This is a genomic window from Prosthecomicrobium sp. N25 (assembly GCF_037203705.1).
Taxonomy (GTDB): Bacteria; Pseudomonadota; Alphaproteobacteria; order Rhizobiales; family Ancalomicrobiaceae; genus Prosthecodimorpha.
In genome coordinates this window covers 440,622-495,394 of sequence record NZ_JBBCAT010000003.1, presented here as the reverse complement: position 1 = coordinate 495,394, position 54,773 = coordinate 440,622, and the positions used below count along the sequence as shown (strand labels likewise).

The window sequence follows — 54,773 nt, the reverse complement described above, 5'->3', positions numbered from 1 at the left end:
CCGAGCGTCACCACGGCGCCGCTCCACGCCGGGGCGGCGGTCTGGGCAGCGGCCGCGCCGGGCAGCAGCGCGGCGAGAAGGGCGGCGATCAGGACGGGACGGCGCATCAGCCTCGAACTCCGGAACCGGCACGGCCGATCCTCGGGGCCGCTCACCACAAGGTAGCGGGTCGGGGCCGAGCTTGCGAGGGGCGGAGGCCCAGGGTCCACCCGTCCGCCGCAAATGCCGTAGCGGCATGAGGATTTGCGGTCACACCATGACGGCGTCCAGGAGGGTCCGGTAGTCGGCCGCGGAGGCGGCGCGCGGGTTCGTCGGGTGGCTGTGGTCCTCGAGCGCGCGCTCGACCACCCAGGGCAGCGCGGCCGGGTCGAGGCCGAGGGTCTTCAAGCCCGCCGGGATGCCGAGGCGGCGGTTGAGGGCGTCCAACTCGTCGGCGAGGTTGGCGGCCTCGGGCAGGCCCATGGCGGCCTTCAGGCGGGCGAGCTTGTCGCCGGAGGCCGGCGCGTTGAAACGGACGACCGGCGGCATCAGGACGGCGTTGAGGGTGCCGTGGTGGAGGACCGGGCTCTTGAGGCCGCCGAGCGCGTGGCTCAGGGCATGGACGGCGCCGAGACCCTTCTGGAAGGTGAGGCCGCCTTCGAGGGCACCCATCATCATCTCGGTGCGGGCGGCGAGATCGGAGCCGTCGCGGTGGGCCGTCTCGATGGTGCGCCAGATCCGGCCGGCGCCGTCGAGCGCGATCGCCTCGGCGGGCGGGTTGTAGCGGGGGCTCAGGAAGGTCTCGATGCAGTGCGACAGGGCGTCGAGGCCGGTCGCGGCGGTCAGCCACGGCGGCAGGCCGAGGGTCAGTTCAGGGTCGCAGACGGCGCGGCGCGGGATCAGGTGGGGCGAGATGAAGCCGAGCTTGCGGCCGTCCTCGAGCGTGATGAGGGCGGCGCGGCCGACCTCCGAACCGGTCCCGGCGGTGGTCGGCACGGCGATCACGGGGGCGACCGCGGCGGTGATCCTGGGCAGGCCGCCGAGGATCGCCGCATAGGTCGAGAGCGGCCCGGGGTGGGTGGCCAGCAGGGCGACGCCCTTGGCGAGGTCGATCGGCGAGCCGCCGCCGGCCGCCACGATCCCGTCGCAGCCGCCGGCGCGGTAGACCTCCAGGGCAGCCAGGGTGGCGCCCTCGGTGGGGTTCGTCGGCACGTCCAGGAAGACGGCCGGCGACCCGCCGCAGAGGCCGGCGATGCGCTCGACGAGGCCGGTCGCCGCGAGGCCGCGGTCGGAGACGACGAGCGGCCGCCTCACCCCGAGCGCGGCGAGCTGGTCGGGCAGGGTGGCGACCACGCCGGGGCCGAACTCGATGGTGGTCAGGTACAGGATGGCGGACATGGGTTCTCTTCCAAAGCCTGGGACATCGAGCGCGTTTGGCGAAGCCGTCGGCGTGCGCCGATGTGGCCTCGACCCGGGCGGCCTTCGCGATGCGGGGTCCGCGCAGGACGCGCGAGCTGCCCAGGAAGCCGCGGCGGACCCGGAGCGTCAACCCGAATTCCACGCTTGCCGAAATGTCGGGCCGGGTCTCGCGCCGTGGCCCTGAGCGGCGCTGGCTCCGAACAGACCGAGGCCGTCGCCGTCGTGAAACGAATTGGCCCGGGCCAACAACGTGTCACAGGTCCGACCATCGATTCAGTGACCGGGCCAATCCTCGACTTTCAAGCCCTCGATCCTGGCAAACTCCCGGACGTTCGCGGTCACCAGAATCAAATCGCGCGCCAGGGCTTGCGCCCCGATCAGCACGTCGTAAGGGCCGATCGGCGTTCCCGCCTTGCGAAGCCTGGCCCGGATTTCGCCGGCGCAGAGTGCGTCGGCGGCAGTAAAGTCCAGAACTTCGAACGCGAGCCGGGAAAGATTGCGAAGGTTCTGCTCGATCTTACCGCTGCCGTAGGCGCCGTAGGCCAGTTCGTGCAAGACGATGGCGGACATCGCGACGGCGTCGGCCGGCAGGCGTCGGAGGCGGGCAGCCAGGGGGCCCGTGCGATCCTCCATGAGGGCGATCACGGCGTTCGTGTCGAGGAGATGGCTGTTCATTCGAACAGCTTGTCGAGACCCGGCCGCACCTGGTCCTCGACGGGCTCGAGCGCCGTCGAGACCGCGTCTTCCGTCAGTGGCTCGAGCTTGTCGAGCCAATCCCAGTTCTTCGCGATCGGTTCGAGAACGACGGCGTTGCCGGACCGCCTGATCCGCACCTCGTCTACGTCGAAGCGGAATTCCTTGGGCAGGCGGACCGCCTGCGAGCGGCCCGTCCAGAACACCTTGGCGGTGGTCATGAGTGTCCCTCCGTTTGCCGTATATCGGTAATATACGGCATCGGCGCCCCATGACCAAGCGTTCATACCGTCCCCACCGTCTTCAGCCTTACCCGCGGGTGGACCTCGGCCTGGCTCATGACGACCGTGTGGGCGCGGAAGCGTTCGACGATGGAGCGGACGTGGGGGCGGACCTGGGGGCTCGTCAGGAGGACCGGGATCTCGCCCATGCGGGCGGCGTCCTCGAAGGCGTCGCGGACGGCGTTGACGAATTGGCCGAGCTTGGAGGGGGCCATGGCGAGGTGCTTCTCGTCGCCCTCGCCCTGGAGGGCCTCGGCGAAGGCGAGCTCCCAGGCGGGGGAGAGCGAGATCAGCGGCAGGTAGCCGGACGGCGACAGGTTGGCGGCGCAGATCTGGCGGGCGAGACGGGTGCGGACGTGCTCGGCGATGCCGGTGACCGAGCGGGTGAAGCCGACCGCCTCGGCAATGCCCTCCAGGATGCCGGAGAGGTCGCGGATCGAGATGCGCTCGTTGAGGAGCGTCTGCAGGACGCGCTGGATGCCGGAGACGTTGATCTGGCTCGGCACGATGTCCTCGACGAGCTTGTGCTGCTCCTTCGGCAGGTCGGAGAGGAGCTTCTGGACGTCCGCGTAGGAGAGAAGGTCGGCGACGTTCGACTTCAGGATCTCGGTCAGGTGGGTTGAGAGCACGGTCGCGGGATCGACGACGGTCAGGCCGCGGATCGCCGCCTCCTCGCGCAGCGCCGGGTCGACCCAGGTGGCGGGCAGGCCGAAGGTCGGCTCGGTGGTCTGCAGGCCGGGCAGGTCGATCGGGCGTCCCTCCGGGTCCATGAGCATGAAGAGGTTGGCGTAGACGACGCCGCGGCCGGCCTCCACTTCCTTGATCTTGATGACGTATTCGTTGGCCTGGAGCTGGACGTTGTCGAGGATCCGGCAGGGCGGCATGACGAAGCCCATGTCGGAGGCGAGCTGGCGGCGGAGCGCCTTGATCTGGTCGGTCAGGCGGTCGGAGCCGTCGGGGCCGTTGATGAGCGACAGGAGCGCGTAGCCGAGCTCGACCCGAAGGTCGTCCATCTTGAGGACCTCGGCGATCGGCTCCTCGGCGGGCGCGGCGCCGGCCTTGGCGGCGGCCTCGGCGTTGACGGCGTCGAGGGCCTGGCGGGTCGCCTCGTCCTTCTTGTCGCGCTCGGAGACGAGGGCCAGGAAGCCAGCCGTGCCGGCCAGCGCCAGGAAGGGCAGGGCGGGCATGCCGGGCAGGAAGGCGAGGGCGGCCATGACGGCGGAGGACATGCCGAGCGCCTTCGGGTAGCCGGACAGCTGGCGCATGATCGCCTTGTCGGCGGCGCCCGAGACGCCCGCCTTGGAGACCAGGATGCCGGCGGCGGTCGAGACGATGAGGGCCGGGATCTGGCTGACGAGGCCGTCGCCGACGGTCAGCACCGTGTAGCTGTGGGCGGCTTCCGAGAAGGTGATGCCCTGCTGGAAGACGCCGATGATGATGCCGCCGACCACGTTGATGAAGGTGATGAGCAGGCCCGCGATGGCGTCGCCGCGCACGAACTTGGAGGCGCCGTCCATGGCGCCGAAGAAGCTCGATTCGTCCTCCAGGTCCTTGCGGCGCTGCTTGGCGGTCTTCTCGTCGATGAGGCCGGCGGACAGGTCCGCGTCGATCGCCATCTGCTTGCCGGGCATGGCGTCGAGGGTGAAGCGGGCGGCCACCTCGGCGATGCGGCCGGAGCCCTTCGTGATGACCACGAAGTTCACGATGATCAGGATGGCGAAGACGATCAGGCCGATGACGAAGTTGCCGGCCATCACGAAGTTGCCGAAGGCCTCGATGACGTGGCCGGCGGCGTGGGTGCCCTCGTGGCCGTGGGCCAGGATGAGGCGGGTCGAGGCGAGGTTCAGCGCCAGCCGCAGCATGGTGGCGATGAGCAGGACGGTCGGGAAGGCCGAGAACTCGAGCGGGTGGTGGATGAAGAGGCCGGTCATCAGGACCAGCACCGAGAGGGTGATCGAGATCGCCAGGGCCAGATCGAGCAGCCAGGCGGGCAGCGGCACGATCAGGACCATCAGGATCGACATCACGCCGAGCGCGAGCGCGATATCGCCCCGGCGCGCGTGGCCGATCAGGTCGGAGAGGGACGGGAACTTGAGCGGCGTGGCCTGCGGGCCCGGGGCTCCGCCCCCTGCGGTCGTGTCGGTCATCGGATCGGCTCGGCCTCGGCTCGCGCGCCCGGAACCCTCCGGCACGGCTGGGCAAATTTTGCCGGCCGCATGGTTAAGGGGCGGTTAATTCCGGGGCGGCCCGGCTACTGGCGGGGCCAGCCGAGGCGGGTGAGGGCCGCGTCCGCGGCCCGGTTGCCCTGGGCGGCGGAGAGCCGGTAGAGGCGGACAGCCTCGGCCTCGTTGCGGAAGAGGCCGCCGATGCCGCGCTCGTACGCGGAGGCGAGGCGGAACTGGGCGAAGCGGAAGCCGATGCGGGCGCCGATCTCGTAGAGGCGCACCGCCTCCTTCTCGTCCTTGGGCAGGCCGCCGATGCCGAGTTCGTAGGCCCAGCCGAGATAAGTGCGCCCGGTGTCCGAGTTGCGATCGGCGGCGAGCCGGTACAGGCGGACCGCCTCGGCCTCGTCCTTCTGCAACCCGCCGGTGCCGCGCTGGTAGTGGAGCCCGAGGTTCGCGGAGGCGGCCGGGAGGCCCTGGTCGGCGGCGAGCCGGTAGAGCCGCACGGCCTCGACGTCGTTCTCGGGCAGGCCGCCGAGGCCGCTGTCGTAGGCGCTGCCGAGGCCGTTCAGGGCGTTGCGGGCGTTTCGCTCCGCACCCGCCCGGTAGAGCCGGACGGCCTCGACCTCGTCGCGGGGCAGTCCGCCGATCCCGCGCTCGTAGTAGTAGCCGAGCGCACCCATGGCCAGCCCCGAACCGCGCTCGGCGCCGAGGCGGGCATAGCGGGCCGCCTCCTCGATGTTGCGGCGCTGGCCGAGCTGGCCGAATTCGCTCGCCTCGCCGAGGCGCGCGGCGGCCTCGGCCGAGCCGTGCGCGGCGGCGAGCCTGAACAGGCGGAGCGCTTCGGCGTCGCTGCGCACAAGGCCGCCGGCCCCGCGCTCGTAGGCCTGGCCCAGCGCGTGCTCGGCCTCCGGGTGCTGCGCGGCGGCGGCGAGCTCGAAGAGGCGGACCGCCTCCTTGTCGTCCCGGGCGAGGCCGCCGAGGCCGCGCCGGGTGGCATCGCCGAGGCGGGCCTGTCCGGCGGGGTCGCCCTGGGCGGCGGCGAGGCGGTAGAGCCGGACCGCCTCGGCCTCGTTCCGCTCGACGCCGAGGCCCTGCTCGAAGAGGCGGCCGAGCTCGGCCTGGGCGGACGCGGCGCCGGCGGCGGCCGCCTCCTTCAGCTTCGCCAGGGCGTCCGGGGCCGGCGGCGCGGGGAGCGGCGGGATGGCGACGGGCGGGGGCCGGCCGTCGGCCGCGGGGGGGACGGTGGCGGCCTGCCGGGCGGGGGCGGGGGCGTTCCCCTCGGGACCGGCGGTCCGGGCCGCCGGGGGCTCGGCAGGGGCGGCCGGCGGCGGCGCCGGACGGGCGGTCCGCGGCGGATCCCGGGCGAGCGCGGCGAGGCGGGCCTCCGCGGCTGCCTTCGCGGCGCAGGCCTCGCAGGGGGCGGCGGCGACCGCGCGCAGCCGCGCCGGATCGTCGGCGGCGGCTTCGAGCGCCGCCTTCTCTTCGGCCAGCACGGCGAGCCGGCGGCGGACCTCCGTGCGGGCGGCGGCCGTGGCGGCGCCGTGCAGGAGGGGGTCGAGGCGGGCCACCTCGAAACCGGCTTCGGCCAGCGCGGCCTCGTCGGCGCGGCGGTCGAGCCAGGGCGGCACCATCAGGGCCGCGGCGGCGGTCGCGCCCATGAGGACTACGACCAGAAGGGCGGGCACGAGGCGTCCGGCGAGCCCGGCGGCGGGCTTGCGGACCACCGGCATGGTGGCGGGCTCCGGCGCGGCCGGGGGCCGGGCGGGGGCCCGGGCGGGGACGGCGGGGCTGTCCCAGCCGAGGGCGGCGCGGAACTCGGGGATGGATTGGGGGCGGTCGCGCGGGTCGAGGCTCAGGGCCCGGTCGATGGCGAGGAGGAAGCCGGGACGGTAGTCGACGCCGGGTGGCAGGGCGGCCGCGGCGGGGACGTAGGGGTCCTGGCCGGGTCCCCCGGGGCGGTAGGCGAACTGGCGGGCATCCGCGGCGGCCGGGACCTCTCCCGTCACGGCCCGGTAGAGGGTCGCCCCGAGGGCGTAGATGTCGGTCGTCCGCCCCATCACCGCCAGCGCGTCCTGGGCGATCTGTTCGGGCGGGGTGTAGCCGGCGCTCTGGAAGGCGGCCGTGGTGAGGCTGGAGCGGTCGAGGCCGGTGCGGCTGGTGCCGAAGTCGATGATGACCGGCCGGCCGTCGTGCCGGATCATGATGTTGTCGGGCTTCAGGTCGCGGTGCAGCTCGTTGGCGTCGTGAAGGTACTCGACGGCGTCGAAGACCCCTTCGAAGACGGTGCGCAGCGCCGCCTCGTCGGGGCGCCGGCCGAGGGCCGCGAGGCGCTTCAGGGCGGTCCCGTACGGCACCCCCTCGACGAAGCTCATGACCAGGTAGGCCGTGCCGTTCAGGCGGAAGAAGTTCTCGCCGCGCACGATGCCGGGGTGGTCGAAGCGGGTCGCGATCTTGCGCGCTTCCTCGATGAACCGCTCGAGCATCGCCTCCACGATGGTCCGGTCGTAGCCGGTGCGCTCGGCCCAGGACGCCATGGTGACGGTGCCGTCGGGCCGGCGGTCGAATGCGGAGGCGACGAAGAACTCCTTGATGGCCACCCGGCGGCCGAGTTCGGCGTGGCGGCCCTCGTAGGTGATGCCGAAGCCGCCGCGGCCGAGGAAGCGCACGACCTGGTAGTCGCCGAGCCGCGTCCCCGGGGGCAAGGCCTCGGGCGGGGCGGCCTCGCCGCGGTCGGTGTGACTGTCGGGCGGAGCGGACATGGTCCTGTCCGGCGTTTCCTCGTGGAGAATGACGGTAGCGCGGGCCGGGCGGGTCCGGGAAGGGGCTCGCGCGGGATTTGACCGGCCGTGATCGGCGAAGCCTCAGCGCTGGCCGAGGCGCGCGAGGGCCTGGATGGCGGCCGGGTCCTTCTGGTCGGCGGCGAGCCGGTAGAGCCGGACCGCCTCCCGGTCGTCCTTGGGCAGGCCGCCGATGCCGCGCTCGTAGGCCGACGCCAGGGCGACCTGGCCGCGCGGGTTGCCCTGGGCGGCCGACAGGCGATAGAGGCGGACGGCCTCGGCGTCGTTCTTCGCCAGCCCGCCGGCGCCGCGCTCGTAGAAGCTGCCGAGGTTGAACTGGCCGTAGTCGCTGCCCCGTTCGGCCGCAATACGGTAGAGCCGGCCGGCCTCCGCCTCGTCCTTCGGGATGCTGCCGAGGCCGCGTTCGAAGAGGTTGGCGAGGTTGTTGAGGGCGAGGAGGTGGCCCTTGTCGGCCGCCACGGAGTAGAGCCGGGCCGCCTCGCGCTCGTCGCGCGGCAGGCCGCCGCCGCCCCGGGCATACAGGATCGCGAGGTTGAACATGCCGACCTCGTCGCCGAGGTCGACGGCCTTCTGGAAGAGGCGGGCGGCCTCGGCCTCGTCGAGCTGGAGGCCGCCGATGCCGCGGGCGTAGGCCACCCCCAGGTTGGCGTAGCCGCGGGCGCTCCCCCGGTCGACCGCCTTGCGGTACCAGCGGACGGCCTCGCGCTCGTCGCGGGGCAGGCCGCCGTAGCCGCGCTCGTACGAGAAGCCGAGGCTGTTCAGGGCGTTCTCCTCGCCCTGTTCGGCCGCCAGCCGGAACAGGCGGACGGCCTCGAACTCGTTCTGGGGCACCCCGCCGACGCCGCGCTGGTAGAAGATCGCCAGGTTGTTCTGCGCGACCGCGTTGCCGCGGTCGGCGGCGATCCGGTAGAGCCGCGCCGCCTCGGCCTCGTCGCGGGCGATGCCGCCGAGGCCGAACTGCAGGAAGCGGGCGTAGTTGGCGATCGCGAACTCGTCGCCGCGGTCGGCGGCCGCCTTGTAGAGGCGGGCGGCGGCGGTCAGGTCCTTGGGCAGTCCGCCGGCCCCGCGCTCGGTCAGCCAGCCGAGGTTGTTGGAGGCGCGCGGGACGCCGCGGTCGCTCGCCTGCCGGTAGAGCCGGGCCGCCCGGGCCTCGTCGCGGGCGAGGCCGCCGCCGCCCCGTTCGTAGGCCATCCCGAGCGCCAGCATGGCGAGTTCGTCGCCCTGGTCGGCGGCCTGCCCGTAGAGCCGCACGGCCTCGGCCTCGTCGACGGCGAGGCCGCCGAGGCCCTTGGCGTGGAGGGTGCCGAGATTGTAGCGGGCCCGCGCGTTGCCGCGCTCGGCGGCGGAGCGGTACAGGCGGACCGCCTCGGCCTCGTCCCGGGGGAGGCCGCCGCGGCCGCGCTCGTGGGCCGTGCCGAGGTTGACCTCCGCGTCGGCGAGGCCGTCGGCGGCGGCGAGCCTGAGCAGGCGGACGGCCTCGGGGTGGTCGCGCTCGGGGCCGGGGAGCAGGTCGCCGCCGCGCCGGGCGCGGGCCTGGGCGAGGCGACTGCGGACGGTGTCGCGGGTCAGGCAGGCCTCGCAGGGGGCGGAGGCGAGGCGCTCGAGCCGGTCGAGGTCCGTGCCGGCCTCGGCGAGCGCGCGGGCTTCGGCCTGGACGACGTCGAGCCGCCGGCGCGCCTCGGCGGCGGTGCGGCGGCCGGCGGTGTCGGCGATGAGGCCGAGGCGGGTCTCGTCGTAGCCGGCGGCCGTCAGCAGGGCCTCGTCGGACCGCGACGACTGCCAGACCCAGATCCCCGCCGCGATTCCGACGAGGAGCAGGGCGATGCCCGCCGCCAGCACGGTTCTCAGACGCCTCGCCGGGTGCGGTCCGGGCGGCGGGGACGGTTCGGGCGGGGAGGGAACGGCGGGCTCGGGGGCCCAGCCGAGGGCCTTGCCGAGTTCGGCGATCGACTGCGGGCGGCGGCGAGGGTCGAGATCGAGCGCGCGGTCGATGGCGGCGAGGAAGCCGGTGCGGTAGGCGCCGGCGGCCTCGCCGAGCGCCGCGGCGACCGGGACATGGGGGTCGCGGCCGGGGCCGCCCGGGCGGAAGGCGAGCTGGCGGCGGTCGCCGGCGATCGGCGTGCGGCCGGTCACGGCGCGGTAGAGGGTGGCGCCGAGGGCGTAGATGTCGGTCGGCCGGCCGAGCACGACGGTCTCGTCCTGCGCGATCTGCTCGGGCGGCGAGTAGCCGGCGGACTGGAAGGCGTTGCTGGTCAGGCTGGAGCGGTCGAGGCCGGAGCGGGACGTCCCGAAGTCGATCAGGATCGGCGTGCCGTCCGCCCGGATCATGATGTTGTCGGGCTTCAGGTCCCGGTGCAGCTCGTCGCGCTCGTGCAGGTAGGCGACCGCCTCGAAGACCGGCTCGAACACCTTGCGCAGGTCCGCCTCGGAGGGGCGGACGCCGCGCTCCGACTGCTCCTTCAGGACGGCCGCGTAGGAGCGGCCCTCCACGAAGGTCATCACGAGGTAAGCGGTGTTGTTGAGGCGGAGGAAGTTCTCGCCCTTGACGATGTTGGGATGGTCGAAGCGCGTCGCGATCTTCTTCGCCTCGTCGATGAAGCGATCGAGCATCTCGCGGGTCACCTCGTCGGTGTAGCCGGTCTGGTCCGCCCAGCCCGAGCGCGTGACGCCGCCGGTGTTCTCGCGCTGGAACGCGCCGTCGATGAAGAACTCCTTGATGGCGACGCGACGGCCGAGATCGCTGTGGCGACCCTCGTAGGTGATGCCGAACCCGCCCCGTCCGAGGAAGCGGACGATCTCGTAGGATGCGAGCCGCGTCCCGGGCGGCAGCGCCTCCGGGGGACCATGGCCTCTGCCGACGATGACGGTCTCTTCGTCCTGGCTCACGGGGGTCCGGCTTCGACGGTCGAAGGCTGCAGCCTAGTCCAAGCCAGGCGTGATCTGAAGCCCGGCCGGGCGGTCTCTCGCGGCGATGCACCTTGAATTGATCGGCCATGCGCGCCGGGCGGCCCGCGCGCGATTGACGGGGACCCTTGAGGTTCGTATATTTTAAGTCTGAAGTAATTCGGAGCCCGCAGGGGAGGAGAGGACGGCCATGCGCATCGTCTGCATCGGAGGCGGGCCCGCGGGGCTCTATTTCGGGCTCCTCATCAAGAAGCTCGATCCGGCCCATTCGGTCACGGTGGTCGAGCGGAACCGGCCCTACGACACGTTCGGCTGGGGCGTGGTCTTCTCGGACGCGACCATGGAGGCGATGCGCCTGTGGGATCCGGAGACCGCGCGCGAGATCGAGGACGCCTTCAACCACTGGGACGATATCGAGCTCCTCTTCAAGGGCACGCGCCAGCGGACGACCGGGCACGGCTTCGTCGGCATCGGCCGCAAGAAGCTCCTCAACATTCTGCAGAAGCGCTGCGAGGACCTGGGCGTCGAGCTTGTCTTCGAGCGCGAGGTGGACTCCGACCTGGAGTTCCCGGACGCGGACCTCGTCATCGCCTCGGACGGCATCAACTCGAAGATCCGCAACCGCTACGCCGACGTGTTCCAGCCCGACCTGGTGGTGCGTCCCAACCGGTACATCTGGCTCGGGACCGACAAGAGCTACGACGCCTTCACGTTCGACTTCCGCAAGACCGAGCACGGCTGGTTCCAGGCGCACATCTACAAGTTCGACGAGACGACCTCGACCTTCATCGTGGAGACCACCGAGGAGACCTTCCGGGCGCACGGGATCGACGGCTTCGACCAGGACCGGTCGATCGCCTTCTGCGAAAACCTGTTTTCCGAGGTCCTCGACGGCGCCCGCCTGATGACCAATGCGCGGCACACGCGCGGCTCCGCCTGGCTGAACTTCCAGCGGCTCGTCTGCGGGCGCTGGAGCCACTTCAACGGGCGCAGCCACGTGGTGCTGATGGGCGACGCGGCGCACACGGCGCATTTCGCCATCGGGTCGGGCACCAAGCTCGCCATCGACGACGCCATCGAACTGACGAAGCAGTTCCAGGCCTTCGGTCACGCGGCCGACCGCATTCCGGACGTGCTCGAGGCCTACGAGGCGGTGCGGCGGGTCGACGTTGCGCGCATCCAGAACGCCGCGCGCAACGCCATGGAGTGGTTCGAGGTGGTCGGCCAGCGCTACGCCGACACGATGGAGCCGGAGCAGTTCATGTACTCCATGCTGACCCGCTCGCAGCGGATCAGCCACGAGAACCTGCGCCTGCGCGACAAGGCGTGGCTGGAGGGGTACGAGCGCTGGTTCGCGCGCAAGTGCGGCATCCCGGTCGGCAACGGCCGCGCGGCGCCGCCGATGTTCACCCCCTACCGGGTGCGCGGCGTCACCTTGCCGAACCGGATCGTCGTCTCGCCGATGGCCATGTACTCGGCCGTCGACGGCATGCCGAACGACTTCCACCTCGTCCATCTCGGGGCGCGGGCCATGGGCGGGGCGGGGCTCGTCTTCGCCGAGATGACCTGCCCGTCGCCGGACGCGCGCATCACGCCCGGGTGCCTGGGGCTCTGGACCGAGGCGCAGGCCGAGGGCTTCCGGCGCATCGTCGACTTCGTGCATGCCCAGTCGGCCGCCCGGTTCGGCATCCAGCTCGGGCATGCGGGGAGGAAGGGCTCGACCTCGGCGCCGTGGGACGGCGAGGTGCCGCTGACGGAGGGGGGCTGGCCGCTGATCTCCGCCTCGGCGGTGCCCTACCACGCGGACGGCCCGTTGCCTCGCGCGATGGACCGGGCCGACATGGAGCGGGTCCTGGCCGACTTCGTGCGGGCCGCGGAACTCGCCGCGACGACGGGCGCGGACTGGCTCGAGCTCCACTGCGCCCACGGCTACCTGCTGTCGAGCTTCCTGTCGCCGCTGACAAACCGGCGGACGGACGCCTACGGGGGCAGCCATGCCGGCCGCGCGCGCTACCCCCTGGAGGTCTTCCGCGCGATCCGGGCGGTCTGGCCGCAGGACAAGCCGATCTCGGTCCGTCTCTCCTGCCACGACTGGGCGGAGGGCGGGAACACGCCGGAGGACGCGGCCATCTACGCGGCGCTCTTCAAGGAGGCCGGGGCGGACCTGATCGACTGCTCCTCGGGCCAGGTCTGGGCCGAGGACGCGCCGGTCTACGGGCGGCTCTACCAGACGCCCTTCTCGGACAAGATCCGCAACGAGATCGGCATCGGCACCATCGCGGTCGGGGCGATCTCGGAAGCCGACCACGCCAACTCGATCATCGCGGCGGGCCGCGCGGATCTCTGCGCCGTCGCGCGGCCGCATCTGGCCGACCCGGCCTGGTCGCTGCACGAGGCGGCCCGCATCGGCCTCACCGACGTGCCCTGGCCGAAGCAGTACCTGTCGGGCAAGCGGCAGTACGAGACCAACCTCGCGCGGGCCGCGACCGGGGCGGGGAAGTGACATGAGCGGCCCGGATCTTTCGGGACGGCATGCGCTGGTGACCGGTGCCGGCAGCGGCATCGGGGCCGCGGTGGCGCGCGCGCTCGCCGGGGCCGGGGCGCGGGTCAGCCTGGCGGGGCGCCGGCGCGAGCCGCTCGCCGAGACCGCCGCCGCGCTCGGGGCGCAGGCCGGGGCGATCGCGATCCTGGACGTGACGGACCGGGCCGCCGTGGCGGCCGGCGTGGCGGCCGTGGAGGCGGAGGCGGGGCCCGTCTCGATCCTGGTCAACAATGCCGGGCGTGCCGCGAGCGGGCCGTTCGAGCGGATCGCCGCGGAAACCTGGGACGACATGCTGGCCGTGAACCTGACCGGGGCCTTCCTGGTGACCCAGGCGGTGCTGCCCGGGATGCTGGCGCGGCGGGCGGGCCGGATCGTCAACGTGGCCTCGACGGCGGGGCTCGTCGGCTACCCCTATGTGGCCGCCTACGTGGCGGCCAAGCACGGGCTCGTCGGCCTGACCCGGGCGCTGGCGCTGGAGGTCGCGCGCAAGGGCGTGACCGTCAACGCGGTGTGCCCCGGCTTCACCGAGACGCCGCTCCTCGACGGCTCGGTGGCGACCATCGTGGAGAAGACCGGACGGACCGCCGAGGCGGCGCGTTCGGACCTGGCGCGGGCGAACCCGATGGGGCGGCTTGTCACGCCCGAGGAGGTGGCCGACGCGGTCGTGTGGCTCGCCTCGCCCGGGGCGGCGGCCGTGAACGGACAGGCGATCGCGATCGCGGGCGGAGAGGTGATGACGGGATGAGCGCTTCCTCGGAGATGCGGGCCATGTTGCGGCCCTTCAAGGACTATCGGGCGCGGCACTTCCTGTTCGAGGCGCCGGGCGACGGGCGGGTGGCGACGATCCGGCTGAACCGGCCGGATAAGAAGAACCCGCTAACCTTCGAGTCCTATGCGGAGTTGCGCGACCTCTTCCGCGACCTCGTCTACGCGTCGGACGTCCGGGCGATCGTGCTGACCGGCGAGGGGGGCAACTTCTGCTCGGGCGGCGACGTCTTCGAGATCATCGAGCCGCTCACCCGCATGGCGATGCCGGATCTCCTCGCCTTTACGCGCATGACGGGCGACGTCGTCAAGGCCATGCGGCGCTGCCCGCAGCCGATCGTGGCGGCGGTCGACGGGGTCTGCGCCGGGGCGGGGGCCATCCTCGCCATGGCGGCGGACCTGCGCTTCGCCACACCGGAGGCGCGGACGGCCTTCCTGTTCACGCGCGTGGGCCTGGCGGGGGCCGACATGGGGGCCTGCGGGATCCTGCCGCGCCTCATCGGGCAGGGCCGGGCGGCGGAACTCCTGTTCACCGGCCGGGCCATGACGGCCGAGGAGGGGCAGGCCTGGGGCTTCTGGAACCGGGTCGTGGCGCGCGACGCGCTCGCCGGCGAGGCGGCCGCGCTCGCCCGCTCGCTCGCGGACGGGCCGTGGTTCGCGCATGGCATGACCAAGACGATGCTTAACCAGGAATGGGCCATGGGCCTCGAGGAGATGATCGAGTCGGAGGCGCAGGCGCAGGCCGTGTGCATGGCGACGGGCGACTTCCGGCGCGCCTTCGAGGCCTTCGCGGCCAAGGCGAAACCGCAGTTCGAGGGGAATTGAGCCGATGCACGAGATCCTGCAGCCCGAGGGATGGACGAAGCCGGTCGGCTATGCGAACGGGGTCGCGGCGCGCGGCCGGATGGTGTTCGTCGGCGGCCAGGTGGGCTGGAACCGCTTCTCGGAGTTCGAGACCGACGACCTCGTCGGCCAGGTCCGCCAGACGCTGCAGAACGTGGTCGACGTGCTGCGCGAGGCCGGCGCCGGGCCGGAACACATCACGTCGATGACCTGGTACTTCATCGACAAGCGCGAATATCTCGACAACCTGAAGGGGATCGGGCAGGCCTACCGGGAAATCGTCGGCCGGCACTACCCGGCGATGGCGGCCGTGCAGGTGGTCGCGCTGATCGAGGACCGCGCCAAGGTGGAGATCCAGGCGACCGCGGTCGTGCCGGACTGAGCGGAAGGCGAGGACGGGCTCGCACCGGACCTTGAGGGTCCTGCCGCGGGCTGGGACTTCGTGAGCCGGGGCTCAGACCCGCCGGAGCCGGACCATCGAGAAGATGCCGATCGGCGGCAGGGGTCGGATCTCGACGAGCTCGAGTCGCGGCCGGTTCAGGATACGGGCGACGGGGAAGTCCGGGCGCCAGCCGAGCTTGCGGGTGATCGGGGTCAGCCGGTCCTCCAGGGCACGGCGCCAGCCGCCCTCGGCGGCGAAATGGGAGATCACGACCGCCTCCCCGCCCGGTTTCAGGACCCGCTCGACCTCGGCCATGACGCTGTCCGGGTGGGGCACGACCGTGATGGTGAACATGACCGCCACGGTGTCGAAGGCGGCATCCGGGAAGGCGAGCCGGGTGGCGTCCATCTCGAGAAGGTCCTCGACATGGTCGAGCTTCTCCGCGGCGACGCGGCGCCGGGCGACCGCCAGCATTTCGGGGGAGAGGTCGATGCCGGTGACCCGGAGCTGCGGACGGTAGCGGGCGAGCGCGATGCCGGTGCCGACGCCCACCTCCAGGACCGTGCCCGACCGGGTGTTGATATGCGCGAGCGCGGCCTCGCGGGCGCGGTCGAAGAAGCGGCCGAACAGGGCCAGACGGCCGAAGACGAAGTCGTAGACCGGCGCCCAGCGCGCGTAGGCGGCCCTGACGGTCGCCTCGTCGAGGCGCGGCGTCGGGCTCAGGCGGATGGAGCGGTCCTGGGAGGGCTCGGCCTTGGCCGAGACCGCGGTCTTCCGGAAGGGGCCGTCGGCCATGGTGATGCTCGCGGGGTTCGGGTCACTCGGCAGCGATGCCGGCACGGAAGCGAATCCGCTCCTCGGCTTCGGTTTCGTGCCTATCACGCGCGACGCGCGCAATGGTTCCCCCGCCGAGGACGCGCGAGCCCGCGTCGGCGCTTTCATAGAACACGCAGGCCTGACCGGGCGCCACGCCGTGCTCGCCGTCCACGAGGTCGACCACCGGGCCTTCGGGGGTGAGGGACAGAAGGGCGGGCTGCGGCGGGCGGGTCGAGCGGACCTTGGCGAAGATCTCCAGGCCGGCGGCCGGGAGGGCGTCCAGCGGGGCGTCGCCGAGCCAGTTGACGGCGCGCAGGTGCAGGCGATGGGTGAGCAGCGCCTCGCGGGGGCCGACGACGACCCGGCCGCGGTCGGCGTCGAGATGGACGACGTAGAGCGGCTCGCCCACCGAGACGCCAATGCCGCGCCGCTGGCCGACCGTGTAGTGGATGATGCCCTGGTGGCGGCCGAGCACCCGGCCGTCCACATGGACGATGTCGCCGGGCTCCGAGGCGCCGGGCTTCAGGCGCTCGATCACCTCGACGTAGCGGCCGGACGGGACGAAGCAGATGTCCTGGCTGTCGTGCTTCTCGGCGACCGCGAGGCCGAGGTCGCGGGCGATCTCGCGGGTCTCCGCCTTGGTCAGCCCGCCGAGGGGGAAGCGCAGGAAGTCGAGCTGCTCCTGGGTGGTGGCGAAGAGGAAGTAGCTCTGGTCGCGGTCGAGGTCCACGGGCCGGAAGAGCGCGCGGTGGCCGTTCGGCAGGGCGCGGCTCTCGACGTAGTGGCCGGTCGCCAGCGCGTGGGCGCCCAGCGCACGGGCGGTGTCGAGCAGGTCGGAGAACTTGACCGTCTGGTTACAGGAGACGCAGGGAACGGGCGTCTCGCCGTGCAGGTAGCTCTCCGCGAAGCTGTCGATCACGGCTGTGCGGAAGCGGTCCTCGTAGTCGAGGACGTAGTGGGGGATGCCGAGCCGCTCGGCGACCCGGCGGGCGTCGAGGATGTCCTGCCCGGCGCAGCAGGCGCCCTTCCGGTGGGTCGCCTCGCCGTGGTCGTAGAGCTGCAGGGTGACGCCGACGACGTCGTAGCCGGCCCGCTTCAGAAGCCCGGCGACCACGGAGGAATCGACGCCGCCCGACATCGCCACGACGACGCGGGTGTCTTCCCGGCGACCGGGGAGGTCGAGATCGGGGGGCATGGGCGGGAACCCTCTTCGGTTCGGGCGCGACAGGGCGCGACGGATGCGGCGGCTTCCGGGCTCAGATGGGGCGGACGGCAGCCGCCCGCAACGGTGGCCGGACTATAGACAGGCCGGCGCGAGGCAGCCAAGGGGGCGAGGGGCAGGAAGTGCCCGCCCGGCAGGACTTGCCGGGGCGCTCGCGGCCGGGCCTGCGCATTTTCCGCAAGGGTGCCCGAAGTCGGCCGCGAATGCGATGACCCCAACTGGCCCCACGCTTGCAAAGACCGGGATGCAACGACCCATTCCGAGCCTCCCCGAGGAACCGAAGTGTCCAGCGTCGCCGTCACGCCCGCCCGTACCCCGCCCGCCGGCGGAAGGACCCTGCCCGCAGCCTCCGGTGCCGAGACGCGGCCCCGCGGCGGCTTCGAGGAGATCATGGCCGCCACCGCGCCGCGGGCGGAAGAGGACGCTCCCCCGGCTCCGTCGGCCGAGACGCAGCCGCCGCAGCGGCCGGCCTCGGCGCGCCCGCCGGCCCCGGCCCGGTCCGCCACGGCGGCGCCGCCGGCCGGGCGCGAGGCCCCGGCCCCGGCCGCCGAGGATCCAGGTCCGTCGACCGGCGCCGCCCGGCAGTCCGCGACCACAGGGGCGGACGACCCGTCCGGTGCCGCCCCGGCGGACGACGGGGAGACGTCCGAGGAGGCTTCCGGCACCGGCAATCCCCCCGCCGAGGCGGGGGCAGCCGCCCCGGATTCGACCGGCGCGCCGCCCCAGGTTCTGCCGGCGCCGCAACAGGCCGTCCTGGCCGCCCTCCTGCAAGCCGGGTCTGCCGATCCGGCCGCCGCGCCGGCCGTCGATCCGGGCGCGGCGAGCGCGGAAGGGGGCGTCGCCGCGCCGACGGCGCCGCCCGGCAGCCTGCCTCCGACCCTGCCGCCGACCCTGCCGGCGGCCGCCGGCACCGCCGATCCGGGCGCGACGTCGCCCGAGGCCGCGGCCCCGCGCGGCGCGGCGCCCGAAGCGGGCGCAAAGACGCCGCAGGCCGGACTTCCCATCATCCCGCAGGTTTCCCCGGCCATCCGGCCGGCCGCGGCCTCCGGCGCCGGGGCGCTCGGATCCGGCACGGCCGACACGGGCGCGCCGGGCGCCGACGTCGGTTCGGGAGCGGCCGAGCAGGCGGCGATCGTCTCGATCAAGGTCACCACCGCCCTTGCCCCGGGCGCGGCGACGGAGACGGCGGCGACGATTCCTGCAGATCCCGGGACGAGCGTCGAGACCGCCGCCCCGCCCCAGACCTCGACGAACGCACGGGCCGACACCGCCCCCCCGATGCAGGGCGGACCGACCGCCGGCGCCGTCACGCCAATGGCGGACCCGGGCATTCCGGTCGAGACCGCACCCCCGACCGGCCTGACCGGGCCGACGCAGGCCGTTGCCGGCCCCCCGGCGGCCGATACGGGCCCGTCCGGTCAGGACGACGGGCAGGGCGGCGCCGAGGCGGCGGCGCCCGTCACCCCGCGCAACGCGCCGGCATCGCCCGCGAAGACGTCCGGGACGGTCGCGCCCCTGGCGAAGACCGATCCCGCCCAGCCGGTCGAGACGCCGCCGGCCGTGGCCCCTGCGGCCCCGGCGGCTGCCGCGAGGGTCGCCACGGCCACGACGGTCCCGGCCGGTCCGCCGGACGGGCCCGGCAAGGCCGCAGAGCCGGATACGGGGATCGCGTCTGCCGAGGCTCCGGCCTCGACGGTGCCGCCCGCAGTGGGCCAGACGACCACGCTCCAGGCGGCGACCGCCACGGGCGCGCCCGCGGCCCCGCCCCGGGTCTCGCCGGCCGAGCAGGTCGCCACGGGCGTGCTCGCCCATGCGGCGCACGGCGACCGGCGCTTCGAGATCCGCCTGGACCCACCGGAACTCGGCCGGGTCGACGTGCAGGTGCAGATCGCCGGCAGCGGGGAGATCCGAGCCCATCTGGTGGTCGAGCGGGTCGAGACGCTCGACATGATGCTGCGCGACCAGCGGAGCCTGGAGCGGTCGCTCGAACAGGCCGGCATGCGGCTCGCCGATGACGGCGTGTCGCTGTCGCTGCGCCAGGACCAGGCGGGCGGCGGCCGGCAGGGCTGGCGTGGCACGGTCCTTGCGAACGACGAACGACAGGGCGTCGGGACGGCCCCCCAGGAGGTCGTCCCGCCCGTGGCGGCGGCCTATGCGAGGCCGGCCCGGACCACGGGCATAGACGTCAGAGTGTGAGGCACGAGGGGCCCCGCGTCGCCCGGCGACGGGCATGGGGCCGGTCTTGAGGAGTATCGACCATGGCCTTGTCGGGCGTGACTTCGGTCCCGGGGCAGACTTCGACGGCGAAGACCGACCAGTCGAAGCTGACCTCGAACTACGAGACGTTCCTGACGCTGCTCACCACGCAGCTCAAGAACCAGAGCCCGCTCGAGCCGATGGACGCGAACCAGTTCACCCAGCAGCTGGTGCAGTTCTCCTCGATCGAGCAGCAGATCAAGATGAACGCCAACCTCGAGGAGATGAAGACGGCTCTGGCGGTCTCCAACGCCACCGCGCTGGTCAACTACGTGGGGACGACCGTGACGGTCGATTCGGGTCAGACCAAGCTGGAGAACGGCCAGGCCACCTGGAGCTTCACGGCGCCGAAGGCGGCGACCGCCAAGGTGGAGATCCGAAACGAGTCCGGCGACGTCGTCTTCGCGGGCGAGAAGGCGCTGACGGCCGGCACCAACGAATATGTCTGGAACGGCAAGACCTCGGACGGCAACACGGCCCCGGCGGGCACCTACAGCCTCGTCGTGGACGCGAAGGATTCCGCGGGGAACGCGGTCCGGATCACGCAGGAGATCACCGGCAGGGTGGACGGCCTGGACTTCACCAACGGCGACCCGAACCTGCTCGTCAACGGCATGTCGGTGTCCCTCTGGTCGGTGAAGAAGGTGAGGCCGAGCGTCTGAGCGGGGCCGTGCGACCGGCAAAGCGCGGGGCCCCTCCGGGGGCCCCGTTCGCGTCCGGGACACGGATTTGCGCGAAAGCGCACGATCGGGGCTGTCAGCTTAGCCATATTTTAAGGCACGGGCCGTAGCTTGACCTCGATGTGGTCGCATCGAGTGTGTGAGTGTACGATGACCGATCAATTACGACCGCGTGTGAAGTATGTCATCGGGCCCGACGGCAGCCCGCTGACCATCGCCGATCTTCCGCCGAGCGATACGAAACGGTGGGTCATCCGGCGCAAGGCAGAAGTCGTCGCCGCGGTCCGTGGGGGGCTGCTTTCGCTCGAGGAGGCCTGCAATCGATACACCCTGACCGTCGAGGAGTTCATCGCCTGGCAGCAGTCCATCGACCGTCATGGTCTGGCGGGGCTCCGGACGACGCGGATCCAGCACTACAGGCAGTGATCTCCTCGTCAGAGGATCGAAGCTACTCAAAGGCCGGCTCACGCCGGCCTTTTTCTTTTCCCGGATTCCGCCCGGCCGGCCCGGCGGGCGAAATCGGCGGCGTTAACGGCGCCCGGCAATTCCGACCGGGCGGGGGCCGTGCCGCCGGGCTCCGGCCCGCGAAATTCGTCGCTGCCGGCGCAGGACGACCGGGCCGTTAACCGGCCGTTTACCAAGCCCTGGGAAATTCTTGCCTAGCGGTTCGGTGCGGGAGGCCGGCCCCCACCCGGAGCCAGGCACCGGACCGCGATCCCCCCCCGACCGGATGAACTCCCTTGAACGGCGTCGCCGCGTTCCTGAAAACCCTGGGTCCCCAACGCCTCGCCGCGATGGCGGTGGTGGCCGCGATCCTCGTCGGGTTCTTCGGCTACATTATCATGCGGGCGAGCCAGCCCGCGATGGCGCCGCTCTACTCCGACCTGTCGGTCCAGGACTCCGCCCAGATCGTCAAGGAGCTGGAAAGCGCCGGCGTCCCGTACGAACTGAGGCAGGAAGGGTCGCAGGTCATGGTCCCCAAGGACCAGATGCTGCGACTGCGCATGCGACTCGCCGAGAAGGGAATTCCGGCCGGCGGCTCGGTCGGCTACGAGATCTTCGACAAGTCCGACGCGCTCGGCACGACGAGCTTCGTGCAGAACATCAATCACCTGCGCGCCCTCGAGGGCGAACTCGCCCGCACCATCCGGGCGATCGACCGGGTGCAGGCCGCCCGCGTCCACCTGGTCATCCCAGAGCGGCAGCTCTTCCAGCGTGAGAAGGCGGCGCCCTCGGCGTCGATCGTGCTGAAGCTGCGCGGGTCGCTCGAGCCCGCCCAGATCCGCTCCGTCCAGCATCTCGTCGCCTCCGCGGTGGAGGGGCTCAAGCCGAGCCGTGTCTCGATCGTGGACGAGAAGGGCGCGCTGCTCGGCGGCGGGACCGAGGAGGACCCGCAGGGCGCGCTGGCCTCCACGCTGCAGGACCGCAACGCCGCCTTCGAGCGGCGGCTCGAAGGCCAGATCGAATCGATCGTCGCCTCGGTGGTCGGCCAGGGCCGCGCGCGGGTGCGCGTCTCCGCCGAGATGGACTACAACCGGATCACCCAGACCTCGGACACCTTCGATCCGAACGGCCAGGTGGTCCGCTCGACCCAGACCAAGGAGGAGAGCTCGACCTCGGCGGCGGGCGAGCGCGCCGTTTCGGTCGGCAACCAGATCCCCGGGTCGACCCAGCAGCAGGGCGGCAACGCCGGCCGCGACGCGTCCAACTCGACCGAGGAGCTCGTCAATTACGAGATCTCGAAGACGAGCCGGACGGAAGTGCTGGAGGCGGGCCGTGTCAAGCGGGTCTCGGTGGCGGTGCTGGTCGACGGCGTCTACACCACGGGGCAGAACGGCGAGGTGACCTACCAGCCGCGCGGCCAGGAGGATCTCGACCGGATCTCCGCCATCGTCCGCTCCGCGGTCGGCTTCGACCAGAAGCGCGGCGACCAGGTCGAGGTCGTCAACCTGCGCTTCGCCGAGGCTCCGGCCTCGCTGCCGCTCGAGCAGGCGAAGTCCGGCTGGATGTCGATGTTCGAGTTCACCAAGGACGACGTCCTGCGGCTCGCCGAACTCGGCGTGCTGCTCCTGATGACGCTGCTCGTCATGCTCTTCGCGGTCCGTCCGCTGATCCGCAAGATGGTCTCGGCCGACAGCCCCGGCGGCTCGGTCCCGGGTGCCGGCACGGCGGCCGTGCAGATCACCGGGGAGCCCGGCACCCTGCAGATCTCGCTTCCGGCGGTCACGATCGGGCCGGACGGCAAGCCCGTGCCCGTGCCGATCTCGGAGGCGCATGCGGCGGCCAAGGGCGAGGGTGCGGTGGCGCTGCCCGCCGGCGGGCTCGACCCGACCAAGCTCGAGCATGCCAAGCAGCTCGGCGCCCTGCAGGCGAACTCCATCGGCAAGGTCGGCGACCTCATCAAGGAATTCCCCGAGGAGGCGACCGCCCTCATCCGCAGCTGGCTCAGCGAGGGCTGATCGACCATGGCCGCCACGCCCGCCCCCGTCCAGGAAAACGCCAGGCTCCAGGTCTCGGCGACCGAAACCTACCGCGAGCTGGCCGGCGCCGAGCGGGCCGCCGTGCTCCTGCTGGCGCTCGGCGAGGAGCACGGACGCGAGGTCTGGAAGCGGCTCGACGAACTGGAGATCCGGCAGGTCTCGCTCGCGATGGCGCGGCTCGGGCCGGTTTCCCCCGAGATGCTGGAGAACCTGTTCGTCGACTTCGTCACCAGGATCTCGTCGAAGGGCTCGCTCACCGGCAACCTCGATTCGACCGAGCGGATCCTGCTCTCCTTCCTGGCGCCCGAACGCGTGAACCAGATCCTGGAGGAGATCCGCGGGCCGGCCGGCCGGAACATGTGGGAGAAGCTCTCGAACGTCCAGGAGAACGTCCTCGCCAACTACCTGAAGAACGAGTACCCGCAGACCGTCGCGCTCGTGCTCTCCAAGATCCGGTCGGACCATGCCGGCCGGGTGCTCGCCATCCTGCCGGAGGAGTTCAGCCTCGAGGTCGTCAACCGCATGCTGAAGATGGAGGCGGTGCAGAAGGAGGTGCTCGACAAGGTCGAGCAGACGCTGCGCATCGAGTTCATGTCGAACCTCAGCCACACGTCGCGGCGCGACGCCCACGAGCTGATGGCGGAGATCTTCAACTCCTTCGACCGGCAGACGGAGGCGCGGTTCCTGACGGCGCTCGAGGAGGAGAACCGGGAATCGGCGGAGAAGATCAAGGCGCTGATGTTCACCTTCGAGGATCTCGGCAAGCTCGATGCGGCCGGCATCCAGACGCTGTTGCGCAACGTCGAGAAGGACAAGCTGGCGCTCGCCCTCAAGGGCGCGTCCGACACGCTCAAGAACTACTTCTTCTCCAACATGTCGAGCCGCGCCGCTTCGCTCCTCAAGGAGGACATGGAGGCGCTCGGGCCGGTCCGGCTGCGCGACGTGGACGAGAGCCAGGGCATGATGGTCAACGTCGCCAAGGACCTCGCGGCCAAGGGCGAGATCATGATCTCCAAGTCCAAGGGCGACGACGAGATCATCTACTGAGGAGCCGACGAGATCCATGGCCGCCCCCGCCCGCTTCCTGTTCGACCTGGACTTCGCGGCGCCCCCGCCGAAGCCGGCGGAGGAGATCGTCGAGGCCGTTCCCGAGACCCCGAAGGTGGAGCTCGACTTCCACCTCGCCGAGGTCGCGGCCGCGGAGGCGCGGGCGCGGGCCGAGGGCTACGAGGAAGGCCGGCGGGCCGCGGAGGTGCGGGCAGCCGAGCGGCTCGCCGACGAGGCCGCGGTGCTGGTCGCCTCGTCGCGGGCGCTCCTCGCCGCCCTTGAGGCGGACCGGCTGGCGATCGAGAAGCAGGCCGTCGACCTGGCGATGGCGGCGGCGCGCAAGCTCGCCGGGGCGCTGGTCGACCGGGAGCCGACCGCGGCCGTCCGGGCGCTCCTGGCCGAGTGCCTCGGGCCCTTGCGCAAGTCGCCGCACCTGGTCCTGAGGCTCCGGGAGGATTCCGCGGAGGCGGTCAGGGCCTCGGTCGACCGGATCGCCCGGGAGACCGGGTTCGAGGGCCGGATCGTCATCCTGGGCGAGCCGGAGATCGCGCGCGGCGATTGCCGCATCGAATGGGCCGACGGCGGCATCGTGCGCGACAGCGCCGCGATCGCGGCCGGCATCGAGGCGGCCGTCCAGCAGTATTTCACCGCCCGCGAGCAGGGCGTCGACGAGCATCCGCCGCATACCGACCCGGTCCGGCCGGGCGAGAGGATCTGAGCCATGGCAGCCGACGAAGGTCTCGATCTTTCCGACATGGGGGCGCCGCGCAAGTCGAGCGTCATCGACGACGAGCCCGTGACGGCCCGGACCGCCGCGGATCTGGAGGCCGTCTTCGACGTGCCCGTGAAGGTCTCGGCCATCCTGGGCCAGGCCCGCATGCAGGTCTCCGACCTCGTCAAGCTGTCGACCGGGACGGTGCTGGAACTCGACCGCAAGGTCGGCGAGGCGATCGACATCTACGTCAACAACCGGCTGGTCGCGCGCGGCGAGGTGGTGCTCGTCGAGGACCGGCTGGGCGTCACCATGACGGAAATCATCAAGGGCGAGCGGTAACACGCAAGCGAGGCCGCCAGGAGGCGGGCCGGGAGGTAGGAAGCCATGAGACTGCTCATCGTCGGTGCCCTCGGAGGGCAACTCGCCGTCGCCTCGCGCATGGCGATGGACCGCGGCGCCTCCGTGCTGCACGCCGATTCGGTCGAGACCGCCCTGAAGACGCTGCGCGCGGGCAAGGGCGCCGACCTCCTGATGGTCGACGTCGGCCAGCCGATCGCGGAGCTGATCCGGCAGCTGGAAATGGAACTGATCCACGTGCCCGTGGTCGCCTGCGGGACCTCGTCCAACGCGCGGGCGGCCGTCGAGGCGATCCGGGCCGGCGCCAAGGAGTACATCCCGCTGCCGCCGGACGCGGAGCTGATCGCCGCCGTGCTCGCCGCGGTGGCCGAGGAGGCGCGCGACCTCGTCATCCGGGACGACGCCATGGCGCGGGTTCTGCGGCTCGCCGACCAGGTGGCGCCGTCGGACGCCTCGATCCTGATCACGGGCGAGAGCGGCACCGGCAAGGAGGTGCTGGCCCGGCACGTGCACCGCAAGTCGTCGCGGGCCGACAAGCCGTTCATCGCGGTCAACTGCGCGGCGATCCCCGAGCAGCTCCTCGAAAGCGAACTCTTCGGCCACGAGAAGGGGGCCTTCACGGGGGCGGTGGCGCGGCGGGTCGGCAAGTTCGAGGAGGCGGACGGGGGCACGCTGCTGCTCGACGAGATCTCCGAGATGGACCTCAGGCTGCAGGCGAAGCTTCTCCGGGCGATCCAGGAGCGCGTCATCGACCGCGTCGGCGGCAGCCGGCCGGTGCCGGTCGACATCCGCATCCTGGCGACCTCGAACCGCAACCTGGCCGAAGAGGTCAGGAAGGGGACCTTCCGGGAGGACCTGCTCTACCGGCTCAACGTGGTCAACCTGAAGATCCCGCCCTTGCGCGAGCGGCCGGCCGACATCCTGGCGCTCGCCGAGCACTTCGCCGACAAGTACGCCAAGACGAACGGCATCAAGCCGAAGGCGATCGGCCCGGAGGCGCGCCGGGAGCTCATGCGGGCGCGCTGGCCGGGCAACGTCCGGGAGCTCGAGAACTGCATGCACCGGGCGGTGCTGATCGCTCCCGGGGACGAGATCGACGCGGGCTCGATCCTGTCGCCCGACGGCGAGCGGCTGACGGCCGGCGGGGCCGACCGGTCCGACCCGCGCAACGCGGCCGTGGTGCGCGCCGCCGAGACCGCCGAGGCGGTGACGCGGGCGCTCGTGGGCCGCACGGTGGCGGACGTGGAGCGGGACCTCATCCTCTCCACGCTCGACCACTGCCTCGGCAACCGCACCCATGCGGCCAATATCCTCGGCATCTCGATCCGCACCATGCGCAACAAGCTCAAGGAATATGCCGACGAGGGCTTCCAGGTGCCGCCGCCGGGCGGTGGCGAGGGGCGCGAGGTCGCCTGACCCGCGGGGGCGGCCCGATCTCCCACGGGAGGTCGTCCCCGATCCGCCGCAGCGCCGGTTCGCCTTGACACCGGTGGTCCGGGTTTCTTATATCGCGGCGCGTGGCTGGGTAGCTCAGATGGTTAGAGCGGAGGATTCATAACCCTCAGGTCGGCGGTTCGATCCCGCCCCCCGCCACCAGCCCCCTTCACGCCCGATCCGGATTTCACGATGGCGAGGCGCGAGCAGACCGGGTCCGTGGTCGCCGTCGCGCGCGACGCTGCGCACCGCTTCTCCAAGCCGACCGTCCCGTCGATCCGGCTCCTCGAAGGGCTCGGGGTCGAGGGCGATGCGCATCTCGGCACCACCGTGCAGCATCTTTCGCGCCTGCGGGCCGACCCCGGCCAGCCGAACCTGCGGCAGGTCCACCTGATCGCGGCCGAGCTCTTCGACGCGCTCGCGGAGGCCGGATATGCGATCGCGCCCGGAGCGCTCGGCGAGAACGTGACGACCCGCGGCATCGACCTCCTCGACCTGTTGCGGGGCAGCCGGCTGCATCTCGGGGCGACGGCGGTGGTGGAGGTCACGGGCCTGCGCAACCCGTGCCGGCAGATCGAGGACTTCCGGCCGGGGCTGCTCGCCCGGGTTCTCGACCGCGACGCGGCCGGCCGGCTCGTCCGCAAGGCGGGGATCATGGGCGTGGTGGTGGCCGGGGGCGTCGTCCGCCCGGGCGACCCGGTCGGGGTTGTCACTCCGGACGGTCCCCACCTGGCGCTGGAGCGGGTCTGAGGGGACGTCCGGTGCCGGTCGCAGTGCGGCGGCAGCATGCCTGTCCCGCGACAGTCCCCATTGTTTCGCATATTCTAAATTAGTATCTCCTCATGTGAAGGTGCCCGATAGGCACGCTGAGGAGGCGGCGATGATTTCGGATTGGCAGGGGACGACGCGGGATCTCTCGGGCTGGCTCCGAGACCTCCGGGCGGGGGCGCCCGACGTGATGAAGGCCTTCTCGGCCATGGCGCAGTCCGCGCTGGCACCCAAGGCGCTCGACACCAAGACCAAGGAGCTGATCGCGCTCGCGGTCGGGGTGGCGGTCCGGTGCGACGACTGCATCGCGTTCCATGCCAAGGCGGCCGTCGACCAGGGCGCGACCGAGGCGGAGATCGCCGAGACGCTGGCGATGGCGGTCTATATGGGGGCGGGGCCCTCGGTCATGTATGCTAGCCACGCCCTCCAGGCCACCCAGCAATTCGCGATCGCGAAAGCCGGGACGGGCGGCTGACGCGTCCGCGATGCGGCCGGTCCGGGATCGGGGCCCGGGCCGGCCGCTCTCCGCGCAGGGGTGTCAGCCCTCGCGCAGCTTGCGGGCCTTGAGCGCCGCCGGGCGTTCCAGGCAGCGCTCCAGCCAGGCGGCGACGTTGGGGGTCGACGAGAAGTCGAAGCCGTTGAACCAGACGCCGTAGAGCACCGAGGCAACGTTGAGGTCGGCGATCGTGAAGGCGTCGCCGACGAGATAGGGGCTTGCGCCGAGAGCGAGGTCGAGGAGCTGCAGGCGCGGGGTCGCCTCCGCGAGGGCGGCCGCCGCCGCTTCGGCGGAGCGCTTCTCCGGCGCGTACACGAAGGTGTTGTAGTTGTAGCGGCCGATCGGCCGCTCGAGCTCGGTGGCGGCGAAGAAGCTCCACTGCAGGACCTTGGCTTCGGCCTTCGGGTCCGACGGGTAGATCGCCGGTCCGTAGGTCTTGGCGAGATACAGGTTGATGGCAAGCGATTCGGTCACGACCAGGCCGTCGTCCTCGAGGACGGGGACGCGCTTCGCCGGGTTGATCCGGGCGAACCAGGGGGCCGAGACGCTCATCTCGCCGCCGTCGAAGCCGACCGGCACCTGTTCGTAGGCCACGCCGGCCTCCTCCAGGGCCCAGATGTTGCGGAAGCCGCGCGAGCGCGGGATGCCGTAGAGCTTGATCATGAGGACTCCGCCGAAGACGTTTTGGTTTCGCTACGGAACCATGGCACGGCGGCCGGGCCACGGAAAAGGGCGGCCCCGCGCAAAGGCCGCCCTCCGCCAACGCATTCCTGCCGGCCGATCAAAGTCCGCCGATGCAGACGTACTTCATGTCCAGGTAGTCCTCGACGCCGTACTTGGAGCCCTCGCGTCCGAAGCCGGAGTCCTTCACGCCGCCGAAGGGCGCGACCTCGGTGGTCAGCAGGCCCTCGTTGACGCCGACCTGGCCATACTTCAGCGCGCCGGCGACCCGGAAGGCGCGGGCGAGGTCGCGGGTGAAGAAATAGCCGGCGAGGCCGTACTCGGTCGAATTGGCGAGGCGGACGGCCTCCTCCTCGGTCTCGAAGCGGAACAGCGGCGCGACCGGGCCGAAGGTCTCCTCGGAGGCGATGCGCATGTCCGGGGTGGCGTCGCGCAGCACGGTCGGGCTCCAGAAGGTGCCGCCGAGCGGATGCCGGGTGCCGCCGGCGATGACCCGGGCGCCCTTGGCGGTCGCATCGGCCACGTGCGCCGCCACCTTGTCGATGGCCTTGGCGTTGATGAGCGGGCCCTGGGCGACGCCGGGCTCCAGCCCGTTGCCGACCTTCAAGGCCCCGACCGCCTTGGCGAACTTCTCGGCGAAGGCGTCGTAGACCCCGCTCTGGACGAAGAAGCGGTTCGTGCAGACGCAGGTCTGGCCGGAGTTGCGGAACTTGGAGAGGACGGCCTGCTCGGCCGCCCGGTCGATGTCGGCGTCGTCGAAGACGATGAAGGGGGCGTTGCCGCCGAGCTCCATGGAGACCCGCTTCATGTTGGCGATGGCGCGCGAGGCGAGCATCTTGCCGACCGGCGTGGAGCCCGTGAAGGTCAGCTTGCGGACGAGCGGGTTCTCGATGAACTCGTCGCCGATCGGGGCGGCCGTGCCGGTCACGATGTTGACGACGCCGTCCGGCACGCCGGCCTCGGCGGCCAGCACGCCCCAGGCGAGGCCCGAGTACGGGGTGAGCTCGGCGGGCTTGACGACGACCGTGCAGCCGGCCGCGAGCGCGGCGCCGACCTTGCGGGAGATCATCGAGGAGGGGAAGTTCCAGGGCGTGATGCAGGCCGCGACGCCGACGGGCTCGCGCGTGACCAGGATCTTGCGGTTGGCCCAGGGAGACGGGATGACGTCGCCGTAGATGCGGCGGGCCTCCTCGGCGAACCACTGGACGTAGGCGGCCGAAATCATGACCTCGCCCTTGGATTCGGCGAGGGACTTGCCCTGCTCGAGGGTCAGGAGCTCGGCGAGCGCATCGACATTGTCGCGGATCAGGCCGGCGAGCCGGTGCAGGACGGCGCCACGCTCGGCCGCGGTGCGGGCGGCCCAGGCCGGAAAGGCGGCATGGGCGGCCTCGATCGCACGCTTCGTCTCGGCGCGGCCGGCATTCGGGACCGTGCCGATGATCTCGCCGGTGGCCGGATTGTCGACTTCGATCACGGCACCGTTGTCGGCTCCGACCCACTGGCCGCCGATCAGGTTCGCCTCGCGCACCCAGGGGTTCGTCTTCTTGAGCATGGCCGCTGTCCTCCGACGTCACGTGCCGCCGGAATAGTCCTTCGGCGACGGCGGCGCAATGCGGGGTCCAAAAGGAGCGCCCGTCGCAGGGACCGGCTCAGCGGCGGAGCTTCTCCTTCAGGGCGTCGATCCGGCGGGAGGCCTCTGCCTTGGTGAGATCGTCCGCGAAGGTGTCCGGGTCGTGGGCCTCCTCGGACAGGGTCTTGAGGTAGGAAGCCTGGGCCCCCGTCATCGGCTCGTCGCCTGTCACCCAGTCCTCGGGCGGCTTCTCGGTGTTGGACGCCGGATCGGGGTCGAGCTTGGGGTTCGCGGGGTTGTGTTCGGCCTTGGCCATGGCGGTCCTCGTTCCTGGAATGTTCCTGTCTCCAGGAACGTCCGCAGGCGCCGAGGGTTCCCGGCCGGGGCGTCTCGCCGATCCCTCTCAGGGACCTTCGAAGCGGTACTCGGTGAGCTGGCGGTATGTCTGGCCGGGGCGCAGGACGGCGCTGCCGAAGCCCGGGTTGTTGGGGGTGTCGGGGAAGAGCTGCGGCTCCAGGCAGAAGCCGGCATTGGCGCCGAAGTGGCGGCCATGGGTGCCCGTGACGGGCACGTTCATCTTCGTGGCGTCGTAGAACTGGACGCCGGGCTCGGTCGACCAGACCTCGAGGCGGATGCCCGTCTTCGGGCCGGCCGCGCGCGCCATCAGGCGCGGCTCGGCGGCGCGCTCGCGGGCGACGACGAAGTTGTGGTCGTAGCCGACATGGGCGCCCTCCGCGAGATGGCGGATCGGGCGCGGACTGCGGAAGTCGAAGGGCGTCCCGGCGACGGGCGCGATGGCGCCGGTCGGAATGAGGTCCGCGTCCACGGGCGTGTAGGTCTCGGCCGGGATCTCCAGGATGTGGTCGAGCACGGAGCCGTCGCCGTCGAGGTTGAAGTAGCTGTGGGTCGCCAGGTTGACGATGGTCGGGGCGTCGGTGGTGGCGGTCAGCTCCATCCTGAGGAGGCCCGGGCCGGCGACCTCGTAGCGGATCCGGGCCTCGACGGCACCGGGGTAGCCCTGGTCGCCGTCCGGCGAGGAGAAGCCGAAGAGGGCGGAGCGGGGCGTGCGGGCGAGGAGCTTCCAGGGGCGCTTGCCGAAGCCCGTGTTGCCGCCGCCGTGGAGATGGTGCCGGCCAGCTTGGTTCAGGACCAGCTGTTGCTCGACGCCGTCGAGCGTGAAGCGCCCGTTGCGGATGCGGTTGGCGTAGCGTCCCGCGACCGCGCCCATGTGGGAGGAGTGCGCCACGTAGTCCTCGAGCGTGTCGAGGCCGAGCACCACCGGGCGGCCGCCGACCAGCAGGTCGCGGATCGAGGCGCCGTAGCCGATCAGTTCGACGCGCAGGTCCTCCCCGGCGATGGTCACGCGCGGGACGGGCGTGCCGTCCGGCATGAAGCCGAAGATGTCCTCGAGATCCATGTCTTCCTCCCCGTCGTCCTGGCGCCGCGCGAAGCGGTCTCGTCCTGACGACGGAGCATAGCGGCCCGGCCGGAGGCGGCAAGGCGAGCCCGCCCGCACGCGCCGACCCGGGGTCGGCGGAGCACCGTTTCTTATTGATTCCTTATGCCTTTTTTGTCGCAGGCTCGAGGCTTCGACTTGTCTTGGCAGGGCGAATTCTATTTGATCAACGTCGATAACAATTTTTCCGGGAGATCACGTATGGTCGGGCTTTCGCGCAGGCTGGCGATCGGCCTGCTGCTCGCCGTGGCGGTCGCCGCCGGGCCGGCGGCCGCCGCCGAGACGCTCCGGGTCGGGGTGCTGAAGTTCGGCACGGCGAGCTGGGAGCTCGACGTGATCAAGACGAACAAGCTCGACCAGCAGGCCGGCGCCGAGTTCGAGGTGGTCGAGCTCGCCTCCAACGACGCGGCGCGGATCGCCTTCCAGGCCGGGGAGGTGGACACCATCGTGTCGGACGTGCTCTGGGCGGCGCGGCTCAACGCCGAGGGGCGGCCGGTCGTCTACGTGCCCTTCTCGTCGACCGAGGGGTCGATCATGGTGCCCGCCAACTCGCCGGCGAAGTCGATCGGCGACCTCAAGGGCAAGAAGATCGGCGTCGCCGGCGGGGCGCTCGACAAGGGCTGGCTCCTGATCCAGGGCTACGCGCGGCAGACGGCGGGGGTTGACCTCGCCCGAGAGGCCGAGCCGGTCTACGGGGCGCCGCCGCTGCTGCAGCAGAAGCTCGAGCAAGGGGAACTGGACGCGGCGCTGCTGTTCTGGAACTTCGCGGCGCGGCTGGAGGCCAAGGGCTTCCGCGAGCTGATGCCGTTCGACCAGGCGGCGAAGCACTTCGGCGTCAAGGGCGACGTGGCGATGCTCGGCTACGTGTTCCAGGGGAAGGTCGCCGAGAGCCGGCCGGCGGCCGTCAAGGCGCTCGTGGAGGCGTCGCGGAAGGCCAAGGAGATCCTCGCCCGGTCGGATGCCGAGTGGGCGCGGATCCGGCCGCTGATGCGCGCGGAGAGCGATGCCGACTTCGCGGCGCTGAAGCGGCGCTTCGTCGAGGGGATCCCCCGGCGGCCGGTGGCGGAGGAAACCGCGGACGCGGCCCGGATCTACGCCATCCTGGCGGAGATCGGCGGCGACAAGCTGGTCGGGCCATCGAAGACGCTGCCGGCCGGCATCTATTGGACGGGCCTCTGAGATGGCCGAGGGGCGCGGCTCCGGACCGGACGGCTCCCTGTCGGGCCGGGCCGCGCGTCAGGTCGCCTCGCTGCTGGCCCTGGTCGTCCTGTGGGAGGTGGTAGCGCTCGCCACCGGGCGGTCGACCCTGCCCGGCCCCGTGGCGGTGGCGCGCTTCATCGTCGCCGAGGCCCAATCGGGCGACCTCCTTCGCCACATCGGCATCACGCTCGCGCGGGTCGCGGCCGCCTTCGTGGTGGCGATGACGATCGGGTCGGCAATCGGCATAGCCATGGGGCGCTACCGCTCGATCGACCGGATGGCCGACAGCTGGCTGATCGTGCTCCTGAATACGCCCGCGCTCGTCATCACGGTGCTCGCCTATGTTTGGTTCGGCCTCAACGAGGCGGCGGCGATCGGCGCGGTGGCGATGAACAAGATCCCCAACGTGGCGGTCACCCTGCGGGAGGGCGCGAAGGCGCTCGATCCCAAGCTCGACGAGGTGGCGCGGGTCTACCGGCTGTCCTGGGCGACGGCCATGAGGCACATCGTGGTGCCGCAGCTCGGGCCCTATTTCGCCGCCGCCGGCCGGTCCGGCATCGCTCTCATCTGGAAGGTCGTCCTGCTGGTGGAACTGCTCGGCCGGCCGAACGGCGTCGGCTACGCGATCCACCTCTATTTCCAACTCTTCGACGTCACCGCCATTCTGGGCTATTCGGTCGCCTTCGCGGCCGTCATGCTGCTGATCGAGTACGGCTGCGTCCAACCCATCGAGCGCCATGCTGTCCGTTGGCGAATCCGGCCGGCTTGAGGTCCGGATCGACAGGAAGACCTACCACAGCGCCCGCGGGCAGGTCGTCGAGGCCGTTCGCGGGCTCGAGTTCTCCGTGCCCGCCGGGGAGTTCGCCTGCCTGATCGGGCCGTCGGGCTGCGGCAAGTCGACGACGCTCAGGATCCTGCTCGGGCTCGACCGCGACTTCGAAGGCTCCGTGAGGCTGCCGGCCGGCGGCGGGCGGGTCGGCGTCATGTTCCAGGAGCCGCGGCTCCTGCCCTGGCGGACCGTCGAGGAGAACGTCCGCCTGACGCTGCCGGCCGGGCTGGCGCAGCGTTCGCTCGACGATCTCTTCGCCGAACTTGACCTGGAGGATGCGCGCAGCCGCTACACGGGCGAGCTCTCCCTGGGCATGGAGCGGCGGGTGGCGCTGGCGCGCGCGCTCGCTCTCGATCCCGACCTCCTGATCCTCGACGAGCCGCTGGTCTCGCTCGACGACCACACGGCGGCACGGCTGAGGCGCCTGATCGCGGCGGCGACGGAACGGCGGCACGCGACGGTCCTGATGGTCACCCACAACGTCCGCGAGGCGCTCGAGCTCGCCGATACCCTTGTGCTCCTGGCGCCGCGGCCGACCCGGGTGATCGGCACCGTGCAGCTCGACCGGCCGAAGGGCGACAGGCCGGTCGCCTGGCTCGAATCCACCCGGGCCGACCTCGCACGGCGGTTTCCGGGTACCATCGCCGAATAGGCGGGGCCGGTCCCCTCCCGGGCGAGCGGACCGCTGCGGAACGCCTGCGCGCCCTTGGAGTGACTACGATGCGTCATTTTGACCCGAGATCCGCCCTGGCCCGTCTCGCGGCCGTCGCGGCCGCGGTATTTTGCTGCGCTGCGGCATGGGCCGACGAGCCGCTGCCGGTCACCGAGGTGGCGCCCGGCGTCTTCGTCTACCAGGCGCCCTACCAGCTGGCCGCCCCGGCGAACGGCGGCGCGGTCGGCAATGTCGGCTTCGTGGTGGGCGGCGAGGCGGTCGCGGTGATAGACACGGGCGGGAGCGCGGCGGCCGGGCGGCGGCTCTTGGCGGCGGTGCGGGCGCGGACCGACCTGCCGATCCGATACGTGATCAACACGCATTTCCACCCCGACCACACCCTCGGCAACGTCGCCTTCCGGGACGGGACGGCGCGCTTCGTCGGGCACCGGAACCTGCGTGCGGCCCTCGCGGCGCGGGCCCAGACCTACCTCGACAACAACCGCCGCATCGTCGGGGCCGCGGCCTTCGAGGGAACCGAAATCATCTATCCGGACGAGGAGGTCGCCGACACGCGGCGGATCGACCTCGGCGGGCGGACCCTGGTCCTCGAGGCGCAGCCGACGGCGCACACGAACACCGACCTGACCGTCTTCGACGAGGCCACGCGGACCTGGTGGCTCGCGGACCTCCTGTTCGTCCGGCATACGCCTGCGGTCGACGGGAGCATCAACGGTTGGCTCAAGCTGATCGAAAAAGCCAAGACCCGTCCGGCGGATCGCGTGGTTCCCGGACACGGACCGGCGGCGTTGCCGTGGCCGGACGCGATCGCCCCGGAGGAGCGCTACCTGGAGCGACTCCGGCGTGACGTGCGCGCCATGGTGTCGGCCGGGCGCACCATGGCCGCGGCCGCCCGGGAGGCCGGCCTTTCGGAAAGGGACGCCTGGGATCTCTTCGACGACTTCAACGCGCGCAACGCCACGGCAGTGTTCCGGGAGATGGAATGGGAGTAGCGGCCGCGCGGCGGTGGGGAACCCGAAAACCTGCTTCGGCGGCGCAAGTGGCGGATTCCTGATCCCGTTCGGAAAGGCCAATTGCTGCAATGCATTACGCCTGCGGCCGGAACGTGCGACATTCGGTCCTGCCCGTCGGGTGCCGGCAAGGCGTCTCTACGGGAAAGTACGTATTGTGGGGTTCGGTGGGTGTTATTAGGGTCTTCTCAGTCTTCGGCTTCAACCGCCTCATGTCTGGGAGCGTGGGGTGCGGATCGTAGGCCTGACAGGGAAGGGTGCGCCCTGTGTGTAGACCGACTCACGTCCGGTCGTGACACGCTGCCGAAGACGTCGGATCCCGAATTCTGTGTTCGCACGCGAGTGTCTCGACTTCGTGACACGCCGGACGGGCACGCTTGGGAGGAAGCCTATATGATCACCAAGAAAGTTCTGATGGCGCTCGCCGGGTCGGTCGTGCTGACCATGCCCGCGATCGCCAACGATGAAGTCATGAAGCTGACGCAGGACCCCAACCAGTGGGTGCTGCAGACCGGCGACTACGCGAACACGCGCTATTCGAAGCTCAACCAGATCAACAAGGACAACGTGTCGAAGCTCCAGGTCGCCTGGACCTTCTCGACCGGCGTCCTGCGCGGCCACGAGGGCTCGCCGATCGTCGTGGGTGACGTCATGTACGTCCACACGCCGTTCCCGAACATCGTCTACGCGCTCGACCTGAACAACGACGGCCGCATCCTGTGGAAGTACGAGCCGAAGCAGGATCCGTCGGTGATCCCGGTCATGTGCTGCGACACGGTCAACCGCGGCCTGGCCTACAGCGACGGCAAGGTGTTCCTGCACCAGGCCGACACGACGGTCGTGGCGCTCGACGCCAAGTCCGGCAAGGAAGTGTGGAAGGTCGTCAACGGCGATCCGAAGCGCGGCGAGACCAACACCGCGACCGTCCTCCCGGTCAAGGACAAGGTGATCGTCGGCATCTCGGGCGGCGAGTTCGGCGTGCAGTGCCACGTCACGGCCTATGACATGAAGACCGGCAAGAAGGTGTGGCGCGGCTACTCCATGGGTCCGGACGACCAGACCCTGATGGATCCGGTCAAGACCACCCACCTCGGCAAGCCGGTCGGCAAGGACTCGGGCATCAACACTTGGCAGGGCGACCAGTGGAAGACTGGCGGCGGCTGCACCTGGGGTTGGTATTCGTACGATCCGAAGCTGAACCTCATGTACTACGGCTCGGGCAACCCCTCGACCTGGAACCCGAAGCAGCGTCCGGGCGACAACAAGTGGTCGATGACCGTCTGGGCCCGTGACGTCGACACCGGCATGGCCAAGTGGGTCTACCAGATGACCCCCCACGACGAGTGGGACTACGACGGCATCAACGAGATGATCCTGGCGGACCAGGAAGTCGGCGGCAAGATGCAGCCGATCCTGGTGCACTTCGATCGTAACGGTCTTGCCTACACCATGAACCGCGAGACGGGCGATCTGCTTGTCGCCGAGAAGTACGATCCGGTCGTCAACTGGACGACGGGCGTCGACATGAAGAAGGACAGCCCGACCTATGGCCGTCCGGCTGTCGTCGCGAAGTACTCGACCGAGCAGAACGGCGAAGACGTGAACACCAAGGGTGTCTGCCCGGCAGCTCTCGGCACCAAGGACCAGCAGCCCGCTGCGTTCTCGCCGAAGACCGGCCTGTTCTACGTGCCGACCAACCACGTCTGCATGGACTACGAGCCCTTCAAGGTGACCTACACCCCGGGCCAGCCCTACGTGGGTGCCACCCTGTCGATGTACCCGGCCCCGAACAGCCACGGCGGCATGGGCAACTTCATCGCCTGGGACGCCCGCACGGGTAAGATCGTGTGGTCGAACAAGGAGCAGTTCTCCGTGTGGTCGGGCGCTCTGGCCACCGCCGGTGACATCGTCTTCTACGGCACCCTCGAGGGCTATCTGAAGGCGGTCGACTCCCAGTCGGGCAAGGAACTCTACAAGTTCAAGACCCCGTCGGGCATCATCGGCAACGTGATGACCTACTCCAACAAGGGCAAGCAGTACGTCGCCATCCTGTCGGGTGTCGGCGGCTGGGCGGGCATCGGCCTCGCGGCCGGCCTCACCGATCCGAACGCCGGTCTCGGCGCGGTCGGCGGCTACGCGGGTCTGACCAGCTACACCGCCCTCGGCGGCACGCTCACGGTCTTCACGCTTCCGAACTAAGACCTTAGATCATCTGCGACATCTGGCCCGGCGTCATTGAGTTGACGCCGGGCCTTTTTGACTTAAATAAGAAGCCGCAACATCTGGTGCCTCGTGTGGCGTCGACAACGCGTTGGTCTGGGAGAGAACGCGCCATGTTTAGCAAGAAGTCGGCTTGTCTTATGGTTTTCTTAGGCGCTGCGGCGCTGGCCGCGCCTTTGCAAGCCGGGCCGGCGGTGAAGGTCGAGGAAGGCAAGTACCAGGACAAGGACGGGAATCCGACCTGGAACAAGACCGAGGACGGCACCTGGGATTGGTACACCTTCTCGGGCTATCGCCGGTATCATGCCGAGTGCCACGTCTGCCACGGCCCTGACGGCGAGGGCAGCACCTATGCGCCGGCGCTGCGCGAGTCTCTCAAGACCATGACGTACGACCAGTTCCAGGAGACCGTGGTCAACGGCCGCGTGGTCCATACGTCGGGCAAGGAAAGCGTCATGCCCGCCTTCGGCACCAACAAGAATGTCATGTGCTACCTCGACGACATCTACGTGTACCTGAAGGCCCGGGCCGACGGAGCGCTGCCGCGGACGCGGCCGGAAAAGCGCGAGCCGAAGCTCGACTCCATCAAGAAGTACGAAGACGCGTGCATCTCGGGATGATGCCCATGGCAAGGCCGGTTCTCGCCGCCCTCGCCCTCGCCCTCCTGGGCGTCCCGGCCGCCGCTCAGCAGCGGCCGGCGGTGGTCTCCGACGACGCCTTCCGGGTGTGCGGCGACCCGGCGAACCTGCCCTACTCCAATCAGGCGGAGGAGGGCTTCGAGAACAAGATCGCGCATCTGGTGGCCGACGAGGTCAAGCTGCCGCTTCGATACTACTGGATGCCGACCGGACCCGGCTTCGTGCGTAACACGCTGGGTACCAAGCTCTGCGACGTGATCATCGGCTACGCCTCCGGTGCCGACGTCGTGCAGAACACCAATGCCTACTACAAGTCGTCCTACGTGCTGGTCACCAAGGCGGGCGGCCCGCTCGACGGCGTCGACCAACTCGGAGACGAGCGGCTGAAGGACAAGCGGATCGGGCTGGTCGCCGCGACCCCGCCGGCGGACTACATGCTGCGCTACGGGCTTCTGGCGAAAGCCAAGTCCTATCCGCTGGTGGTCGATCGCCGCTACGATTCGCCGTCCGAGGCGATGATTGCCGACCTCGTCTCCGGGGAGACCGACGCGGCCATCCTGTGGGGACCGAACGGCGGCTACTGGGCCAAGAAGTCCGGGGCTCCGCTCGCCGTCACCCCGCTCCTGAAGGAGAAGGACGGCCCGCCGATGAGCTTCCGCATTACCTTCGGGATCCGCCACGGCGAACTCGAATGGAAGCGTCGCCTCAACGAGCTGATCGCCAAGAAACAGGGCGCCATCGACCAGATCCTGCTCGACTACGGCGTGCCGCTGGTCGACGATCTGGACCGGCCCATCACCAAGGCCCGGGGCTGACGAGCGTTGCCGAACGGTGCCCGCACCTGACGGGTGCGGGGCCGTCCCGGCCGGGTGAGCCGTCCCGCCTTCGGCAGCGGCGGTCCGGGCGCTTGAGGTTCGGAATGTCCGGGGAGGCACGGTCGCATGCGAAGGCTCCGCAAGGTCGTTCCCCTTCTCTTCATCGGGGTGTTCGTGCCGGTCGCTTTCGCCTCGGCCGCGGAGCCGCCGCAGGAGCCTCACGGCTACAAGATGGACGACTTCCGCTCGCCGACGCCGGCCACCCTGCAGGGCGCCGGGGTGGTCGACAGCGACGAGGCCTACGAGATCTGGAAGAAGGGCGGGACCGTCTTCGTCGACGTGCTGCCGCGTGCGCCCAAGCCGCCGAACCTGCCGCCCGGCACGATCTGGCGCGACAAGCCGCGCAAGAACATCCCCGGGTCGGTCTGGCTGCCGAACGTCGGCTATGGCGCGCTGTCGCCCGAGATGGACCGCTACTTCCGGGACGGGCTGGAGGCCGCGACCTCCGGCGACAAGGCGAAGCCGGTGCTCTTCTACTGCCTGCGCGACTGCTGGATGAGCTGGAACGCCGCGCGCCGTGCCATGCTCGAATACGGCTATACGGCCGTCACCTGGTTTCCGGACGGGACCGACGGCTGGGAGGAGTTCAACAACCCCGAGGAGCTTTCCCAGCCGCGACCCTAAGGCTGTCCCGGGCACGATCCTGACGGGCCGCCGAAGGGCCGGGCTCGCCGCCCAGGCCGAGAAAGGGAGAGGCGCGCTCGCCTCCGGCCGCGTTTCAGGGCAGCGGCTCGAAGGCGAAGCCGTCGCCGCCCGACGTCACGCGGCCGAAACCGGTGTGGCCGCCCGCGACGATCCATTGCTCGCCGGCGCAACGCGCGAGGAGGCTGCGGCGGGTTTCTGCTGCGAGCGCGGGATCGAAATCGTAGACCAGACCGAGATCCGGGTCCGCGACCTGAAGCTCCGGGAGGTGAACGACGTCGCCCCAGAGCAGAAGCGCGCCGGCACCCTCGCCAAGGCGGTAGCCGGCGTGGCCGGGTGTGTGCCCCGGGAGGGCCACACAGTCGAGCCCCGGCACGACCGGGCCTTCGGGAAGGGCCCGGATCCGACCGTCATAGGCGCTGGTCAGGGCCGCGGCCATCCTGAACCCGGATCGTCGATCCGGGTGGGTTCGCTCCCGTGCCGCCGGGTCTGTGAAGAAGGCCAGCTCGGCGGCGGGCACCATGACGGTTGCGCGCGGGAAACAGGCGCGGTCCTCGTCGAAGAGACCTCCGGCGTGGTCGCTGTGCAGGTGTGTCAGGCACACGGCCTCCACGTCTTCTGGACGGATGCCCATCCCAGCCAAAGCCGGGCGGATTCGGCCAAATCCCGTCCCGAGGGCCGGCCCTCCTCCCGCATCGACCAGGGTGATGCCACCGGACAGCCGGAGCGCGAAGGCGTTCACGTCCAGCGGCATGCGTCCGCCGGGGTACCGCTCCGCCGCTTTGCTGCGGGGCGCAGCTCCCCCCGGGTGGAGCAGAGCCTCCGTGGAGGCCTCGAACACTCCGTCACATAGTCTTTGAACGGTGAAGCCTGCGATCGAACGGCTGGTCATCGGAGCGGCTCGGTATCCGGGGCGGGCGGCAAAGCTACCAGCCTCTTCCGTAACGTCAATCGGCAAGTCGCCGGATGCCCTCGCGCTCGACCCGCGCCGAAACGTCGCCGACGCGCTCGCCCTTGACCACGAGGTCCGGGGCGATCTCGGCGAGGGGGACGACCACGAAGGCGCGCTCCAGCATGTAGGGGTGGGGCACGACGAGGCCTGGGCGGTCGATCGTCTCGTCGCCGTAGGTCAGGATATCGATATCGACCGTGCGAGGGCCCCACTTCTCCGTTCGCCGGCGGCCGAACTCCTGTTCGATCTTCAGAACGGTCGCCAGCAGCTCGTCGGCCGACAGGGCCGTGTCGATCGCCACGCAGGCATTCACGTAGGCGGGCTGGTCGAGCTTGCCCCAGGGCGGGGTCTCGTAGTCGGCGGACCGGGCGGCGACCCGGGCGCCGGACTCCTCGAGACGGCGCAGCGCCGCCGCCAGGGTGGCGCGCACGTCGCCGATGTTGCCGCCGAGGCCGAGGTAGGCGCGCGTCATTCCCGGCCCCGGACGATCTCGATGGTGACGCCGTCCAGGATGGTCGGGATCGGGGCGGCCGGCTTCTCGACGCGCACCGAGACCTCGTGGATCGCCGGGAATCCGGCCAGGATCTCGCGGGCGACGCGCTCGGCGAGCGCCTCGATCAGGTGGAAGCGCTGGCCGGTCGCGACGGTGACGACGATATCGGCGAGCTGGTCGTAGGAGGCGGTCCTGTGCCAGTCGTCGCTCTCGCCCGCGGGGCGCAGGTCGAGGCGGCAGTCGAGGGAGATGTAGAATCGTTGCCCCAGCCGCTCCTCCTCGGGAAAGACCCCGTGGTAGGCGTAGACGGCGATCCGCGAGAGCATGATCCGATCGGACATCAGCGTTTTCCCAGGATGGCGTCGGCGACGCGGGCGGCCTCCTTGTGGGCCAGCACGTCGTGAACGCGGATGATGTCGGCCCCGTTCACGATCGAAACCACGTTCGACGCCAGGGTGCCGTTGATGCGCTCGCGCGGGGTACGGTCGAGCAGCTTGCCGATCAGCGACTTGCGCGAGGTGCCGACCAGCAGGGGGAAGCCGAGGGCCTTCAGTTCGGGCAGGCGCCGCAGGGCCTCGAGGTTCTGCTCGAAAGTCTTGCCGAAGCCGATGCCCGGGTCGAGCACGACCTGGCTGTCCGGGATGCCCGCGGCGCGCGCGATGGCCAGCGTCCGGTCGAAGAAGGCCTTGATGTCGGCGACGATGTCGAGCGTGCCGTCGACCTCGGTCCGGTTGTGCATGGCGATCACCGGGGCGCCGAACCCGGCCGCCACGCGTGCGATCTCCGGGTCGCGCTGCAGGCCCCAGACGTCGTTCACGATCTTCGCCCCGGCGGCGAGGGCGGCGCGGGCGGTGGCGGCCTTGTAGGTGTCGATCGAGATCGGGACGGAGACTTGAGGCGCGACCGCTCGAAGGACCGGCAGGACGCGCGCGATCTCGTCTTCGGCGGAAATCGCCGTGTGGCCGGGCCTCGTCGATTCGCCGCCGATGTCGAGGATGTCGGCGCCCTCCGCCACGAGTTCGTGGGCGTGCGCCACGGCGACCGCGGCGTCGAAGAAGAGCCCGCCGTCCGAGAAGCTGTCGGGCGTGACATTGAGGATGCCCATCACGAGGGTGCGCCGGCCCAGGTCCGGCAGGCAGGCGATCCGGGGCTCGGCTCCGTTCGCGTCGGTCACTTCGGTTCTCCCGCGGATGCGCCGGTCGGCCGGCGTCTCTCGGCAGGATGCTATAGCGGATCTTCGGGGCAAGATCCCGGTCCGTCTTCGCCGCAGGTGCGCGCGGCCCGGTCAGGGCGCGGGCGGGCGCGCAACCCGGGACCCGGCGGCGGCCCGGGCCGCGGCGGCCGCCTTCGCCGGGGTATCGGCCCGGGCCGGCGCGGCCGGCTCGGGGCGCGGCGTGGCGCGGACGACCTCGGCGACGGTTTCGTCGGGTTCACCGAGCGCGCAGGCGAGCCCGGCCCTGACCCCCTGGACGAAGAGGCCGTGCCGCTTGTCGTCCCACGCGGTGGTCTCGATGAGGCGATGACGGATCCCCCGCTTCGCGAGGCGCGCCACGAAGTCGTCGGTGGTCGCGGCCGGGACCTGGGTATCGGCGCGGTCGACCAGGAAGATCGGCCGCACGGGCCGTGCCGGGTCGATTCGCGGCACGGCGTCGGCCGGGTCGTAGTTGCGCCTCAGCCACTCGGGCGGCGGCTCCCGGCCGCCGTTGCGCAGGCGGTAGAGGAGGCGGCGAGAGGCATCGCCGGAGGCCGAGACGACGCAGCCGAGGTCGCCGCGCAGGGGCAGAAGGCTAGCCGCGATGCCGCCCCCGCCCGACTGGCCGACGACGTGCAGGGTCCGCAGGCCGTGACGATCCTTGATGGCGTCGAGGGCCGCCCCGACGAGGTCGAGCTCGCGGCGGGTATGCCGGACTTCCAGTTCGCGGCCGGAGGAGCCCTGGGCGCCCGGCCGGGCGAGATAGAGGACGGGCGCGCCGAACAGGCGGGCGTTGCGGTCCACCATGGCTTGCAGGACGTCGGCGGTGACCTTCTCGTAGTTCTCCGGTGCGGCCGCCTTGCCGTCCGGCCCGGCATGGACCTGGTCGCCCTGCATCAGGACGAGGGCCTCCGGGCGGAAGCCGCCCGCCTCGGAATAGTAGTAGCGCAGGCACTCCGGACGGCCTCCGGGGCGGACCCAGACCGCGAAGGCATGCTTCCGGCAGTCGGCCTCGTCGGCGCGCAGGCCTTCCAGGAGCGCCTTGGCCGAAAAGGCCTCGCCGGCCGGGGTGGGGACCGGGCCGCCCCCGGCGGGCCCGGCAGGCCCCGGAGGCGCCAGCTTCGCGGTGTCGGGCGTGGCGGGACGCGCGTCCGGGTCGGGCTTGCGGGCCGCATCCGGCGCGGAGGGCCTGAGGCGGATCGCGGCCACCGTGCGGGCGATCTCGTCATCGCCCTGGCCGCGGGCGCAGTCGATCGCGGCGCGGATGGCGTGCGGCGCGACGGCCACCTTCAGGCTATCGGTCGCCGTCACGTCGAGGCGGCGGACGGGGAGCCCGGCGCGCTGCGCCTCGGTCACGAAGGCGTCGAGAACGGACGGGGCGACCACCGTGTCGGCCGGGTCGCCGACCACGAAGGCGCGGCGGTCCCGAGCGGGAACGAGGGCCGCGAGGAGGTCGAGCGGGTCCAGGAGACGTCGGGCGTCGAGCGGGTCCAGGGTCTTGGCGCCGAGGCCGATCTGCCGCTTGAAGGCGAGCGGGGCGGACCCGGCGGCGACGCAGCGCACGTCGGGACGGGTCAGGGCGAGCGCCATGGCGAGGTTGCCGCCTGAATTCCAGCCGGCCAGATGGAGGGCGGAGAAGCCGTGGCGCGCCCGAATGGCATCGAGGGCGGCCCCGAGGATGCGGAACTCGCGCTTGCTGTTGCGGTCGGCGGGCTCGCGGCCGGAGGATCCGTAGGTCCCCGGACGGGCGAGGATGATGTAGGGCCCGCCGTAGACGCGGCTCCAGGAGGCGGCGACGCGCTCGAGCGCGGCCGGGGTCTCGGCGGCGTAGAAGGCCGGCGCCGTCCAGCCGCCCCCCGGGACTGAGAGTGCGAGCGCGCCGCGCAGGAACACCACGGGATCGCTGCGATCGCCCCCGGCCTCGGAGAGGAAATAGCGCACGCAGGCGGGCACCCGGTCGACCTCGACCCAGACCGCCCGCGGGTCCGCCCGGCAGGCGGCCTCGTCCGCTTTCACGCCCTCTACCAGGTCGCGGCCCGAGAAGGGCACGTCCGGGGCCGGCGGGCGTTGGGCTTCGACCGGGAGCGCACCGACCGCCGGCGGCTGGGCCTCCTCGGCGCCGGCGGGTCCCCGGGCCAGGATCTCCAGGGCGAGAAGGGCGGTGGCGATACGCAGGATCATGACGCGGCCGGATCCGCTCCCCTTCCCCCCGATCGACAGGAACTCTGGCAGAGGCGGGAGGCGCGGTCCAGGGGCGGTGCGGGGCTGGGGGCGGCGCGGATGCGACCACACGGAGACTTGTTCGTGGACGCGTGCACATTAGGTATAGTTGATCGACCGGAGTCTGGGAGGACGAGATGGCGAAGCATCACTGGATGGGCATGCTCGTGGGCGCTGCGATTCTGGCGGGAGCGCCGGGCGGTGCCTCCGCGCAGGACCAGGCGACGTGGAACGGCCTGAAGACCGACGTCTTCGGCGCGCGGTCCATCCAGGACGGCACGGGCGTGCTCTCCCTCTCCACGCCGGTGCGGGCCGAGGATGCGGCGCTGGTGCCGGTGGAATTCAATGTCGCGCTGCCGGCCGGCGACACCCGGACGGTGAAGTCGGTGACGCTGATCGTCGACGAGAACCCGGCGCCCGTGGCGGCGACGTTCCGGTTCGCCGAGGGGCAGCGCGAGGTCGGGCTTTCGACCCGGGTGCGGGTGAACAGCTACTCGTTCGTCCGCGCGGTGGCCGAGACGAGCGACGGCTCGCTCTACATGACGGCGAACTACGTTAAGGCCTCGGGCGGATGCTCGGCGCCCGCGGGCAAGGATCCGGCCGAGGCGATGGAGAACCTGGGCCGCATGAAGTTCCGCACCTTCGCGGAGGGGCCGAAGTCGGAGGCGCAGATCCAGATCCGGCATCCCAACAATTCGGGCCTGCAGATGGACCAGGTGACGCGGCTCTACGTGCCGGCTTGGTTCGTGCGTCACGTGACCGTGAAGCAGGGCGAGAAGCCGGTCTTCTCGATGGAGGGCGGCATCTCGATCTCGGAGGACCCGACCTTCCGCTTCTCCATGCCGTCGAACGGCGAGCCCGTGAAGGTCGAGGTGACCGACACGGAGAACAAGGTCTTCTCGGGAACCTTCGACGCCAAGTCGGGAAGCTGACGGGGCCGGCCCCGGCCGCCGGCGGCCATGGGCCGTCGGCGCTTCAGGGGAAGCAGCGGATCTCGGCTTCGGCCTGGGCGCGACGGAGATCCGCGATGAGGTCGTCGTAGACCGCGGTCGAGCGGAAGGTGCTGGCCGCCTGGCCGACGCCCTGGCGCATCATCAGGATCGTCTCGGCCTGCTCGTACTTGTCGTAGGGCAGGATCGAGGCGACCACGTCCACCGAGCAGGCGCAGCGCGTCAGGGCCTCGCGGGTCTGGCCGTTGGCGGCCATGCAGGCGAAGACGTAGTCGGCACGCGCCGCCGTCGGGAAGTCGTTCGGGGTGCCCGGGTCGACGCCGGACTGGGCCAGGGCGGGGGTGGCCGCCAGCGCGAGCCACAGGCCGAGCGCGGCGACGGAACGGCGATCACGGATCGACATAGCGGGTGACCTCCTCGAGGATCGGTTCGCCTCCGGCCGGATCCGGAGTCGTGATGCGGATCTCGTATATGGAGCCCGGCACCTCGTCCGATACGGTGAATGTGTAGGTGGTGGCCGCGAAGGCGCCGAACCGCGCCTTCTGGGGATCGTTCTCGAAGGGCCTGACGACGAAGCGCAGGGCGTCGACGTCGCGGCCCGCGACCTTCACCTTGACCGGTTCGGACTGCGCGGCGTCGCGCATGCCGGCACGGATCCCGTTCTTGAAGTAGCGCGCGTTGCCGCCGAGGATCTTGGAGAAGTCGCCGAGGTGATACTCGAGCATCATGATGGCGAGCGGATTGAACGACACGTCGTCGAAGGGTCCGGCGGCCCGGTGCATGGGGCCCTTGAAGAGCGTGACGACCACGTTGCGGGTCGCGGGCGACTTGCCCGGCTCGAGCTGCAACTCGACGACGTCCTTGAAGGACGGCCGCGTCCGCTCCGCGTCCTTGCTCGCCCGGCTGTAGCTGTAGACGATGCGGGCGTCGGGGGCCGTCTTGCGGAAATGCTCCGCCTCGAAAAGATAGGCGCCGACGTCGGCGGCGGTCTCGGCGGCGGCGGGCGCCACGATCACGGGAGCGGGGGCCGCGGCCAGCAGGGCGGCCGCGATGGCCCACACGAAACTCGATTTCCGCACTTCTGCTCTTCCTCCGCTTATTCTGCCGTTTCGCGGACCTTGGCAGACATTTCGCGGTATTGGTATGGCGGCGGTGTCGCAGCCACGGATTCCGCCTCCGCCAGGGCGACCATCCGGTGGTGGAAGGGCGACTTGTGGCAGGCCGGGTCGGTGGCGGCGGCATCGCCCGCGAGCGCCAGCGCCTGGCAGCGGCAGCCGCCCCAGTCGACCTCGGCGCGCTCGCAGGTCCGGCACAGTTCCGGCATCCAGTCGGTGCCGCGGTAGGCCGTGAAGGCCGGGGAATGGAGCCAGATGTCGCGCAGCGAATGCTCGCGCACGTTCCAGAACTCCAGGCCCGGAATCGTCTCGGCGGCGTGGCAGGGCAGCGCCTTGCCGGAGGGCGTGACGTTCAGCGAGCGCCGGCCCCAGCCGCCCGAACAGGCCTTCGGGTACTTCGCGTAGTAGTCCGGGATGACCATGTCGATGACGAGCCGGCCCTCCAGGCGACGACGCGCCTCCTCGACGATCGCGATGGCGGCGTCGACCTCGGGCTTGGCCGGCATGAGTGCGGCGCGGTTGCGGTAGGCCCAGCCGTAGTACTGGGTGTGGGCGACCTCCAGCCGCTTGGCCCCCATGGCGAGCGCGAGCTCGACCAGGGCGTCGACCTGGAGGATGTTGGCGCGATGGATGACGGCGTTCAGGGTGAGCGGCAGGCCGGCGTCGACGACCCAGCGGGCGACCTCGCGCTTCTTGTCGAAGGCGCCGCGGTAGCCGGCGACATGGTCGTTCACCGGCGCGTCGGCACCCTGGATGGAGAGCTGCACGTGGTCGAGCCCGGCGTCGACCAGGCGCCGGAGGAGATCCGCCGAGACGCCGACCCCGGAGGTGATCAGGTTGGAATAGATGCCCGCCTCCGCACAGGCGCGCGTCAGCTCGACGATGTCGCGCCGGGCCGTCGGCTCGCCGCCGGAGAGGTGGGCGTGCAGGACGCCGAGGGCCGCGGCTTCGCGGAAGACGCGGGTCCAGGTCTCGGTGTCGAGTTCCGCGGAGCGCCGGTCGAGCTCGGTGGGGTTCGAGCAGTAGGGGCACTTCAGCGGGCAGCGGTGGGTCAGCTCGGCCAGGATGCCGAGGGGCGCGGGGACGGAGACGGGGCGGGGAGCGGTCACAGGTCGAGCACCCTCTTCTGCGCGAGATCGGTCAGCATGGCCTCGACATCGCCGGCGATGACGGCCGGATCCTCCGCGTAGGCGGCGGCGATGCCGGCCACCACGGCGGCGAAGTCCCGGGTCCCGTCGCAGAGCTTCAGGATCTCGGCCGCGGTCGCGTCGATCTGGAAGGCGCGTTCGGGGGCGAGCAGCATCCAGGTGTCGCGGACCGTGTCGAAGCGGAGCTTCACGCCGCGCGGGAGCTTCGGGATGCTGGTCGGGGCGATGGCCATCAGGAGGTGTCTCCAGGCAGGAAGGCGCCGGGGGGCGGCAGCTTCGGATCGACATAGGCGGCGTAGAGGGCGTCGAGCTGGGCCCAGAGCACGTCGCACTTGAAGCGCATGGCGGCGAGCGCGGCCTCCTGGGACTCCGGCGTGACCGCGTGGCGCTGGACATAGGCGAGCGCGAAGTCGGCGTCGCGGGACGAGCGGGCGAGGCGCGCGTCGAAGTAGGAGAGCGTCTTGCGGGCGATGAAGTCGTAGTTGGCCAGCATGCCCGACATCCGCTCGGAGGCGACCGTGGCGGAGAAGAGCTCGGTCAGCGACGAGGCGACGGCCTCCAGGGCCGAGCGCTCGCGCACGAACTGCAGGTAGGCGTCCACGGCGAAGCGGGTGGCCGGCAGGACGCCCTCGAAGGCGAGGACCGCGGCGCGCTCCAAGCCGAGGCCGTCGGTCAGCTTGAGCCAGCGCTCGAGCCCGCCCTCGCCCTCCGCCTCGCCGTCCTGCTCCTCGATGCGCCGCCGCCAGGCGCGGCGGTCGGCCGGGTCCACCAGACGGGAGAGGACGAGCGCGTCCTTCACCGGGATCATGGCCTGGTAGTAGGTCCGGTTGAGCGCCCAGGCCTGGACCTGGCCGCGGGTGAGGCGGCCGGCATGGAGGAGGCGGTGGAACGGATGCAGGTGGTAGTAGCGGCGCGCCGCGACCTGGCGGAGCTCGGTTTCCAGGTCGGCGGGGGAGAGGAGGCGGCTCATCGGAAGGCCCTCGCGGCGCACAGGATCGCGCCGGGCCCCAGATGTAGCACGCGTCAGGGTCGCGTCACCGGGGCCGCGGCGGCGTCCGGGCGGGGGCGCGGCGGCGGACGTCCCGGTCCCGCCCGGGGCGAGGGCGGCGAGGGCGGTTGCGCTCATGGCGGGCCGCCTCACGTCGGCCGGAAAGCCCCGGGCGGGATCATTCCCGGGTCGACATAGGCGAAGTAGAGGTTGTCGAGCTGGGTCCAGAGGACTTCCGTCTTGAAGGTGAGGGCCCCGATGGCGGCCTCTTGCTGCTCCGGCGTCCTGGCGTTGCGGCGGACATAGTCCAGGGCGAAGTCGGCGTCGCGGGGCGCCTGGTCGAGGCGGCGGCGGAAGTAGGCGATGACCTTCTCGTCGATGAAGTCGTAGTGCTCGAGCATGCCGGAGATCCGCTCCTCGTGGAGCTTCGGGGCGAAGAGTTCGGTCAGCGACGAGGCGACCGCCTCCAGGAGCGACTTCTCGCGCACGAAGTGGACATAGGCCTCGACGGCGAAGCGGGTCGCCGGCAGGGCGCCGCGCCTGGACATGACGTAGTCGCGGTCGAGGCCGAGGCCGTCGGTGAGGACCAGCCAGCGCTCGATGCCGCCGAAGTCCCCCTCCTGGCCATCGTGGTCGGTGATCCGGTGCAGCCACTCGCGGCGGAGCTCCCGGTCCTCGCAGCGGGCGATCAGGCTCGCGTCCTTGCGCGGGATGGCGGACTGGTAGCAGTAGCGGTTGAGCGCCCAGGCCTGGACCTGGCCCTTGTTCAGCTTGCCGCCGTGCAGCAGGTGATGGAACGGGTGGAGGTTGTGGTAGCGCTCGGCGCCGACCTTGCGCAGGGCGGCCTCGAGCTCGTCGGGGGTCATCAGGCGGGTCACGGCGTCACCTCCAGCCCGTCGTGGGCGATCTCCCACCCCTCGGCCTCGATGGCGCGCCGCTCGGGCGAGCCTTCGATCAGGACCGGGTTGGTGTTGTTGATGTGGACATAGATGCGGCGGCCGACGGGGACGCGCGCGAGCGCGGCGGCGCTGCCGGAGGGACCCGACATGGAGACGTGGCCCATGCGGGCGCCGGTCTTGGTTCCGAGGCCCTCCCGGATCATTTCGTCGTCGCTGTAGAGCGTTCCGTCGAAGAGCAGCGCGTCGGCGCCGGTGATGCGGGCGGCGAGGTCGGGCGTCACGCGGGCGCAGCCGGGGACGTAGACGAGGCGCCGGCCGGCGGCGCGGATCTCGACCCCGACCGTGTTCTCCCCCTCCTCGCCGAGTCCGAGGGCCTCGTCCTCCCGCCAGAGCGGCAGCTTGCCGGGAACCGGGAAGATCTCCGCCGAGAGCCCGGGCACCGGCTCGAAGCGCCGGCCGAAGACGACCGGGCGGCGGGGGACCAGATCGTCGGCGACGACCGAGAAGACCTTGTTGTCGGCGAGCGAGGCCAGCGTCACCTCCGTGCCGTAGAGGTCGAAGGGCTGGCGCTCACGGAGTGTGAGGAGCCCGGTCACGTGGTCGACGTCGCCGTTGGTGACGAGCACGGCCGAAATCGGCGAGTGGCGGAGGCCGTCGCGCGGGTGCAGGGCCGGGGTGGACCAGATCTGCTGGCGCAGGTCCGGCGAGGCGTTGAGGAGGAGCCAGCTGTCGCCGTCCGCGGTGACGGCGAGGCTCGACTGGCTGCGGGGCCGAACGAGGCCGGTGCCGCGCCAGGCGAGCGCGCAGACGCGGCAGCGGCAGTTCCATTGCGGAACGCCGCCGCCGGCCGCGGAGCCGAGCACGATGGCGCGAAGGCCTGTCATGTCACCCTCGTCCATGGGGCTCGGCCCTCGTCACCTCAGTACTCCGGCGGGAAATAGCCGTTGATCTCGAGGCCGACGCAGATTTCCTGGACGAGGGGCTTGGTCCAACGCATGGTGATTTTCCTCCTTAGGGATAATCTTATGGTCTCCTAAATATAAGAGAACCATAAGATCCTAGTCATCTCCCTCCGACTGGGGAGATACACTTATAATTGGGTAGAACGTCGGGAAAGCAAGAAAAATACGCTAAGAAGTTTCCAGGCTGCCTCAGAGGCATCTTAAGAAAATCATAAGCCTAAACGTAATGGGACCGGGGCCTTCCGGCCCCGGTCCCGTCTTCGGCTTCGATGCGGCGTGAACCCGACCCGGCGGTCAGGCGACCGTGGTGCTCACCACGATGTTGCCGCGGGTGGCGTTGGAGTAGGGGCAGACCTGGTGGGCCTTGGCGACGAGATCTTCGGCCTTGGCCTTGTCGAGGCCTGGAATGGTGACGTGCAGCGCCACCTCGAGGCCGAAGCCGCCCGGGATCTGGCCGATGCCGACCGTCGCCTGCACGGAGGCGTCGTCCGGGATCTTCACCTTCTCCTTGCCGGCGACGAAGCGCAGGGCGCCGAGGTAGCAGGCCGAATAGCCGGCCGCGAAGAGCTGCTCCGGGTTCGTGGCCCCGGCCGCGCCCGGGCCGCCCATGTCCTTCGGCACGGAGAGATTCACGTCGAGCACCCCGTCGGAGCTGCGCGAGTGGCCTTCGCGGCCGCCCGTGGAGGTGGCCTGGGCCTTGTAGACGGGGGTGATGGTCTGGACCATGGGAAGTCTCCTCGTTTGATGTCTGATGATGCACAATTACATTGTGCACAATTGAAATGCAAGAGTGTATTGTCCCGTGGAAGACCTGGAGCAGGGGGCGGCCGAGGCAAGGGCTTGGCGCGGAGGCCCTCGCTTTGCTCCGGCCGGGAACGTGGGAGAGGGTGTGCCTGGATCCCGGAGGCCGGTGCCACCTCCTTCCCGGCTTGTCGCCGTCGAGGGGGCCGCCGCTCAGCCCGGTTCGCCCACCAGGCGGCGGCGGAGGGTCTTCAGGGCGTCCCGGAGGTCGCTCATGGCGCCGGGGTCGAGGCCCGTGGCGCAGCCGATCTGGCGGACGGCATCGGCGATCGGTCCGCGCAGGGCGTTGCCGGCCGGGGTAACGGTCACCCGGACCACGCGCTCGTCCGCCCGGTCCCGGCTGCGCCGCACGTAGCCGGCGGCCTCCAACCGTTTCAGGAGCGGCGTGAGGGTCCCGGAATCGAGCCCGAGTCGGTCGCCGATCGCCTTCACGGACAGGTCGCCGTTCTCCCAGAGCACCAGAAGAACGAGATATTGCGGATAGGTCAGGCCGAAGGACTCCAGATGCGGCTTGTAGGCCCGCGTCATCGCCTGCAGGGCCCCGTAGATGGAGAAGCAGAGCTGGTCGTCGAGGCGGGGCGGCTCGGTCATGCGCTCTTATATAGCGCACTATCGAACGAGGCCAGATCGCTCTGGTCCACGTTTCCGGCTGATCCCCTCACGCCTCGGCGCGGAACATGAAGCCGCGGCCGCGGACCGTCTCGATGAGCTGGCGGCCGGGCGGGGTGATGTCGCCGAGCTTGTGGCGGAGATAGCCCACGTAGACGTCGACGACGTTGAGCGACGCGCCGCCCTGGTCGGCCCAGAGGCGGTCGAAGATGTCGCCGCGCGAGACGGGGCGGCCCGGGGCGCGCATCAGGAGGATCAGCAGGGAGGCCTCGCGTTCGGTCAGGCGAGCCTCGGCCTCGCCGTAGCGGGCGATGCGGGTTTCCAGGTCGAGCGTCAGCGGGCCGCCGACGAGATAGCGGCTCGAGGGGACGGCCTCGGACCGGCGCAGGATGTGGGTCTTCAGGCGCGCGACCAGTTCGCCGAATGCGAAGGGCTTCACCACATAGTCGTCGGCGCCGGCTTCCAGGCCCTCGGCGCGCTCCGAGATGGCCGCCTTGGCGGAGAGCATGACGATGGGCATGCCGAAGCCGTCGGCGCGCAGGGACCGGCAGATCTCCAGGCCGGTGGTGTCCGGCAGCATGACGTCCAGGATCACCGCCTCGGGCGACAGGCGTCGGGCCTCGGGCAGCGCCGCGGCGCCGGTGTCCACGACGGCGACGTCGTAGCCCTCCTCGGCGAGGCCGCGCCTCAGGAGGGAGCCGATGTCCGGATCGTCCTCGATGACCAGAATCGTCATGCCGTTTCCTCGTTGCCGCCCTCGGCCACCGGCAGGCGGATCGTCACCACGGTGCCCCGTTCGCGCGCCGGTCCGATCGATATGGTGCCCCGGTGCCGGTCGATCACCCACTTGGCGAGCGACAGACCGATGCCGAAGCCGGTGCTCGAGCCCTCGCCGCGGTAGAAGCGCTCGAAGACGCGGGGCAGGTCCTCCGGGGCGATCCCCGAGCCCTCGTCGGCGACGACGAGGACCGCCTCGGCGCCTTCCGTCCAGGCTGAGAGCCGGATCGTGCTGCCGGCCGGCGAGTGCCGCACCGCATTGGCGATAAGGCCTTCCATGACCTGGCGCAACCAGTCCGGATCCGCCAGGACGCGCAGATCGGGGGGGACGTCGGTCTCGAGGCTCACGGCGGCCCGCTGGGCGAGCTTGCGGGCGTCGTCGACGGCCCCGGCGACCACGGCGGCGGCGGGGATCCGGTCGAGGTGGAGATCGATCTCGCCGGAATCGGAGCGGGCGATGCGGAGCAGGTCCTCCACGCGGCGATGCAGCTTCTGGGCGCGGGTGCGGATCGTCTGCAGGGCTTCGGCGGTCGGTGCCGCGGGGTCCCGCTCCAGGCGGCGGAGGGTCAGGTCGCATTCGCCGAGGATGACGGTCAGGGGCGTGCGCAGCTCGTGGCTGACGTCGGTGAAGAAGCGGCGGCGGGTCGCGTCGAGCGTGGCCAGGCGCTCGTTGGCGTGGCGCAGGTCGGCGGTGCGCTCCTCCACGGTCGTCTCCAGCCGGGCCCGGTCGGCGGCGACCCGGGCCTCTCGGCGCTCCAGGCGGGCGGCCATCCGGTTGAAGGCCGCCATGGCGAGGCTCAGCTCGTCTCGGCCGCTCACGGCGAGGCGCGTGCGCAGGTCGCCCCGCCCGATCGCGGCCGCCATGGCGGCCATGTCGGCGACGCGGGCCACCAGCGGCCGGGCGACGGCCTGGAAGAGCCAGGCGCCGAGCAGGAGGGCGACCACCACGGCGGCGCCCGCCAGGGCGGTGAGGCGCGCGCGCAGCGCGGCGGTGTTCTCCTGGATGCGGCTCGCGGTCCGGCGCTCGTCGTCCATGATGGCCGAGAGGTTGGGCGCGAAGGTCACCGCGAAGCCGTTGAGCGCGCCGCGGATCTGGTCGGCGGTCTCGGGCGAGGCGGCGGCGATCCGGTCGCCGATCTGCCTGTCCAGGACCTCGAAGCCGGCCCGCATGCGCGCCAGGATGCGGCCACGGTTGGCGGCGGCGGCCTTCTCCGCGTCGCTGCCCGCGGCCTCGATGCTCTCGGTGACGGCCCGCTCGATCGTCGAGAAGGCGTTGAGGACCGCGGACCGGGCCGGCTCCAGCCGCCGGGCGTCGGCGCCGCCGCGGCTGGCGGCGTCGAGAGCCGTGAAGGTGTAGTCGGAGATCTGTCCGGAGACGATGCTCCAGAGGTCGAGCCGGCGCTGGGCGGCGAGCGCGGCGCCGATCTGCGTCTCGGCCAGGTTCATGGCCCAGACCACGGCGCTGGCCGCCAGCACCGCCGACAAGGCGGCGGCGGCGGCGACGGCCGCGACCTTGAAGGCGACGGAGCGGAAAGAGACCTTCATCGAGCCCCCTGGCGGCCGGCCCTCGGGGGTCGACGCGCCGCGAAGGTGCAAGACGAGGCTCGCGAAGGGAAGCCCCCGCGCTTCCCGCGCGACCGGCTGCCGCGCCCGTCCGGCCGCGAAGGGGTCAGGCCGCGGCCGGGCGGGACGCGCAGGGGGTCAGATGCGGAAGCCCTCGCGGCCGGGAACGCCACAGCGCCAGCGGGCAACCTTCCATTTCGGGTGAGTCTGCGACCATTCCGCGATGATCGTCTGGGCGCCGATCATGCATTGCATGGGGGCGGTTTCTTCCATGCTGATGGTCAGCCTTTCCTCGCGGCAGTTTTCGGGCGAGGTCAGCAGGCATACGGCAAGAATGAGTTCCATGAGAATCGTCCGTCTCTCGGGTCCATTCAGTCGAGCCGGATCCCGGGTACGTCTCCGCCTATGCCGATCCTTGTTCTTCAGTGGCCGCGGACTTGCGCTCCCAGTGCCCGCTGCGTCAACACGACGCCGCGGGTACGCACGACACCGCTGGCTCGCTCCTCTACGCAAGCCCCGTGCCAGTGTTCCGAGTTGGCTGATCCGCGGGAGGCAACACCGCGTGCGTGGGCAGAGTTCCTGAAGGCCGGTGCACCGGAGGGGACCGACGATCCGCCGCGCGGCGGGAAAATCGAAATTCCAGCTATGGCTTGGGAGCGGGCATGGCCCGGCGTTCACAATCTCGTGAGGCCGTCGTCGTCATCCGGCGGTTCCGAATGCGGATTTACGCAACTGAACGCAGCATCAGAGCGATTGTGCACTGCACAACGGCATCTGCCCAAAACCGCGGCAGGTTGACGCGGGTAGCCTGGGTCGGCCGGACGGGCGGTCAGCGGCTCGCGAGCAGGATCTCGCCCTTGCCGAGGGCGGCCATGTCGCCGCGCAGGCGCTCGGCCCGACGCGGCACGAGCGACGCGGCTTCGGGCAGGGTCGCGGCGAGGTGGCGCGCGAAGAGGCCGAGGAAGGGCAATTCGTAGCCGCCGGAGGGCACGAAGGTCGGGCCCAGATCGCCGACGGTGGCGGCGATCAGGGTGCCGCGCTTCATCAGCGTGCCGGGACGATCGCCGAGCGCGGCGGTCAGGATCGTGCCGCCCGCCATCCGGCTTCCGGGGTGGGGGCCGGTGCCGCCGAGGACGACGACGAGGCCGCGCTTCATCCGATCACCGGTGCGTTCTCCGGTCCGGCCGCGGACGAGCAGGATGCCGCCGTCCTGGCCCGCCATCGCGCCGTGCAGCGCGCCGCCGGCGAAATCGCCCGCGTCGCCGCCG

Annotated in this window: 53 protein-coding genes, 1 tRNA gene and 1 pseudogene (2 of these 55 cut by a window edge); 24 read left to right on the top strand and 31 right to left on the bottom strand. The window is 71.1% G+C overall.

Features of this window, described 5'->3' with window-relative positions; all coding sequences use genetic code 11:
• The 7 genes from WBG79_RS21545 to WBG79_RS21515 form a co-directional block, all read right to left on the bottom strand.
• On the bottom strand, positions 1–107 hold the beginning of the coding sequence (locus tag WBG79_RS21545) for a MipA/OmpV family protein (protein WP_337359282.1). Its footprint begins 664 nt before the window's first position; only the first 107 of its 771 coding nucleotides appear in the window; it begins with the start codon at positions 105–107; the stop codon falls past the left edge of the window.
• A gap of 142 nt (positions 108–249) precedes the next feature.
• Positions 250–1,377 (bottom strand): iron-containing alcohol dehydrogenase, encoded by a 1,128-nt coding sequence (locus WBG79_RS21540; RefSeq protein WP_337359281.1) that lies wholly within the window; start codon positions 1,375–1,377, stop codon positions 250–252.
• Positions 1,378–1,671: 294 nt separating this feature from the next.
• The gene (locus tag WBG79_RS21535; protein WP_337359280.1) at positions 1,672–2,073 is read right to left on the bottom strand and encodes a type II toxin-antitoxin system VapC family toxin; all 402 of its coding nucleotides are present in this window, start codon (positions 2,071–2,073) and stop codon (positions 1,672–1,674) included.
• Complete coding sequence (locus WBG79_RS21530; RefSeq protein ID WP_337359279.1) at positions 2,070–2,312, bottom strand: antitoxin; 243 nt, start codon at positions 2,310–2,312, stop codon at positions 2,070–2,072. The genes WBG79_RS21535 and WBG79_RS21530 overlap by 4 nt, the downstream gene beginning before the upstream one ends.
• A 62-nt stretch (positions 2,313–2,374) precedes the next feature.
• On the bottom strand, positions 2,375–4,519 hold the full coding sequence (flhA, locus tag WBG79_RS21525; protein ID WP_337359278.1) for a flagellar biosynthesis protein FlhA: 2,145 nt from the start codon (positions 4,517–4,519) through the stop codon (positions 2,375–2,377).
• Between the two features lie 104 nt (positions 4,520–4,623).
• Positions 4,624–7,296 carry a serine/threonine-protein kinase gene (locus WBG79_RS21520; RefSeq protein ID WP_337359277.1) on the bottom strand — a complete coding sequence of 891 codons (2,673 nt, stop codon included), beginning with the start codon at positions 7,294–7,296 and terminating at the stop codon, positions 4,624–4,626.
• Between the two features lie 102 nt (positions 7,297–7,398).
• Positions 7,399–10,221 carry a serine/threonine-protein kinase gene (locus WBG79_RS21515; RefSeq protein ID WP_337359276.1) on the bottom strand — a complete coding sequence of 941 codons (2,823 nt, stop codon included), beginning with the start codon at positions 10,219–10,221 and terminating at the stop codon, positions 7,399–7,401.
• A 208-nt stretch (positions 10,222–10,429) separates the two neighbouring features.
• Here WBG79_RS21515 and WBG79_RS21510 point away from each other — a divergent pair, with 208 nt between their 5' ends.
• The 4 genes from WBG79_RS21510 to WBG79_RS21495 are packed head-to-tail and all read left to right on the top strand — an operon-like array spanning position 10,430 to position 14,771.
• Positions 10,430–12,742: a bifunctional salicylyl-CoA 5-hydroxylase/oxidoreductase gene (locus WBG79_RS21510; RefSeq protein WP_337359275.1), complete on the top strand. Its 2,313-nt coding sequence runs from the start codon at positions 10,430–10,432 to the stop codon at positions 12,740–12,742.
• Between the two features lies 1 nt (position 12,743).
• Complete coding sequence (locus WBG79_RS21505) at positions 12,744–13,526, top strand: SDR family NAD(P)-dependent oxidoreductase (protein WP_337359274.1); 783 nt, start codon at positions 12,744–12,746, stop codon at positions 13,524–13,526.
• Positions 13,523–14,371 (top strand): enoyl-CoA hydratase family protein, encoded by an 849-nt coding sequence (locus WBG79_RS21500; protein ID WP_337359273.1) that lies wholly within the window; start codon positions 13,523–13,525, stop codon positions 14,369–14,371. Before WBG79_RS21505 ends, WBG79_RS21500 begins: the two co-directional genes overlap by 4 nt.
• Before the next feature lie 4 nt (positions 14,372–14,375).
• On the top strand, positions 14,376–14,771 hold the full coding sequence (locus WBG79_RS21495) for a RidA family protein (RefSeq protein ID WP_337359272.1): 396 nt from the start codon (positions 14,376–14,378) through the stop codon (positions 14,769–14,771).
• 72 nt (positions 14,772–14,843) lie between these two features.
• Here WBG79_RS21495 and WBG79_RS21490 read toward each other — a convergent pair whose 3' ends face one another.
• Positions 14,844–15,566 (bottom strand): class I SAM-dependent methyltransferase, encoded by a 723-nt coding sequence (locus WBG79_RS21490; protein WP_337359271.1) that lies wholly within the window; start codon positions 15,564–15,566, stop codon positions 14,844–14,846.
• Positions 15,567–15,588: 22 nt separating this feature from the next.
• Positions 15,589–16,782, bottom strand: coding sequence for a tRNA 2-thiouridine(34) synthase MnmA (gene mnmA / locus WBG79_RS21485; protein WP_337359270.1), 1,194 nt, complete (start codon positions 16,780–16,782; stop codon positions 15,589–15,591).
• Positions 16,783–17,091: 309 nt separating this feature from the next.
• Here mnmA and WBG79_RS21480 point away from each other — a divergent pair, with 309 nt between their 5' ends.
• The 11 genes from WBG79_RS21480 to WBG79_RS21430 all read left to right on the top strand — a co-directional run bounded on the left by WBG79_RS21480 (position 17,092) and on the right by WBG79_RS21430 (position 27,021).
• Positions 17,092–19,005: a flagellar hook-length control protein FliK gene (locus tag WBG79_RS21480; protein WP_337359269.1), complete on the top strand. Its 1,914-nt coding sequence runs from the start codon at positions 17,092–17,094 to the stop codon at positions 19,003–19,005.
• 62 nt (positions 19,006–19,067) lie between these two features.
• On the top strand, positions 19,068–19,727 hold the full coding sequence (locus tag WBG79_RS21475) for a flagellar hook assembly protein FlgD (RefSeq protein WP_337359268.1): 660 nt from the start codon (positions 19,068–19,070) through the stop codon (positions 19,725–19,727).
• A gap of 168 nt (positions 19,728–19,895) precedes the next feature.
• Complete coding sequence (gene sciP, locus WBG79_RS21470) at positions 19,896–20,171, top strand: CtrA inhibitor SciP (protein ID WP_337359267.1); 276 nt, start codon at positions 19,896–19,898, stop codon at positions 20,169–20,171.
• A 314-nt stretch (positions 20,172–20,485) separates the two neighbouring features.
• Positions 20,486–22,204 (top strand): flagellar basal-body MS-ring/collar protein FliF, encoded by a 1,719-nt coding sequence (gene fliF / locus WBG79_RS21465; protein WP_337359266.1) that lies wholly within the window; start codon positions 20,486–20,488, stop codon positions 22,202–22,204.
• 6 nt (positions 22,205–22,210) lie between these two features.
• Positions 22,211–23,272, top strand: coding sequence for a flagellar motor switch protein FliG (fliG, locus tag WBG79_RS21460; RefSeq protein WP_337359265.1), 1,062 nt, complete (start codon positions 22,211–22,213; stop codon positions 23,270–23,272).
• 16 nt (positions 23,273–23,288) lie between these two features.
• Complete coding sequence (locus WBG79_RS21455) at positions 23,289–23,990, top strand: FliH/SctL family protein (RefSeq protein WP_337359264.1); 702 nt, start codon at positions 23,289–23,291, stop codon at positions 23,988–23,990.
• 36 nt (positions 23,991–24,026) lie between these two features.
• On the top strand, positions 24,027–24,326 hold the full coding sequence (gene fliN, locus WBG79_RS21450) for a flagellar motor switch protein FliN (RefSeq protein WP_337359389.1): 300 nt from the start codon (positions 24,027–24,029) through the stop codon (positions 24,324–24,326).
• A gap of 45 nt (positions 24,327–24,371) precedes the next feature.
• Positions 24,372–25,760: a sigma-54-dependent transcriptional regulator FlbD gene (flbD, locus tag WBG79_RS21445; RefSeq protein ID WP_337359263.1), complete on the top strand. Its 1,389-nt coding sequence runs from the start codon at positions 24,372–24,374 to the stop codon at positions 25,758–25,760.
• 103 nt (positions 25,761–25,863) lie between these two features.
• A tRNA-Met gene (locus tag WBG79_RS21440) sits at positions 25,864–25,940 on the top strand.
• Between the two features lie 30 nt (positions 25,941–25,970).
• Positions 25,971–26,528, top strand: a complete 558-nt coding sequence (locus tag WBG79_RS21435) for an MOSC domain-containing protein (protein ID WP_337359262.1) — start codon at positions 25,971–25,973, stop codon at positions 26,526–26,528.
• A 130-nt stretch (positions 26,529–26,658) separates the two neighbouring features.
• On the top strand, positions 26,659–27,021 hold the full coding sequence (locus WBG79_RS21430) for a carboxymuconolactone decarboxylase family protein (RefSeq protein WP_337359261.1): 363 nt from the start codon (positions 26,659–26,661) through the stop codon (positions 27,019–27,021).
• A gap of 63 nt (positions 27,022–27,084) precedes the next feature.
• Here the strand turns inward: WBG79_RS21430 and WBG79_RS21425 are convergent, their stop codons facing one another.
• The 4 genes from WBG79_RS21425 to WBG79_RS21410 all read right to left on the bottom strand — a co-directional run bounded on the left by WBG79_RS21425 (position 27,085) and on the right by WBG79_RS21410 (position 30,710).
• Positions 27,085–27,705: a glutathione S-transferase family protein gene (locus tag WBG79_RS21425; protein ID WP_337359260.1), complete on the bottom strand. Its 621-nt coding sequence runs from the start codon at positions 27,703–27,705 to the stop codon at positions 27,085–27,087.
• A gap of 118 nt (positions 27,706–27,823) precedes the next feature.
• Positions 27,824–29,275, bottom strand: a complete 1,452-nt coding sequence (locus WBG79_RS21420) for an NAD-dependent succinate-semialdehyde dehydrogenase (RefSeq protein ID WP_337359259.1) — start codon at positions 29,273–29,275, stop codon at positions 27,824–27,826.
• Between the two features lie 97 nt (positions 29,276–29,372).
• The gene (locus WBG79_RS21415) at positions 29,373–29,609 is read right to left on the bottom strand and encodes a DUF3072 domain-containing protein (RefSeq protein ID WP_337359258.1); all 237 of its coding nucleotides are present in this window, start codon (positions 29,607–29,609) and stop codon (positions 29,373–29,375) included.
• Between the two features lie 87 nt (positions 29,610–29,696).
• Positions 29,697–30,710, bottom strand: a complete 1,014-nt coding sequence (locus WBG79_RS21410; protein ID WP_337359257.1) for an aldose epimerase family protein — start codon at positions 30,708–30,710, stop codon at positions 29,697–29,699.
• A 240-nt stretch (positions 30,711–30,950) separates the two neighbouring features.
• Between WBG79_RS21410 and WBG79_RS21405 the strand changes: the two genes are divergently transcribed.
• From WBG79_RS21405 to WBG79_RS21370, 8 genes are all read left to right on the top strand, one after another.
• Positions 30,951–31,928, top strand: a complete 978-nt coding sequence (locus WBG79_RS21405; protein ID WP_337359256.1) for an ABC transporter substrate-binding protein — start codon at positions 30,951–30,953, stop codon at positions 31,926–31,928.
• A gap of 1 nt (position 31,929) precedes the next feature.
• A complete protein-coding gene (locus tag WBG79_RS21400) occupies positions 31,930–32,718 on the top strand; it encodes an ABC transporter permease (RefSeq protein WP_337359255.1) in 789 nt (262 codons plus the stop codon).
• Positions 32,687–33,430 carry an ABC transporter ATP-binding protein gene (locus WBG79_RS21395; protein WP_337359254.1) on the top strand — a complete coding sequence of 248 codons (744 nt, stop codon included), beginning with the start codon at positions 32,687–32,689 and terminating at the stop codon, positions 33,428–33,430. Before WBG79_RS21400 ends, WBG79_RS21395 begins: the two co-directional genes overlap by 32 nt.
• Positions 33,431–33,498: 68 nt before the next feature.
• On the top strand, positions 33,499–34,443 hold the full coding sequence (locus WBG79_RS21390; RefSeq protein WP_337359253.1) for a quinoprotein relay system zinc metallohydrolase 2: 945 nt from the start codon (positions 33,499–33,501) through the stop codon (positions 34,441–34,443).
• 411 nt (positions 34,444–34,854) lie between these two features.
• On the top strand, positions 34,855–36,660 hold the full coding sequence (gene xoxF5 / locus WBG79_RS21385) for a lanthanide-dependent methanol dehydrogenase XoxF5 (RefSeq protein ID WP_443147493.1): 1,806 nt from the start codon (positions 34,855–34,857) through the stop codon (positions 36,658–36,660).
• A gap of 134 nt (positions 36,661–36,794) precedes the next feature.
• Entirely contained in the window at positions 36,795–37,301 is a 507-nt protein-coding gene (locus WBG79_RS21380; protein WP_443147492.1) for a c-type cytochrome, methanol metabolism-related, read from the top strand.
• A gap of 5 nt (positions 37,302–37,306) precedes the next feature.
• A complete protein-coding gene (locus WBG79_RS21375) occupies positions 37,307–38,134 on the top strand; it encodes a substrate-binding domain-containing protein (protein ID WP_337359252.1) in 828 nt (275 codons plus the stop codon).
• 126 nt (positions 38,135–38,260) lie between these two features.
• Positions 38,261–38,818 carry a PQQ-dependent catabolism-associated CXXCW motif protein gene (locus WBG79_RS21370; protein WP_337359251.1) on the top strand — a complete coding sequence of 186 codons (558 nt, stop codon included), beginning with the start codon at positions 38,261–38,263 and terminating at the stop codon, positions 38,816–38,818.
• A gap of 94 nt (positions 38,819–38,912) precedes the next feature.
• Here WBG79_RS21370 and WBG79_RS21365 read toward each other — a convergent pair whose 3' ends face one another.
• From WBG79_RS21365 to WBG79_RS21345, 5 genes are all read right to left on the bottom strand, one after another.
• Positions 38,913–39,590: an MBL fold metallo-hydrolase gene (locus tag WBG79_RS21365; protein ID WP_337359250.1), complete on the bottom strand. Its 678-nt coding sequence runs from the start codon at positions 39,588–39,590 to the stop codon at positions 38,913–38,915.
• 193 nt (positions 39,591–39,783) lie between these two features.
• Positions 39,784–40,260 carry a 2-amino-4-hydroxy-6-hydroxymethyldihydropteridine diphosphokinase gene (folK, locus tag WBG79_RS21360; RefSeq protein ID WP_337359249.1) on the bottom strand — a complete coding sequence of 159 codons (477 nt, stop codon included), beginning with the start codon at positions 40,258–40,260 and terminating at the stop codon, positions 39,784–39,786.
• The gene (gene folB / locus WBG79_RS21355) at positions 40,257–40,622 is read right to left on the bottom strand and encodes a dihydroneopterin aldolase (protein ID WP_337359248.1); all 366 of its coding nucleotides are present in this window, start codon (positions 40,620–40,622) and stop codon (positions 40,257–40,259) included. The genes folK and folB overlap by 4 nt, the downstream gene beginning before the upstream one ends.
• Complete coding sequence (gene folP / locus WBG79_RS21350) at positions 40,622–41,386, bottom strand: dihydropteroate synthase (protein WP_337359386.1); 765 nt, start codon at positions 41,384–41,386, stop codon at positions 40,622–40,624. Before folP ends, folB begins: the two co-directional genes overlap by 1 nt.
• A 180-nt stretch (positions 41,387–41,566) precedes the next feature.
• Positions 41,567–43,654, bottom strand: a complete 2,088-nt coding sequence (locus WBG79_RS21345) for a S9 family peptidase (protein WP_337359247.1) — start codon at positions 43,652–43,654, stop codon at positions 41,567–41,569.
• A gap of 176 nt (positions 43,655–43,830) precedes the next feature.
• Here WBG79_RS21345 and WBG79_RS21340 point away from each other — a divergent pair, with 176 nt between their 5' ends.
• Complete coding sequence (locus WBG79_RS21340; RefSeq protein WP_337359246.1) at positions 43,831–44,625, top strand: quinoprotein dehydrogenase-associated SoxYZ-like carrier; 795 nt, start codon at positions 43,831–43,833, stop codon at positions 44,623–44,625.
• A gap of 43 nt (positions 44,626–44,668) precedes the next feature.
• On the opposite strand, the gene WBG79_RS21335 is transcribed toward WBG79_RS21340, so the two are convergent.
• The 13 genes and pseudogenes from WBG79_RS21335 to WBG79_RS21280 form a co-directional block, all read right to left on the bottom strand.
• Positions 44,669–45,046, bottom strand: a complete 378-nt coding sequence (locus WBG79_RS21335; protein ID WP_337359245.1) for a hypothetical protein — start codon at positions 45,044–45,046, stop codon at positions 44,669–44,671.
• Entirely contained in the window at positions 45,033–45,722 is a 690-nt protein-coding gene (locus tag WBG79_RS21330) for a hypothetical protein (RefSeq protein WP_337359244.1), read from the bottom strand. Before WBG79_RS21330 ends, WBG79_RS21335 begins: the two co-directional genes overlap by 14 nt.
• Positions 45,723–45,739: 17 nt before the next feature.
• Positions 45,740–46,867 carry a pyrroloquinoline quinone biosynthesis protein PqqE gene (gene pqqE, locus WBG79_RS21325; protein WP_337359243.1) on the bottom strand — a complete coding sequence of 376 codons (1,128 nt, stop codon included), beginning with the start codon at positions 46,865–46,867 and terminating at the stop codon, positions 45,740–45,742.
• A pseudogene (gene pqqC, locus WBG79_RS21320) lies at positions 46,864–47,876 on the bottom strand (pyrroloquinoline-quinone synthase PqqC). Before pqqC (WBG79_RS21320) ends, pqqE begins: the two are co-directional and overlap by 4 nt.
• Before the next feature lie 167 nt (positions 47,877–48,043).
• Positions 48,044–48,760, bottom strand: coding sequence for a pyrroloquinoline-quinone synthase PqqC (gene pqqC / locus WBG79_RS21315; protein WP_337359385.1), 717 nt, complete (start codon positions 48,758–48,760; stop codon positions 48,044–48,046).
• 8 nt (positions 48,761–48,768) lie between these two features.
• A complete protein-coding gene (gene pqqB, locus WBG79_RS21310; protein ID WP_337359242.1) occupies positions 48,769–49,677 on the bottom strand; it encodes a pyrroloquinoline quinone biosynthesis protein PqqB in 909 nt (302 codons plus the stop codon).
• A gap of 35 nt (positions 49,678–49,712) precedes the next feature.
• A complete protein-coding gene (pqqA, locus tag WBG79_RS27665; RefSeq protein WP_443147500.1) occupies positions 49,713–49,790 on the bottom strand; it encodes a pyrroloquinoline quinone precursor peptide PqqA in 78 nt (25 codons plus the stop codon).
• A 259-nt stretch (positions 49,791–50,049) separates the two neighbouring features.
• Positions 50,050–50,469 carry an organic hydroperoxide resistance protein gene (locus WBG79_RS21305; RefSeq protein WP_337359384.1) on the bottom strand — a complete coding sequence of 140 codons (420 nt, stop codon included), beginning with the start codon at positions 50,467–50,469 and terminating at the stop codon, positions 50,050–50,052.
• A gap of 240 nt (positions 50,470–50,709) precedes the next feature.
• Positions 50,710–51,147: a MarR family winged helix-turn-helix transcriptional regulator gene (locus WBG79_RS21300; protein ID WP_337359241.1), complete on the bottom strand. Its 438-nt coding sequence runs from the start codon at positions 51,145–51,147 to the stop codon at positions 50,710–50,712.
• Positions 51,148–51,214: 67 nt separating this feature from the next.
• The gene (locus WBG79_RS21295) at positions 51,215–51,901 is read right to left on the bottom strand and encodes a response regulator transcription factor (RefSeq protein WP_337359240.1); all 687 of its coding nucleotides are present in this window, start codon (positions 51,899–51,901) and stop codon (positions 51,215–51,217) included.
• Complete coding sequence (locus WBG79_RS21290; protein WP_337359239.1) at positions 51,898–53,487, bottom strand: sensor histidine kinase; 1,590 nt, start codon at positions 53,485–53,487, stop codon at positions 51,898–51,900. The genes WBG79_RS21295 and WBG79_RS21290 overlap by 4 nt, the downstream gene beginning before the upstream one ends.
• A 156-nt stretch (positions 53,488–53,643) precedes the next feature.
• Positions 53,644–53,850, bottom strand: a complete 207-nt coding sequence (locus tag WBG79_RS21285; protein ID WP_337359238.1) for a hypothetical protein — start codon at positions 53,848–53,850, stop codon at positions 53,644–53,646.
• 484 nt (positions 53,851–54,334) lie between these two features.
• Positions 54,335–54,773, bottom strand: the 3' portion of a protein-coding gene (locus WBG79_RS21280) for a formylmethanofuran dehydrogenase subunit C (protein WP_337359237.1). 368 nt of this gene lie beyond the right edge of the window; the window shows 439 of its 807 coding nt (coding positions 369–807); its start codon lies beyond the right edge, outside the window — the gene reads right to left on this strand; it ends in the stop codon at positions 54,335–54,337.

Coding starts and splice junctions, on each gene's coding strand:
- WBG79_RS21435 (WP_337359262.1), top strand. CDS start 25,971: ATGGCGAGGCGCGAGCAGACCGGGTCCGTGGTCGCCGTCGCGCGCGAC.
- WBG79_RS21390 (WP_337359253.1), top strand. CDS start 33,499: ATGCGTCATTTTGACCCGAGATCCGCCCTGGCCCGTCTCGCGGCCGTC.
- WBG79_RS21530 (WP_337359279.1), bottom strand. CDS start 2,312: ATGACCACCGCCAAGGTGTTCTGGACGGGCCGCTCGCAGGCGGTCCGC.
- WBG79_RS21425 (WP_337359260.1), bottom strand. CDS start 27,705: ATGATCAAGCTCTACGGCATCCCGCGCTCGCGCGGCTTCCGCAACATC.
- WBG79_RS21410 (WP_337359257.1), bottom strand. CDS start 30,710: ATGGATCTCGAGGACATCTTCGGCTTCATGCCGGACGGCACGCCCGTC.
- folP (WP_337359386.1), bottom strand. CDS start 41,386: ATGGGCATCCTCAATGTCACGCCCGACAGCTTCTCGGACGGCGGGCTC.
- WBG79_RS21290 (WP_337359239.1), bottom strand. CDS start 53,487: ATGAAGGTCTCTTTCCGCTCCGTCGCCTTCAAGGTCGCGGCCGTCGCC.
- folB (WP_337359248.1), bottom strand. CDS start 40,622: ATGTCCGATCGGATCATGCTCTCGCGGATCGCCGTCTACGCCTACCAC.
- WBG79_RS21365 (WP_337359250.1), bottom strand. CDS start 39,590: ATGCCGCTGGACGTGAACGCCTTCGCGCTCCGGCTGTCCGGTGGCATC.
- fliG (WP_337359265.1), top strand. CDS start 22,211: ATGGCCGCCACGCCCGCCCCCGTCCAGGAAAACGCCAGGCTCCAGGTC.
- WBG79_RS21300 (WP_337359241.1), bottom strand. CDS start 51,147: ATGACCGAGCCGCCCCGCCTCGACGACCAGCTCTGCTTCTCCATCTAC.
- WBG79_RS21490 (WP_337359271.1), bottom strand. CDS start 15,566: ATGGCCGACGGCCCCTTCCGGAAGACCGCGGTCTCGGCCAAGGCCGAG.
- mnmA (WP_337359270.1), bottom strand. CDS start 16,782: ATGCCCCCCGATCTCGACCTCCCCGGTCGCCGGGAAGACACCCGCGTC.
- WBG79_RS21375 (WP_337359252.1), top strand. CDS start 37,307: ATGGCAAGGCCGGTTCTCGCCGCCCTCGCCCTCGCCCTCCTGGGCGTC.
- WBG79_RS21540 (WP_337359281.1), bottom strand. CDS start 1,377: ATGTCCGCCATCCTGTACCTGACCACCATCGAGTTCGGCCCCGGCGTG.
- WBG79_RS21345 (WP_337359247.1), bottom strand. CDS start 43,654: ATGATCCTGCGTATCGCCACCGCCCTTCTCGCCCTGGAGATCCTGGCC.
- WBG79_RS21295 (WP_337359240.1), bottom strand. CDS start 51,901: ATGACGATTCTGGTCATCGAGGACGATCCGGACATCGGCTCCCTCCTG.
- flbD (WP_337359263.1), top strand. CDS start 24,372: ATGAGACTGCTCATCGTCGGTGCCCTCGGAGGGCAACTCGCCGTCGCC.
- WBG79_RS21430 (WP_337359261.1), top strand. CDS start 26,659: ATGATTTCGGATTGGCAGGGGACGACGCGGGATCTCTCGGGCTGGCTC.
- pqqB (WP_337359242.1), bottom strand. CDS start 49,677: ATGACAGGCCTTCGCGCCATCGTGCTCGGCTCCGCGGCCGGCGGCGGC.
- sciP (WP_337359267.1), top strand. CDS start 19,896: ATGACCGATCAATTACGACCGCGTGTGAAGTATGTCATCGGGCCCGAC.
- WBG79_RS21405 (WP_337359256.1), top strand. CDS start 30,951: ATGGTCGGGCTTTCGCGCAGGCTGGCGATCGGCCTGCTGCTCGCCGTG.
- WBG79_RS21455 (WP_337359264.1), top strand. CDS start 23,289: ATGGCCGCCCCCGCCCGCTTCCTGTTCGACCTGGACTTCGCGGCGCCC.
- WBG79_RS21400 (WP_337359255.1), top strand. CDS start 31,930: ATGGCCGAGGGGCGCGGCTCCGGACCGGACGGCTCCCTGTCGGGCCGG.
- WBG79_RS21415 (WP_337359258.1), bottom strand. CDS start 29,609: ATGGCCAAGGCCGAACACAACCCCGCGAACCCCAAGCTCGACCCCGAT.
- pqqA (WP_443147500.1), bottom strand. CDS start 49,790: ATGCGTTGGACCAAGCCCCTCGTCCAGGAAATCTGCGTCGGCCTCGAG.
- WBG79_RS21395 (WP_337359254.1), top strand. CDS start 32,687: ATGCTGTCCGTTGGCGAATCCGGCCGGCTTGAGGTCCGGATCGACAGG.
- xoxF5 (WP_443147493.1), top strand. CDS start 34,855: ATGATCACCAAGAAAGTTCTGATGGCGCTCGCCGGGTCGGTCGTGCTG.
- flhA (WP_337359278.1), bottom strand. CDS start 4,519: ATGACCGACACGACCGCAGGGGGCGGAGCCCCGGGCCCGCAGGCCACG.
- WBG79_RS21340 (WP_337359246.1), top strand. CDS start 43,831: ATGGCGAAGCATCACTGGATGGGCATGCTCGTGGGCGCTGCGATTCTG.
- folK (WP_337359249.1), bottom strand. CDS start 40,260: ATGACGCGCGCCTACCTCGGCCTCGGCGGCAACATCGGCGACGTGCGC.
- WBG79_RS21505 (WP_337359274.1), top strand. CDS start 12,744: ATGAGCGGCCCGGATCTTTCGGGACGGCATGCGCTGGTGACCGGTGCC.
- WBG79_RS21500 (WP_337359273.1), top strand. CDS start 13,523: ATGAGCGCTTCCTCGGAGATGCGGGCCATGTTGCGGCCCTTCAAGGAC.
- WBG79_RS21285 (WP_337359238.1), bottom strand. CDS start 53,850: ATGGAACTCATTCTTGCCGTATGCCTGCTGACCTCGCCCGAAAACTGC.
- WBG79_RS21420 (WP_337359259.1), bottom strand. CDS start 29,275: ATGCTCAAGAAGACGAACCCCTGGGTGCGCGAGGCGAACCTGATCGGC.
- fliN (WP_337359389.1), top strand. CDS start 24,027: ATGGGGGCGCCGCGCAAGTCGAGCGTCATCGACGACGAGCCCGTGACG.
- pqqC (WP_337359385.1), bottom strand. CDS start 48,760: ATGACCCCCGACGAGCTCGAGGCCGCCCTGCGCAAGGTCGGCGCCGAG.
- WBG79_RS21535 (WP_337359280.1), bottom strand. CDS start 2,073: ATGAACAGCCATCTCCTCGACACGAACGCCGTGATCGCCCTCATGGAG.
- WBG79_RS21370 (WP_337359251.1), top strand. CDS start 38,261: ATGCGAAGGCTCCGCAAGGTCGTTCCCCTTCTCTTCATCGGGGTGTTC.
- WBG79_RS21475 (WP_337359268.1), top strand. CDS start 19,068: ATGGCCTTGTCGGGCGTGACTTCGGTCCCGGGGCAGACTTCGACGGCG.
- WBG79_RS21520 (WP_337359277.1), bottom strand. CDS start 7,296: ATGTCCGCTCCGCCCGACAGTCACACCGACCGCGGCGAGGCCGCCCCG.
- WBG79_RS21380 (WP_443147492.1), top strand. CDS start 36,795: ATGTTTAGCAAGAAGTCGGCTTGTCTTATGGTTTTCTTAGGCGCTGCG.
- WBG79_RS21335 (WP_337359245.1), bottom strand. CDS start 45,046: ATGTCGATCCGTGATCGCCGTTCCGTCGCCGCGCTCGGCCTGTGGCTC.
- WBG79_RS21495 (WP_337359272.1), top strand. CDS start 14,376: ATGCACGAGATCCTGCAGCCCGAGGGATGGACGAAGCCGGTCGGCTAT.
- WBG79_RS21510 (WP_337359275.1), top strand. CDS start 10,430: ATGCGCATCGTCTGCATCGGAGGCGGGCCCGCGGGGCTCTATTTCGGG.